Consider the following 56347-nt stretch of genomic DNA (forward strand, 5'->3'; position numbering starts at 1 on the left):
GACCACGACCGGATCGTCGAGCTGGTCCAGCAGACGCTGGGCGACACCGTGCGCCCCGGCGGGGCGCTGGAGCCGCTCCCGGTCCCGACCGGCGCGCTCGCGCGCCGGCGCTTCCTGGCCAAGGAGACCGAGCAGTACCACGTGGCCCTGGGCGCGCCCGGCCTGGCGCGCGACGACGAGCGGCGCTTCGCGCTGCGCGTCCTGGACAACGTGCTCGGCGGGACCTCGTCCTCGCGCCTGTTCCAGGAGGTGCGCGAGCAGCGCGGGCTGGCGTACTCGGTCTACTCGTTCACGGGGTCCTACGCGGGCACCGGTCAGATCGGCCTGTACCTCGGCACGCGTCCCGACAACGTCGGGACGGCCCTGGAGGTCGTCGGGACCGAGTTGGACAAGCTGCTGGCCGACGGCATCACCGCCGAGGAGCTGGACCGCGCGCGCGACCACGTCAAGGGCCGCGTCGTGCTGTCGCTGGAGTCCACGACGTCGCGGATGAACCGCCTCGGCTCGTCGGTGCTGGCCGACATGCCGGTGCTGACCGTCGACGAGGTCGTCGAGCGCATCGACGCGGTGACGCTGGAGGACGTGAGCGCGCTGGCGCGCGAGCTGTACGCGCCGCAACGGCTGAGCGCGGCCGGGATCGGCGGCGATGAGTCCGTCTTCCGCGGCGCGCTGGAGCCGGTGGCCCCGGGCCTGGCGGAGGCGGCATGAGCGCCGCCTCGCCGATCCGCGTCGGCGTCGCCGGCGCGGCGGGCAGGGTCGGCCGCGCGATCTGCGACGGGGTGGAGGCGGCCGACGACCTGGTGCTGGCCGGCCGCGCCGACCCCGCGCTCGACACGCCGTTGTCCTCCATCTTGGATGGCTGCGACGTGGTGGTGGACTTCACGCGGCCGGACGTCGCGCTGGGCAACGCCATCGCCTGCGTCGAGGCGGGCGTGCACGTCGTCGTCGGGACGACGGGCTTCGACGTCGAGCCGCTGCGCGAGCGCCGCGGCCCCGGCAACGCCTTCGTGGCCCCGAACTTCGCGATCGGCGCCGTGTTGATGATGCGCTTCGCGGTCGAGGCCTCCAAGCACATGGCCAAGGCCGAGATCATCGAGCTGCACCACGACGCCAAGCTCGACGCGCCGTCGGGCACCGCCAAGCGCACCGCCGAGCTGATGGAGGGCGACGTGCCCGTCCACAGCGTCCGGCTGCCGGGGCTGGTGGCCCACCATGAGGTCATCCTCGGGGACGTCGGCCAGACGCTGACGATCCGCCACGACTCGACCGATCGCACGTCGTTCGTGCCGGGCGTCCTGCTGGCCTGCCGCCGCGTGGGCGATCAGGGCGCGCCGCTGGTCGTCGGCCTGGAAGCGTTCCTCTTCGGCCCCGAGGCGTGATCCGGCAGGCCACCGACGCCGACGCGCCGGCGCTCGCCGAGCTGGAGGCCCGCGCCTGGCGCTGGGCCTACGTCGACGTCGTCGCCGAGGAGCGCATGATCGGCGTCGAGGAGCGCGTCGCGCGCTGGACCGGTCAGGACGGCGTGTTCGTCGCCGAGGCCGGCGGCCGGGTCGTCGGCGTCGTGCAGGCGTCCGACGGCGAGCTGAAGGGGCTCTACGTCGAGCCCGCCGCCCAGGGCGCGGGCCTGGGAACCACGTTGTATGACTTCGCGTGTGAGCGCCTGCGCGCGGCGGGGTATGCGGAGGCCGTGCTGTGGGTCTTCGAAGGCAATGGCCATGCTCGGGGCTTCTTCGAGCGTCGCGGCTGGGCGCCGGACGGTGAGCGCGGCGAGGCCGCGGGCGCGCCCGAGCTGCGGTATCGGCAGAATCTCGGCGCATGACGATCCGCCCCGTGGCCGCCCGGGACGTCCATGCCATCGCCGAGCTGCAGGTCCGCGCCTGGCGGGCCGAGCACGACGGGTTCGTCGACGAGGAGCACATGCCGACGGTCGCCGACCACATCGTCCTCTGGAACGGGGTGCGGCCGGGGGAGGCGTGGCTGGCCCAGGACGACGACGGCACGATCGTCGGGATCGTCGGCGTCGCCAACGGCGAGGTCGGGGTCCTGCACGTCGAGCCCGCGCTGGCCGACGGCCACGGGATCGGCGACGCCCTGCTCGAGCACGCCGAGCAGGTGCTGCGCGACGCGGGCCACACGACCGCGCTGCTGTGGACGTTCGCCGAGAACCAGCACAACCGCGCGCTGTACGAGCGCCACGGCTGGGAGCGCGACGGGGTGGAGGAGGAGACGCTGCCCGGCGTCACCGAGATCCGCTATCGCCGCGTGTTGTAGCGGTCGGGCCTTGCTGGTCGCGGTCACCGATCACGCCGCCGAGCGCTTCCGCCAGCGCGTCGCGGGGAGCATGGACGCCAAGACCGAGATCGCGTCGCGCGTGGCGCGCGCGGTCGCCGCGGGCCGCCTGAGCGACGAGCCGCCGCCGGGCGCGACCGCCGCCCGCGGGTCGGTGTACGTGAAGGACTTGGTCGATCGCTCGGTCGTCTTCGTCTGCCGCCGCGAGGGCGCCGAGCTGGTCGTCGTGACGCTCTGGGAGCAGGAGGGCGGCGTCGCCCCGCCGCGCGTCCCGAAGCGGTACACGGACGTCCTGAAACGCGACGATGAGCGTCGCGACGACGACCTCTAGGCATCCGGTCAGGGTTTGGGATTGCCGGTTGCGTGAGCGGGGAGTACGTTCGTGAAGGCCCTTCCACTCCCACCCCCAGCACCCGAAGAGGAGCAGTAGATGTATCGCTTGAAGCTCCTCGTCGTGGCCAACCAGACGGTCGACTCCGACGAGCTGTATGAGACCCTCCGCGAGCGGACTGAGGGGGCCCAGCTCGCGGTGACGCTCCTGGTCCCCCAGGACCAGCAGGGCGGGCTCGCGGCCCGCGTCAAGTCGTCCCTGGACCGCCTCCACGCCGCGGGCATCGAGGCCGAGGCCATGCTCGGCGACGTCGATCCCGCCTGTGCCGTCATCGAGGCCTGGGATCCGCGCCGTTGGGACGAGATCCTCGTCTCGACGCTGCCCACCGGCACTTCCCGCTGGCTGCAGATCGACCTTCCGCACCGCATCGCCCGCGCCGTCGACGCGCCGGTGCACCACGTGGAGTCCGCGGACGCCGAGAAGCGCGAGCACGCCCGCGTCGTCGTCTAGACGCCGCGCCCTCAGGGCGTCGGGCGGGCTAGGACACCAACTCGACCAGGCGCGTGTTGCGCCGGGACGCGTCGACGCGGCCCAGCGCCGTCGGCAGCGCCCCGCGCTCGGCGACGACCACGCACACCTGCTGGGAGCGGGTGACCGCGGTGTAGACGAGGTTGCGGGTCAGCATCGGCGCGTGGCCGCGGGCCAGCGCGATGACGATGGCGGGCGCCTGGGAGCCCTGCATCTTGTGGACGCTGCACGCGTAGGCCAGGCGCAGCGTGCCGGCCTCGTTGTTGTCCAACGTGATCCGACGCCCGTCGTCGCCGACGATCGTCAGCGTGCCGCGGCCCGGGTCGTTGGCCGCGATGACGCCGATCTCCCCGTTGTAGAACTGGCGCTCGTGGTTGTTGCGCGTCTGCATGATGCGGTCGCCCAACCGGAACTGCGTGCCCTTGACCGCGCGGCCGGACGGGTTCAGCTCGGCGCGCAGCGTCTCGTTGAACGCGTCGATGCCCGCCGGGCCCTTGTGCATGGGGACCAGCACCTGGAGGTCGCTGACGGGATCGAGGTCGTAGTGCGACGGCAGCCGCTTGATCGCCAAGGACACCACCTCGGCGAAGACGCGCTGAGGATCGTCGCGCTCGATCAGGAAGAAGTCGCGGATGTCGTCCGCGCCGGCCTTCGTCGGCGGCGCCTCGCCGCGGTCGATCGCGTGGGCCGCGCGGATGATCAGCGAGCGCGCGGCCTGCCGGAAGACCTCCACGAGCTTGGTCGACGGGACGATCCCCGAGGCGATCAGGTCCTCCAGCACGCGCCCCGGCCCGACCGGCGCGAGCTGGTCGACGTCGCCGACCAGCAGCACGTGCGTCCGCGGGCCGACGGCCTCCAGCAGCGCGGCGGCCAGCCGCGCGTCCAACATGGAGGCCTCGTCGACGACCAGCAGGTCGACGCCGGTGAGCGGGTCGTCGGCGTCGCGCGCGAAGCCCTCGCCGGGCACGTACTCCAGCAGCCGGTGGATCGTCGTTGCCTCGGCGCCCGTCGCCTCGCTCAGGCGCCGCGCGGCCTTGCCGGTCGGCGCGCACAGCTTCACGGTCCGCCGCGCGGAGACCAGCAGGTCGACCAGCGCGCGCATCGTCGCGGTCTTGCCGGTGCCGGGCAGACCGGTGAGGATCGACAACCGGTGCTCGGCGGCGGCGTGGACCGCGCGCCACTGCGTCGCGGTGGGGGACGCCTCGCCGTCCTGCGGCGGCTCGGCGGGCACGTCCACGTCCAGCGACGGCGGCGAGGACGCCAGCTCGCGGACGCGATCGGCCAGCCGGTGCTCGGTGCGGTCCATCCGCGCGTCCAGCACGCGGTCGCCGTCGAGCACGAGGTCCTCGGCGTCCTCGAGCCGGCGCACGACGACGTCGGACGGCAGCTCCAGCAGCCGCGCGGCGCGCGGCAGCACCTCGGAGCGCGGCAGGAAGCAGTGCCCGTCCTGCTCGGCCGCGCGCAGCACGTGCGTCAGCGCGGCGTCGACGCGCTCGGGCGCGTCGGCGGGCGTGCCGAGCGCCCGGGCGACCGCGTCGGCGGTCGCGAACGCGATCCCGTCGACCTTGGCCAGCGCGTAGGGGTCCTCCTTCAGCAGCGTCAGCGCGCCGCCGCCCAGGGCCTTGTGGACGCGCGCGGCCACCGCGGCGGGCACGTCGTGCTCGGCCAGCAGCATCCGCAGCGCGCGGCCGCCGGCCTGCTGCTGCCAGGACGTGACCGCCGCCTGCAGCTTGGCCTTCCCGATCCCCGGCACCTCGCGCAGCCGCGTGCCCGGGTCGCGGTCGACGATCTCCAGGACCTCCGACCCGTGGCGCTCCAGCAGCCACTCGGCGCCCTTGGGGCCGACGTGCTTGATCGACTCCAGCAGCGTGAGCACCGCGTCGGTGGACGCGGGCGCCCCGACCTTGACCTGCTCGACGCGCAGCTGGCGGCCGAACTTCGGATGCTCCTGCCAGGCGCCGCTGACCTCGACCGTGTCGCCCTCGTGCAGGTGCGCGATCGGACCGGTGAGGACCAGCTCGTCCTCCTCGCCCTCCGGCTGCGCGACGAGCACGGCGAAGCCCCCGTCGTCGGCGCGCCACCGCACCGCGACGATCTCGGCGGCGAGCGGCAGGTCCGGATCCGGCACGCGTCGAGGGTACGCTGTGGACCCGATCGACCGACAGGAGACGCGACGACGATGGGCTTCATGGACAAGGCGAAGAAGTTCGCCGAGCAGGCGCAGAAGGAAGCGAAGGACGGCACGCTGAAGGAGCGCGCCAAGCAGTTCGCCGACCAGGCGCAGGCCAAGCTCGACGAGGTTCAGACCCAGTTCAACGAAGGCCAGAAGCAGGGGACCGAGGCTCCGGCCGACCAGGCCCCGGCCGCCGCGCCCGCGCCCACCGACGCCGCCCCGGCTCCGGCTCCGGCGCCGGCCGCCGCCGCGCCGACGCCCGCGCCCGCCCCCGGCGGCGCGGCCGACGTCGACCGCTCGCACGAGGCGGCGCCCACGCTCACCAGTGGCGACCCGCTCGCCGGCTGATCCTGGGAGAATGTCCGACGTGGCCGGGCTGGGAGCCGTACTCACCGCGATCGTCACGCCGTTCGACGACGATCTCAACGTCGACGAGAGCGCGTTTGTCGACCTTCTTCATCATCTCGTCGCGCACGGCTCGGACGGCATCGTCGTCTGCGGCTCGACCGGCGAGGCCTCGACGCTGACCGACGAGGAGCACCTGCGCGTCGTCGAGCTGGCGGTCCAGAACCGCCCCGAGGGCGTCACGATCATCGCGGGCACGGGCTCCAACGACACCCGCCACGCGGTCCACCTGACCGAGCGCGCGACCGCGCTCGGCGTCGACGCGACCCTGAGCGTCACCCCCTACTACAACAAGCCCAACCGGCGCGGGCTGATCGCGCACTACTCGGAGGTCTCCAAGGCCACCGACAAGCCGATCGTCCTCTACAACATCCCGTCGCGCGTGGTCGTCGACGTGCCCAACGAGCTGCTGGCCGAGCTGGCCCAGCTCGACCACGTCGAGTACGTCAAGCAGGCCAACAACGACAACCTGGCCCTCATCGACGGCCTGGGCGTCTACGCCGGCAACGACGAGGCATTCCTGCGCACGCTCGAGCTGGGCGGCTGCGGCGGCATCCTCGTCGCCAGCCACCTCGTCGGGAACGAGATGCGCCGCATGGTCGACGAGCCCGAGAACCGGGCCGCGATCGACGCGTCGCTGCGCGACCTCTACGCCGTGATGGGCGTCACCACCAACCCGATCCCGGTCAAGGCCGCGCTGGAGCTGGCGGGCCGCCCGGTCGGCGGCCTGCGCCTGCCGCTCGTCGCCGCCGACGAGGACGAACGCGCGCAGATCCGCGCGGTCCTCGAGCGCCACGGGCTGCTCGCCTCCGCCGGGGCTTCGTAAGGAGAACATGGCCAACAGCAAGCTGCGAGTCCTGCCGCTCGGCGGACTCGGCGAGATCGGCAAGAACATGACCGTCGTCGAGTACGACGGCGCGATCGTCATCGTCGACACCGGTCTTCGCTTTCCCACCGCCGAGCAGGTCGGCATCGACCTCGTCCTGCCCGACTTCACGTACCTGCGCGACCGCGCGGACGACATCGAGGGCATCGTCATCACCCACGGCCACGAGGACCACCTCGGCGCGCTGCCGTGGATCCTGCGCGAGCTGGGGACCGACATCCCCGTGTTCGGCGGCCCGTTGACGATGGCGATGGCGCGGTCCAAGCTCGACGAGCACCGGCTCAAGGACACCGACCTCACCGACGTCAAGGCGGGGGAGACGCTGGAGCTGGGTCCGTTCGACATCGAGCTGATCCACCTCACGCACTCGATCCCGGACATGATGGCCGTGGCGATCACCACGGACGTCGGGACGATGCTGATCACCGGCGACTACAAGTTCGACCAGACGCCGGTCGACGGCAAGCCCGCCGACGTCAGCCGCCTCGCCGAGCTGGGCCGCGAGGGCCTGCTGCTCCTGTGCGGCGACTCGACGAACGCCGACCGCCCGGGCTTCTCGCCCAGCGAGTCGATCGCCGGCCCCAACCTGGAGGCGCTGTTCGCGCGCTGCGAGGGGCGGATCATCGTCACCTGCTTCGCGTCGAACATCCACCGCGTCCAGCAGGTCGTCGACGCCGCCGCCACGCACGGCCGCAAGGTCGTCCTCGTCGGCCGGTCGATGCGCAAGAACATCAACATCGGCCGCATGTTGGGGCACATCGACGTGCCCGACGGCATGATCGTCGGCCCGCGCGAGGCGTCGGACTTCCCCGACCACAAGCTCGTGATCGTCTCGACCGGCTCGCAGGGCGAGCCGCTGAGCGCGCTGCGCCGCATGGCGCACCGCGACCATCCGCAGGTCGAGTTGCACCAGGGCGACACGGTGGTCTTCGCCGCGACGCCGATCCCGGGCAACGAGCGCGCGGTCAACGAGACGATCGACCGGCTCTACCACATCGGGTGCGACGTGATCACGGCGCGGGACGCGCCGATCCACGCGTCGGGCCACGGCTACCAGGAAGAGATCAAGTTGATGCTCAACCTGACCAAGCCCAAGTACGTGATGCCGTTCCACGGCGACCACAAGCGCATCCACCTGCACGGCAAGCTGGCCGAGGCGGTCGGCATCCCGGCCGAGAACGTCTTCAAGGGCGAGAACGGCCTGCCGCTGGAGATCGACGGGTCGGGCGCGGCGTTCGGCAGCCGCGAGCGCGCGGGCATGATCTACGTCGACGGCGTCGACATCGGCGATCCGACCGACGTCGCGCTGCGCGACCGCCGCATGCTGAGCGCCGACGGCATCTTCGTCGTCGTCGCGACGATCTCCGAGCAGGACGGCTCGACGGTCGCCGACCCGGAGGTCATCTTCCGCGGCGTGCCGTACTCCGAGGACGCCGAGTCGTTGTTGGGGGACATCCGCGAGACGGTCAACAGCTCGCTGGAGCGCGCCGCCTCGGAGGAGATCCGGGAGATCGACCTGCTGCAGCAGACGCTGCACGACGACCTGGGCAAGTTCGTCTACGACCGCCTGCGGCGGCGCCCGATGGTGCTGCCGGTCGTGGTCGAGGTGTAGGACCTCAGCGCGCGGTCGCCGGCGCGGCCGGGACGACCGCGGACGGGTCCTCGGCCGGCGGTGCCTCATGGGGCGCCGCCGGCAGCGTCACGATGAACCGCGCGCCGCCGTCGGCCGGGGCGTCGAGCACGACGTCGCCGCCGTGGGACCGCGCGACCGCGCGGACGATCGAGAGGCCGAGGCCGACCGAGCCGCCGCGGTCGCCCTCGGCGCGGACGAAGCGGTCGAAGACCTCGTCGTGCAGCTCGTCGGGCACGCCCGGGCCGTCGTCCTCGACGACCAGCCGGACGCGATCGGCGACCTGCTGGACCGACGCGTGCACGTGCGTGCCGTCGGGCGTGTGCTGGAAGGCGTTCTGGATCAGGTTGAGCGCCATCCGGTGCAGCTCGTCGCGCGCGCCGTCGACGATCGCCGGGCGGACGTCCAGCGACAGGTCGTGCCCGCCGGCGACCGGGCCCAGCTCGGAGGCGACGTCGACGAGCACGTGGCCGAGGTCGGTCGGCTCGTGGGGCACCTCGCGCTTGGCGTCGGCGCGGGCCAGCAGCAGCAGGTCGGCGACCAGCCGCCGCATCCGCTGCGTCGAGCGCAGCGCCGCGCGGGCGGCCTCGCCGCGCTCGCCGTCGAGCACGTCGGCCAGCAGCTCCAGGTTGGCCAGGACGGCCGTCAGCGGCGTGCGCAGCTCGTGGCTGGCGTCGGCGACGAACTGCCGCTGGCGCGCGAGCACGGCCTCGCGCTCCTCGCGCGAGGTCTCCAAGGCCTGCAACATCTCGTCGAACGTCCGCGCCAGCTCGGCGACCTCGTCGTCGGTGTCCGGCACCGGCACCGTGCGGTTGGGGTCGCCGGTCCGGGCGATGTCGCGCGCCGTCGCGGTCAGGCGCGTGATCGGCGCCAGCGCCCGCCGGGAGAGCATCAGCGCGGCGCCGAGCGCCAGGCCCGTGCCGAACAGCACGCCGAAGAGCAGGAAGAGCCGGACCTGGTGCACCGACGCCTCGGTCGGCGCGGTCTTGCGCGCGTACTGGACGTAGACCGGCAGGCCGAACGCGCTCGGGTCCGAGCCGTTGATCGACAGCGTCGCCGAGCGCGTCACGACCCGGTAGCCGCCGACCTGGCCGCTCTTGTTCGGCGGCAGGCCGAGCCGCTCGAAGTTCGGCGCGTTGTCGGTCGTGGCCAGCTCGCCGCCGCTCTGCAGGAGCACGCGGATGACCGCCTGGTTGGGCGCCGCGTAGGTGCTGACGATCGACTCCGGGATCGTGGCCTTCCCGTCGCGGACCTCGGTCGGGAGCTGGCGGCGGCTGAGCAGGTTGTCGACCGCCTGGTTCATCTCCTGGCGGAAGTCGCTGCGGATCCGCGACGCCGTCGTCTGGCCGATCACGACCGCGAACGCGCACAGCACCACGAACGTCAGCCCCGCCGACAGCGCGGCCAGTCGCCAGCGCAGCGTCATCGAGCGCATGACGGCCATCATGCGCGCAGCACGTACCCCGCGCCGCGGATCGTGTGTAGCAGCCGCGGCTCGCCGCCGGCCTCCAACTTGCGGCGCAAGTTGGACACGAACACCTCGATCGTGTTGGTCGTCGCGAACGGGTCGTAGCCCCAGACGTCCTCCAGCAGCCGCTGCCGCGGGACGACGATGCGCTCGTTGCGCATCAGGTACTCCAACAGCTCGAACTCGCGCTGGGTCAGCTCGACCGTGCGGTCGGCGCGCTTGACCTCGTGCGTGTCGGGGTTCAGCGACAGGTCGCTGACCACCAGCGACGCGGACCCGCGCGGGGGCCGGCGGCGCAGCAGCGCGCGCAGGCGCGCCAGCAGCTCCTGGCGCTCGAACGGCTTGACGAGGTAGTCGTCGGCGCCGGCGTCGAGGCCCTCGACGCGCGACTCGAGCTCGTCGCGCGCGGTCAGCATCAGGATCGGGACGTCGTCGGCGGAGCGCAGCCGCCGGGCGACCTCCATGCCGTCGAGCTTCGGCAGCCCGAGGTCGAGCACGACGAGGTCGGGCACGAAGTCGTTCGCGGCGCCGAGCGCGGCCTCGCCGTCGGCGGCGATGCGCGTCTCGTAGCCCTCCAGGCGCAAGGAGCGCTGGAGCACCTGCGCGATGTCGTCGTCGTCCTCCACGATGAGGACGCGTGCCTGCCGCTCGTGGCCGTCGATCACACAGAAATGGTAAAGCGAGCGATCAAGGGCAGATCAAGGCGCCCGCGCGCGCACCAGCGCGCGCAAGTTCTCGCGCCGTTGGCCGATCTCCCTGTGCGTGCTGCTGTACCCGGACGGTGATAGGGGCCGAACGCGCCGCTGGCTGCCGTCGGGCGGCACGCTGCCCGCTGCCGCGTTCGAGGCCCGACACCGCACGGTCGTCCTGCTGCTGTGGATGCACGTCGCGCTCCTGCCCGCCTTCGGCGTCTCGCGCGGGTACCCGCTGCCGCACTGCCTGCTGGACACCGCGCCGATCCTGATCTGCGCGCTGGGCGCGTCCTACAAGGCGCTCAAGCCGCGCGCCCGCGCGTCGATCGGCGCGCTGGGCCTCGTCACCTGCTCGGCGATCTTCACGCACCTCTGGGGCGGGGTGACCGAGGCGCACTTCCACTTCTTCGTCGTCGTCGCGCTGCTGTCGCTGTACGAGGACTGGGTGCCGTGGCTGCTGGCGATCGCCTACGTCCTCGTCCACCACGGGCTGATGGGCGCGCTGGACCCGTCGTCGGTCTACGGCACGCACTCGGCCGCGGTCGCGCACCCGTGGCGCTGGGCGGCGATCCACGCGGCCTTCATCGGCGCGCTGGCGGGCGTCAACCTCGTCAGCTGGCGCTCCAACGAGCTCGCGCGCCGCGCCGCGACCGGCGCCCGGGCGGCGCTGGCCCACCGGGCCACGCACGACGCGCTGACCGGGCTGCCGAACCGGCGCGCGTTCGCCGAGCACGTCGAGGAGGCCCTGGCCGACCGCCGCGGCGGCGGCGCGCCGGGCCACGTCGCGGTCCTGTTCGTCGACATCGACGACTTCAAGCTCGTCAACGACTCCCTGGGCCACCGCGCCGGCGACCGGCTGCTGGAGACCGTCGCCGACCGCCTGGCCTCCCAGCTGCGCCCGAGCGACGTCGTCGCGCGCTTCGGCGGCGACGAGTTCGTCGTCCTGGTCGCCGACGTCGAGGACTCCGAGCACGCGCTGCGCGTCGCCGAGCGCCTGGCCGCGACGCTGACCCCGCCGATCGTGCTGGACGGCGAGCCGCGGTTCGTCACCGCCAGCGTCGGCGTGGCCGTCGCCGGGGACGTCCACCTCGACGCCGACCAGCTCCTGCAGGACGCCGACGTCGCGATGTACCGCGCCAAGGAGCGCGGCAAGGCCCGCTGCGAGGCCTTCGACGACTCGCTGCGCGCGGTCGCGATCCGGCGCCTGGCGCTGGAGGGCGGCCTGCGCGAGGCGCTGATCAACGGCGAGCTGTACCTGGAGTACCAGCCGCAGGTCCGGCTGCCCGACGGGCACGTGACCGGCGCCGAGGCGCTGATCCGCTGGCGCCACCCGCAGCTCGGGACCGTCTCGCCCGGCGAGTTCGTGCCGATGGCCGAGCGGCTCGGGCTGGTCGACCAGATCGGCGCGTGGGTCGTCCGCCAGGCGTGCGCCGAGGCGATGCGCTGGCCGCGCGACGACGTCGAGGTGTCGGTCAACGTCTCGCCGCGCCAGCTGGTCTCCGACGGCTTCGCCGAGGTGGTCCGCGAGGCCCTGGCCGACAGCGGCCTGGCGCCGAGCCGGCTGTGCCTGGAGATCACCGAGACCGCGCTGCTGGCCGACGTCGCGGGCACGCGCGCGATGCTCGCCCGCCTGCGCGCGCTCGGCGTGATGCTCGCCGTCGACGACTTCGGCGTCGGCCACGCGTCGCTGCGCCACCTGCGCCAGCTGCTGCCGGTCGACATCCTCAAGATCGACAAGTCGTTCGTCGACGGCGTGGTCTCCGACAGCGAGGACACCGCGATCGTCAGCGCCGTCGTCCGCCTGGCCGACGGCCTCGGGCTGGAGTGCGTGGCCGAGGGCGTCGAGGACGCCGCGCAGGCCGAGGCGCTCACCGGCCTGGGCTGCGGCACCGCCCAGGGCTACCACTTCGCGCGGCCGATGGCCGCCGAGGCGCTGCGCGACCTGCTGCGCCCGTCCGTGGCGGTCTAGGGTCCCGCCGACCCCGGTCCCGCCCACCCAGGAGGGACGCGGCCCACCGCGTCGAAGGTGAGGGTCCGAGTTATGGCCACCACCCGCACGTCCGCACCGCGCAAGCGCAAGCCCGCGCCGAAGTCCAAGACCTCCACCGGCGCCGCCAAGCGCAAGCCGCCGGCCAAGCGCGGCGCGTCCTCGCGCACGCGCGCCCGGCGCTCGTCGGCGACGTGGGCGCCGCGGGTCCCCGTCATCGAGCAGCGCCACCTCGACCTCTTCGGCCTGGCGCTCGTCGCCTGCGGCGTCTTCCTCGCGTTCCCGCTGTACGCGGGCTGGGACGGCGGCCGCGCGGGCGACGGCGTCGTCGACGGGCTGGCGCTGCTGATCGGGCAGCTGCGCTACGTGGCGCCGATCGGCGTGATCGCGGCGGGCACGGTGATCGTCCTGCGGCCGGTGCTGCCGTCGGTGCGGCCGTTCAAGTCCGGCGGGATCTGCTTCACGCTCGCGCTGGCGCTGATGTTCTCGGCCGGGACGCTCGGCCTGGGCCCGGGCACGATCCGCCACGGCTACTGGGACCACGACTTCATCCGCGAGCGCGGCGGCTACCTCGGCGAGTCGCTGTTCTACGTCAGCCACACGCTGATCGGCTCGATCGGCACCCACATCTTCGCGCTGTTCCTGATGCTCGCCGGCGTCCTGCTGCTGACCGGCGCCTCGCTGGCCGGGATCCTGAAGGCCACGGGCGGGACCGTCGCCGAGTCCACGCGCGCGATCCGCGCCGCGCGGCCGGAGCCCGCCGCCGACCCGGAGCCGATCAAGGCCACGCGCACGCGCAAGCCGCGCGTGAAGGTCCCGGAGGGCGAGGACGACCTCGTCGTCAAGGCCACGCACGTCGAGGCGCCGTCGCTGGACGGCTCCGAGCGCTATCCGGACCTGTTCGGCGACGACCCCCAGCCCGACGACGTGCCGAAGGCCACCAAGGGCCGTAGGAAGAAGGACGCGCCGCCGCCCGAGGACGCCGAGTCGGGCGCCGACGCCGCGTCCGCGCCCGAGGTCGACGCGTTCGTCCCCGAGCCGGATCCGGAGCCCACGCCCGAGGAGGCCGCCAAGGACGCCGAGGTCGACGCCGCGGTCATGGCGACCGACGACCTGCCCGACATCGAGCAGCCGCTGGACGACGCCGAGCCCTACGAGCCCGGCCAGCTCGAGCTGCCCGGCACCCGTGGGGAGGGCGGCGAGGACGACGAGATCGAGTACGTCGTCCCGGACCCGCGCGTGCTGACGCGATCCTCCGCCGACCAGGTCCGCCCCGACACCTCGCAGAACGAGAAGACCGCCGCGTCGCTGGTCGAGGCGCTGTCGCACTTCAAGATCGACGCCCGCGTCGTCGGCACGGTCTCCGGCCCGCACATCACGCGCTACGAGCTGCGGCTGGCGCCGGGCGTGAAGATGTCGCGCGTCGCCCAGCTCAAGGACGACCTGGCCTACGCGTTGGCCGCCACCGAGATCCGCATCCTCGCGCCGATCCCGGGCAAGCAGGCCGTCGGCATCGAGGTCCCCAACCGCGACCGCCGCACGGTCCACCTCGGCGACGTCTTCCGCGCGCGCCCCGAGGGCTACTCGCCGCTGACCGTCTGGCTGGGCAAGGACGTCTCGGGCAAGGCGATCGGCGCCGACCTGGCCAAGATGCCGCACATCCTCGTGGCCGGCACGACGGGCGCGGGCAAGTCGGCCTGCATCAACGGCATGTTGTCGTCGATCCTGCTCAACGCCACGCCCGACGAGGCGCGGCTGGTCCTGGTCGACCCCAAGCAGGTCGAGCTGAACCACTACGAGGACGTCCCGCACCTGCTGACGCCGGTGATCACCTCTCCGCGTCAGGCCGCCAACGCGCTCCAGAACCTGGTGCGCGAGATGGAGTGGCGCTACGGGATCATGGCGATGAAGCGCACGCGCTCGCTCAACGAGCTGAACCGCGTGCGCGAGGAGGAGGGCGAGAAGCGCCTTCCCTACATCCTGTGCATCATCGACGAGCTGGCCGACCTGATGATGGTCGCGCCGGGCGACGTCGAGGACTCGATCATCCGGATCGCGCAGAAGGCCCGCGCGGTCGGCATCCACCTCGTGCTCGCGACGCAGTCGCCGCGCGTGGACGTCATCACCGGCATGATCAAGGCCAACGTCCCGTCGCGGATCGCGTTCGCGGTCTCGTCGCAGACCGACTCGCGCGTCATCCTCGACCAGAACGGCGCCGAGTCGCTGCTCGGCATGGGCGACATGCTGTTCTCGCCGGTCGGCTCCTCCAAGCTGCAGCGCATCCAGGGCGCGTTCATCGACGAGGGCCAGATCGCGCAGATCACCGAGTTCTGGGCGCGCCAGGGCGAGCCCGAGCTGCGCGCCGACCTCCTGGAGGAGGTCGAGGCCGAGGGCGCGGCCGACGAGGGCAAGGGCGATCGCGACGGGGAGGACCCCGACGAGGATCCGCTGCTGGCCGAGGCGATCGAGCTGGTGGTCGAGATGGGCACCGCGTCGACCTCGATGCTCCAGCGGCGCATGCGCCTCGGCTATACACGAGCCGGCCGAATGATGGACATGCTCGAGCGCCGCGGGGTCATCTCCGGCTACGAGGGGTCCAAGCCGCGCCAGGTCCTCATCACCGCCTCCGACCTTCCCCGGATGCTCGCGGCGCTCACCGAGCGCGGCGACATCCCGGCGGCCGCGGGGCCGTCGCCGGAGCCCGACGAGCCCTCGGCCGCGGCCTCGCCCGTGCCCGACGAGGAGCCCGGCGAGCAGGCTCCATAGACTGCGCCCCGAACGCATGCCGGAGATCGGGGCCACACTTCGCGAGGCGCGGATGCGCGCGCGCATCGACATCTCGGAGATCGAGGCCGAGACGAAGATCCGCGCCAAGTACCTGCGCGCGCTGGAGAACGAGGAATGGGGGCTGCTGCCCGGCCCCGCCTACGTGCGGTCGTTCCTGCGCACCTACGCCGAGGCGCTGGGGCTGGACGCCAAGCTGCTGCTGGAGGAGTACAAGCTCCGCCACGAGCGCCCGTCCGACCACGACCTGATGCCGATCGGGACGTCGCGACGGCGCGGACGGGGCGGAGGCGGGCCGATGCGCCCGCCGCGCGAGCCGCGCCGGATCCCGCCGGGGGCGCTGATCGCCGTCATCATCGTGCTGCTGCTGGCCGCGCTGGCCGCGCTCGGCCACTGGACCAACAACGGCGACGACAGCGGCGACGGCGGGAGCGCGGCGACGACCGCGACCGACCGCACGACCACGACGCGGGTGCCCGCGTCCTCGCGGACGACGACCACGAAGTCCTCCTCGTCCAAGAAGAAGTCGACCGCGTCCTCGTCGAAGATCGTGCGGGTGCAGCTGGTCGCGACCGGCACCGTGTTCGCCTGCCTGGTCGACTCCGAGGGCACCCAGCGGATCAAGGGCGTGACGCTCAACAACGGGCAGACCGCCGGGCCGTTCCGCTCGCGGTCGTTCCGGCTGCTGCTGGGCAACGGCAACGCGACGGTGCGCGTGGACGGCAAGGTCCGCAGCGTGCCGCGGAAGAGCCCGGTGGCGTTCCGCGTCGCCAAGGGCAAGTTCACGCAGGTCAACCCGGACTCCGTCCCCGACTGCGGATGAGGTGCCGATGAGCGCGCGCGCCGGGATCGTCGTCACGGGCACCGAGGTGCTCACCGGCCGCGTGACGGACCGCAACGGCCCGTGGCTGGCCGAGCGGCTGCGCGAGCTGGGCGTGGACGTCGCGCACAACGTGATCGTGGGCGACCGCGTCGACGACGTCCGCGACGCGCTGGGCTGGCTGGCGGGCGCCGGGATGGACCTCATCATCACCTCGGGCGGGCTCGGGCCGACCGAGGACGACCTGACCGCGCAGGTCGTCGCGGACTTCCAGGGTCGGCCGCTCGCGCTCGACGAGGCGCTCGAAGGCCGCATCTGGGCGATCCTCGAAGGGCTGATGGCGCGCTTCCCGGACCTCGACCAGGAGGCGATCCGGCGCTCGAACCGCAAGCAGGCGCTGGTGCCGGACGGCGCGACGGTGCTGGAGCCGGTCGGGACGGCGCCGGGGCTCGTGGTGCCGCCGTCGTCGGGATCCGGCGCCGGGCCGACGGTCGTCGTGCTGCCCGGGCCGCCGCGCGAGCTGCAGCCGATGTGGGGTTCCGCCGTGGAGACCGAGGCGTTCCGCGCCGCGGTGGGCGGCGCGACCATCTACCGCCAGCACATGATGCGGCTGTTCGGGATCCCGGAGTCGGAGATCGCCAACACGATGGTGCGGGCGCGCGAGGCCGGGATCGACCTGGACGCGCTGGAGATCACGACCTGCCTGCGGCGCGGCGAGGTCGAGGTCGTGACGCGCTACGAGCCGCCGCAGCAGGACGTCTACGACGCGTTCGCGGCGCTGGTCGCCGAGCGCCACCCGCGGGACCTGTTCTCCACGGACGGGACGTCGGTCGACCAGCAGGTCGCGGCGCTGCTGGCGGAGTCCGGCCGGACGGTGGCGACCGCCGAGTCGTGCACGGGCGGGCTCGTCGCGGGCCGGCTGACCGACCTGGCCGGGTCGTCGGCGTACGTCCTGGGCGGCGTGGTCGTCTACTCCAACGAGGCGAAGGCCCGGCTGGCGGGCGTCGACCCGGACGTCATCGAGCGCGTCGGCGCGGTGTCGGTGGAGGTCGCCGAGGCGCTGGCCGACGGCGCGCGGGCGGCCCTGGGCGCGGACGTGGGCGTCGGGATCACCGGCATCGCCGGCCCGGACGGCGGGTCCGACGAGAAGCCCGTCGGCACGGTGTGCTTCTCGGTGTCGACCGGCGACGGCGCGCGGATCACGCGCCGCCTGCGGCTGCCCGGCGGGCGGTTCGACGTCCGGGACCGCTCGACGACCGTGGCGCTGCACCTGATCCGCCGCGTCCTGCTCGGCCAGACGGACTAGCAACTAGCCTGGGGGCGGCATGTCCGCCCGTCTGTTCATCGCCGTCGCGTTGGGCGACGAGGATCGCCGGACGCTGATCGCCTGGGCCCGCGAGGCCGTCGGCGGCGATCGCGGGATGCGCGTGGTGGACGCCGAGCAGGTCCACCTGACGCTCGCGTTCCTCGGACACCGCCCGCTCGACGAGGTCGGGCCGCTGAGCGAGCTGGTGGAGTCCTTCGGCGGCCGGCCGATCCCGCCGCTGTCGACCGGCGCGGCGCTGTGGCTGTCGCCGCGCAAGCCGCACGTGCTGACGGTCGCGGTCCACGACGAGACGGGCGCGCTCGGGGCGCTGCACACGGCGGTCTGGGACGGGCTGGAGGAGCTGGGCTACGAGCGCGAGGAGCGGCGCTACCGTCCGCACCTGACGGTCGCGCGCGTGCGGCACGGCTGGAGCGCGCCGACGTCGATCGCGCTGCCGCCGACGCCGCGGCTGGACCTCGACGTGCGCGGCGTGACGCTGATGCGCTCGTTCCTCGGAGGTGGCCCGGCGCGCTACGAGGAGCTGGCCCACGGCACGCTGGGCGGCTGACTCGGGGCGCTGTTCCGGCGCTGCTCGCGCACGTTCCGGCACACGAACAGACGTACGGTTCGGTTCCGTCCGACCCACCCCGCACACTGCACTTCAGCTACTGCTTCGAGAGAGGTCTCTTACCGCCATGCCCGCTGCTACCCCCGACGAGAAGGCCCAGAAGGCGCGCGACACCGCGCTTGCCGGCGCGCTCACCCAGATCGAGCGCCAGTTCGGCAAGGGCACGATCATGCGCATGGGCGACGAAGGCGCCCAGGTGAAGGTCAACGCGATCCCCACGGGCGCGCTGTCGCTCGACCTCGCGCTCGGCATCGGCGGCATGCCGCGCGGCCGCATCGTCGAGGTGTTCGGCCCGGAGTCCTCCGGCAAGACGACGCTCGTCTACCACGTCATCGCCGAGGCCCAGCGCCTGGGCGGCGTGTGCGCGTTCATCGACGCCGAGCACGCGATGGACCCGCTGTACGCCCAGAGGATCGGCGTCGACATCGACGCGCTGCTGGTCTCGCAGCCCGACTACGGCGAGCAGGCGCTGGAGATCGCGGACATGCTCGTCCGCTCCGGCGCCGTCGACCTGGTCGCGGTCGACTCCGTCGCGGCGCTGACGCCGCGCGCCGAGCTGGAGGGCCAGATGGGCGACACGACGGTCGGCCTCCAGGCCCGCATGATGTCCCAGGCGATGCGCAAGCTCGCGGGCAACCTGAACCGCACGCAGACCATGTGCCTGTTCACGAACCAGATCCGCGAGAAGGTCGGCGTCATGTTCGGCTCGCCGGAGACGCAGCCGGGCGGTCGCGCGCTGAAGTTCTACAGCTCGCAGCGCCTCGACATCCGCCGGATCGAGACGCTGAAGGACGGCACCGAGGCCGTCGGCAACCGCGTCCGCGTCAAGGTCGTCAAGAACAAGGTCGCGGCGCCGTTCCGCCAGGCCGAGTTCGACATCGAGTTCGGCACCGGCATCTCGACGTCGGGCTGCATCCTGGACCTCGGGATCGAGCACAACATCGTGTCGAAGTCCGGGTCGTTCTTCTCCTACGGGGACGACCGCCTCGGTCAGGGCCGCAACAACGTCAAGAAGTTCCTCGACGAGCACGTCGAGATCCGCTCGGAGATCGAGGACAAGATCTACGCGGCGCTCGGCTTCAACCGCGATCTCGTCGCCGAGATCGACCGCGACGAGGTGCCCGAGGGCGTCGACCCGGCCACGGGCGAGATCAAGGCCGAGCGGGCGGCGGCGGCCACGGCCTGACGGGCCTCGCCGTGACGACCGCGGAACGGGCTCTCGACCCCGAAGCGCGTCTCCAGCACGCGCTGGATCTCAGCTACCGCTACCTCGGGTACCGCGACCGCACGGTGCTCGAGGTGCGGCGGCACCTGGAGTCCAAGCGCGTCGAGCCCGACACGATCGAGCAGACCGTCCAGGAGCTGCTCGACCAGGGCTACCTCGACGACGCGCGCTTCGCCCAGCGCTTCGTCGAGGACCGGCGCACGCTGGACCACTGGGGCAATGAGCGCATCGAGCGCAAGCTGATCGCCGCTGGCGTCGACGGCCCCACGATCGCCGCCGCGCTCCACACGCCGGACGCGATGACCGGCGAGTCGCACTCCGAGTTCGACACCGCGCTCGCCACGCTCTCGCGCCGCTTCCGCGTCCCGCCGGAGACCGACCGCGACCGCGACCGCGCGCTCGGCTTCCTGGTCCGCAAGGGCTACGAGCTGGAGCTGGCCTACGACGTGATCCGCGCCTACGGGCGCGGCTGAGAAGCGGGCCTCACCGCTGACGGCCGGACCGGCGAGCCGGTCGTCTCGGCCGCCTGACGCGGCGCTCCGCGCGGCGTCATCATCCGCGCCCATGAGCGCCGCCGTCGCGGACATCGTCGTGGTCGGGTCGGCGAACGTCGACCTCGTGATCGCGCTCTCGCGGCTGCCCGCGCCGGGGGAGACCGTGACTGGCGGGCGCCTGGCGCGCGAGATGGGCGGCAAGGGCGCCAACGCGGCGGTCGCCGCGGCGCGGCTGGGCGCGCGCGTCGCGCTGGTGGCCGCGGTCGGCGACGACGCCGACGGCGCGGCCGTCCGCGAGGACCTCGCCGCCCACGGCGTCGGGACGGCCGGCGTCGTGACGATCCCCGACGCCGCGACCGGCCTCGCCGCCGTGCTGGTCGACGACGCGGGGGAGAACGCGATCGCGGTCGCCTCGGGCGCGAACCTCGCGCTCGACGCGGCGGCCGTCCACGCGGGCCTGCGGGCCGCGACCGGCCCGGAGGCCGTCGTCGTGACCAACCTCGAGATCCCCGACGCCGCCGTCGCGGCCGTCGCCGAGCACTGCCGCGCCCACGACCTGCGCCTCGTGCTCGACCCGGGGCCGGCGCGGGCGCTGCCCGTCGCGGTCCTCTCGGCGGCCACGGTCGTCACGCCCAACCGCGGGGAGCTGGCGACGCTGCTCGGCGCCGACGGCACGCCTCGGGACCTGCTCGACGCCGGCGCGACCGCCGTCGCCGTCACGCTCGGCGCCGACGGCGTGGAGCTGCACGCCGCCGATCCGGCCGCGGGGTCGCCGGCCCGGATCCCGTCGTTCGCGGTCGACGCCGTCGACACGACCGGCGCCGGCGACGCCTTCGCGGCCGCGCTGGCGCTCGCGCTCCACGACGGCCTCGCGCTGCCGGACGCCGTCCGCTTCGCCGCCGCCACCGGCGCGCTGGCCACCCGCGCGCCCGGAGCCCGCGCCGCGCTGCCCGACCGCTCCACGGTCGCGGCGCTGCTGGCTGGCGGCGCCTGACGGCGGCGCGCGGCCGCGGCCCGCGCGCGCCCGCCCGGGCCGCGGCGCTAGCGTCTGCCCCGACCGTGCCCATCGACTTCGGCATCGACCGCATCGCCACCGCGCGCCTCGTCGGCCGCCGGCCCGAGCCCGGCGACCTCGCCGCCTACCAGCGGATCTGGACCGACCCGCGCGTCGACGAGGCGGCCTGGCCCGAGCACCTGCGGACCGCCGACCGCGCCGAGGCGATGCTCGACGACCAGCTCGCGCACTGGGAGCGGTGGGGCTTCGGGCCGTGGACGATGCTCCTCGACGGCGAGCCGATCGGCTACGCGGGCGTGCGCTACGACGAGGTCGCGGGGCGGCCCGAGGTCGAGGTGATGTGGTTCGTCGACGCCGACCACTGGGGCCAGGGATACGCCACCGAGCTGGCGCGCGAGGCGGTCCGCGTCGCCTTCGAGGTCCTCGAGCTGGACTCGGTGGTGGCCCAGACCACGCACGCCAACGCGGCCTCGCGCGCGGTGATGGAGAAGCTCGGGATGGCCTACGAGCGCGACGCGACGCACGCGGGCCTTCCGCACGCGATCTACCGTCTCAATCGCCCGGTGTCATAACGCGGACCGCAACTTGCAGCGTCGCCGCGAGTTCTGATCGCCGACATACCTGCACGCACAGGCCGAGTCCCGTCGTCTCAGCGACGGCGGGAGCGGGGGACCCAACCGGGCCGGCACGACCGCCGGCCCATGGGGCGAATCGCCGCCTTCCATCGCGGCGTAGCGCACACGCGCGAGCCCGTCAGCTCACCTCGTAGGCCGCCACCACCAGGAGCCAACGATGGACGCCGCCGACGCCCGGATCATCACGGACGACCGATTCGCGATCTTCGCCGACCCGCCCGGGGTCCGCGACCTCGCGCTTCCCGACTTGTGGGAGCGCTCCCTGAGCCGCTCGCGCCGCCGCCGCGAGGCCGCGGCCGCCAAGATCATCGCCCTGCCCAAGACCGCGACCGCCCGGATCTCCGCGGCGCTCATCGCGGCGGGCGTCGTGGGCCAGACCGGCCCGCTGCTGGGCGCCGCCCAGGCCGCGACGCCGACCACCACGACGTCGCACCTCTCGATCCGCGCGATCCAGCAGGCGCTCGGCCTCACCGCCGACGGCGTCATGGGCCCGCGGACGCTCAAGGCGATCAAGCGCTTCCAGCGCGCGCACGGGCTCGTCACCGACGGCATCGTCGGCCCGCTCACGCGGGCGGCGATGGCGGGCGGCGCGGGCTCCGCGTCGACCGCGTCGATCGGCGGGGCGTCGGGGATCGACCGGTCGGTGCCCGCGGGGACCGCGCGGGCGGTGCAGGAGAAGCTCGGCCTCGTCGCCGACGGCGTCTTCGGCCCGCAGACGCGCAACGCCGTCCGCGCCTTCCAGGCCGCCCACGGCCTCGAGGTCGACGGCGTGGTCGGCCCGGCGACGCTCGCCGCCCTCGGCGTGAGCGGGGAGGCCGCCACGACGCGGACCGTCAACGCCACCGACGCCGCGGAGACGACGACGTCGACGCCGGCGCCGGCGGGCTCCGGCGTCCAGGCCGCGGTCGCCGCCGCGATGTCGAAGGTCGGCTCGCCGTACTCCTACGGGTCGACCGGCCCGTCGTCGTTCGACTGCTCCGGGCTGACCTCGTGGGCCATGCGCCAGGCGGGCATCTCGATCCCGCGCACGAGCTTCGCCCAGTACGGGACCGGCACCGCGGTGTCGCGCTCCAACATCCAGGCGGGCGACCTGGTGTTCTTCAACACCGCCGGTCCGGGGGCCAGCGACGTCGGCCTCGCCACGGGCCCGACGACCGTCGTCTCGGCCACCACCCACGGGGTCATGAACCACGCGATCTTCGACTCCTACTGGGGCTCGCATTTCGTGGGCGCCAAGCGGGTCGCCTGATCGCGCGATCAGGCTGAGTGCAGGCGCGACGGCCCCGGTAATACGATCCGCGGCGAGCGCACGTCACACCGCAGGGTGCCCGAACCCCGTCCATAGAGCAGCGAACCCCGCCGCGCCGCGCCACCGCAGGACCCGAAGACCGGCGCGCCGCGGCACCGTAGGACCCGATCCCCAGCGCCCAACCGCGCCCGGCGGCCGCGACCACGCTTCCCGAACTCGCAGCATCGGAGACCAGCGTCCGCCTCCATCGGGCGCTGGGGAGAGGACACCCCACATGGAAACCCTGATCGGCGCGGCGCTCATCGGAGTCGCCATCGTGGTCGCGGCGCTCGTCTACGGACGGCAGAAGCCCGCCACGGTCACCGCCCTCACCGCGTCTCCCGGCCGCGGCGGGAGCACCGAGCCCGCGGCCGCCCCCGCGACCACGGCCGCGGCCGTCGTCGTGCCCGCCGGCCCGTCGCCCGAGGAGGCCGAGCTGACCCGTCGTGCCGCCGAGCTGGAGCGCACGGCCGCGCGAACACAGGCCTTCGAGGCCGCGCTGGACCGCCGCAGCGCCGACCTCGACCGCCGCGAGGCCGAGCTGGAGCGTCGCGACCAGCACCTCCGCGCCGAGGCCGCGTCGCTGGAGCGCCTGCGCGCCGAGCGCGAGACCGCGCTGGAGCGCGTCGCCGGGCTGAGCGCCGGCCAGGCCAAGCAGGCGCTGCTGAAGGACGTCGAGGACGACGCGCGCCACGACGCCGCGCGCGTCCTGCGGACCGTGGAAGAGGAGACCAAGCGCGACGCCGAGCGGCGCGTGCGGTCGATCCTGAGCGTCGCGATGCAGCGCCTGGCGGCGTCGCACGCGGCCGAGACGACCGTGAGCGTCGTCCAGCTGCCGTCCGACGACATGAAGGGCCGGATCATCGGCCGCGAGGGCCGCAACATCCGCGCGCTGGAGAACCTGACCGGCGTCGACTTCATCATCGACGACACGCCCAACGCGGTCGTGCTGAGCGCCTTCGACGGCGTCCGCCGCGAGGTCGCGCGCATGACGCTGGAGAAGCTGCTGCAGGACGGGCGCATCCACCCGGCGCGGATCGAGGAGACCTACTACCAGGCCAAGTCCGAGCTGGAGTCGCACATGGCCGCGGCGGGCGAGGAGGCGGTCTTCGAGGCCGGCGTCCAGGGCCTGGATCCCGAGCTGGTGAAGGTCCTCGGCCGCCTGAAGTTCCGCACGTCCTACGGCCAGAACGTCCTGGCGCACTCGGTCGAGTGCGCGCAGCTGGCCGCGCTGATGGCCGCCGAGCTGGGCGCGTCGGAGAAGACCGCGCGCCGCGCGGCGCTGCTGCACGACATCGGCAAGGCGGTCTCGCACGAGGTCGAGGGCCCGCACGCGATGGTCGGCGGCGACCTGGCCCGGCGCCACGGCGAGGCCGAGGCCGTCGCCCACGCGATGGAGGCCCATCACAACGAGGTCGAGCCGCAGACGGTCGAGGCCGTGATCGTGCAGGCGGCGGACGCGCTGTCCGGCGCGCGCCCGGGCGCGCGCGGCGAGTCGCTGGAGCAGTACGTCAAGCGGCTGCGCGACCTGGAGAAGCTCGCCACCCGCCACGACGGCGTCGACAAGGTGTACGCCATGCAGGCCGGGCGCGAGATCCGCGTGATCGTCGAGCCGGGCGTGATCAGCGACGACGGCGCGGGAGCGCTGGCGCGCAGGATCGCGCGGGAGATCGAGCAGGAGCTGGAGTACCCGGGGCAGATCAAGGTCACGGTGATCCGCGAGTCGCGGGCCGTGGACTACGCGAAGTAGGTCGGTACCCTCAGGCCCGCCGTGAGCAGCAAGACCTTCCACGTCACCACCTTCGGGTGCCAGATGAACGAGCACGACTCCGAGCGCATGAAGGGCATGCTCGGGTCGCTGGGGTACGCGGAGGCGTCCGATCAGGCCGACGCCGACCTCATCCTCTTCAACACGTGCTCGATCCGCGAGAAGGCCGACTCGCGCTTCATCGCCTACCTGCACCAGGCGGCGGCGCTGAAGCGGGCGCGCCGCGGCGAGGTCGTGATCGGCGTCGGCGGCTGCTGGGCGCAGTCGGTCAAGGACGAGGTCTTCCGGCAGTTCCCGTTCGTCGACGTGGCGTTCGGCCCGGGGCAGGTCCACAAGCTCGCGGAGTTCTTGACGTCAGACTCCTTGACCGCTCAGGGATTCTTCGAGTTCGAGGGCTTCACCGGTCACCTGCCCGCCGCGCGCGAGCGCGACTTCCAGGGCTGGGTGCAGATCTCGGCCGGGTGCAACATGAAGTGCTCGTACTGCATCGTGCCGTCGACGCGCGGCCGCCAGGTCGACCGCCCGCTGGACGAGCTGGTCGACGAGGTCCGCGAGATGGTCGCCGGCGGCGTGGTCGAGGTCACGCTGCTGGGGCAGAACGTCAACGCGTGGGGGCGGGCGATCCAGCCCACGTCGGCGCGCTCGTCGTTCGCCGAGCTGCTGCACGCGCTGGACGAGATCGAGGGCCTGAAGCGCATCCGCTACACGTCGCCGCACCCGCAGGACATGAAGGAGGACGTGGTGCTCGCGCACGCGACGCTGCCGTCCGTCATGCCGCACATGCACCTGCCGCTGCAGAGCGGGTCGTCGCGCGTGCTGAAGGCGATGCGCCGGACCTACTCGCGCGAGCGCTTCCTGGACCGCGTCGCGCTCATCCGCGAGCACAACCCCGACATCGCGCTGACGACCGACATCATCGTCGGGTTCCCGGGGGAGGCCGAGGCGGACTTCGAGGAGACCCTGGAGGTCTGCGAGGAGGTCGGCTTCGACGGCGCGTTCACCTTCATCTACTCGCCGCGGCGCGACACCGAGGCGGCGGAGCTCGTCGACGAGTTCGTGTCGCACGAGGTCGCGGTCGCCCGCATGGACCGCCTGGTCGAGGTCGTCCAGCGCCGGGCCAACGAGCGCGCCCAGCGCTTCGTCGGCCGCTCGATCGAGGTGCTGGTGGAGGGCCCGTCGCGCACGGACCCCTCCAAGCTCCGCGGCCGCTCCGCGCACGGCAAGACCGTGAACTTCACCGGCCTGGCGTCGCCCGGCGAGATCGTCCCGGTGGAGATCGTCGGCGCGACGTCGCAGACGCTGGCGGGCGAGATGTCGCTGCTGGCGCGCGCGTTGGCGTAACGCGCTTGGCGTTCCGCCTCCCCGCATGCGAACATGTGTTCGCATGCGCTGGGACAACCTGAAGATCGAAGCCGCGGAGGGCGCCCGACTGCCCGGCTACCGCGATCCGGCGACGGTTCGCACCTTCGACGCGCCCGAGGCCCTCCAGACCCGCTTCTACGAGATCCACGCCAAGTCGGCGCTCAACCGCGTCCCGGAGTCGTCGCGGATGCCGTTCCGCTGGACGATCAACCCGTACCGCGGATGCAGCCACGCGTGCGTGTACTGCTTCGCCCGCCCGACCCACAAGTACCTCGACTTCGACGCCGGGCGCGACTTCGAGCGCGAGATCGTCGTGAAGGTCAACGTGCCCGAGGTGCTGCGGGCCGAGCTGAAGCGCCCGTCGTGGAAGGGCGAGCACATCGCGATGGGCACGAACACCGACCCGTATCAGTGGGTCGAGGGGCGCTACCGGCTCATGCCCGGGATCTGGGAGGCGCTGCGCGACTTCCGCAACCCGTGCTCGGTGCTGACGAAGTCGCCGCTGCTGCTGCGCGACCTGCCGTTGTTGAAGGAGATCGCGGCGGTCACGGACATCGGCGCGAGCCTGAGCATCCCGATGATCGACGAGCGGGCGTGGCGGGCGTCGGAGCCGCACACGCCGAACCCGCGCGCGCGGCTGGAGGCGGTGGCGGAGCTCAACCGCAACGGGATCCCGACGGGCATCCTGGTCGCGCCGCTCATGCCGGGGATCAACGACGATCCCGAGCAGGTCGAGGAGATCGTCCAGGCGGCGATCGACGCGGGCGCCACGAGCATCGGCGGCATCGGCCTGCACCTGCGCGGCGAGGTGCGCGGCGTGTTCGTGGAGTGGCTGCGCTCCTACCGGCCGGACCTCGTCGACCGCTACGAGGAGCTGTACGCGCGCGGCGCGTACCTGCCGACGCCCGAGCGCGACCGGATCGCGCGGCTGCTGGTCGACGCCGGCGCGCCGGCGGCACGCCCGTTCCGGCGCGATCCCGCCGACGAGCGCCCGTTCGACCGGGCGTTCCGGCGGCAGATGGGGCCGCGGGCGCGGTCCGCGCCGGCCGCGCGGCACCGGCCCGATCCACCGTCGGCGATCCAGGAGGCCCTGTTCTGAAGATCGGCGCGGGAGGGCTGGTCAACAGCGCGGCGGGTCTGGTAGAAAGACACCGCTGTGTATGCGCTAGTGCTCAAAGATTATGACAGATCAGACATGGCGCGATTGACCGTTTCCTACAGCATTGCCTTCATCCCCGGGCTCCCGCGTCCGCTGGACCTGTCCGAGGTGATCGACGACGTCCTCGGCCTGTCGTCGCTCTCGTCCCAGCACACCGTCCACAAGCGGCCGGGCGAGCCGGACCGCCTCGACATCACCATGCCGGTCGAGGATCTTCCCACAGCCCTGGACGCCGCCGCAAAGGCCGCGGACGAGCTGACGCGGATCGGCGAGTCGCTGCTCGGGCTCGGCTTCGTCGTCGAGGAGCGCGCGATCCACATCGACGGGCTCCCGGACAACTGGGTGCCCGACACCTTCGACGGCGCCGGGACCCGCCATCACGCGCCGACCGCGCTGGACGCAGCCGCGCCGCTGCCCGACGAGCTGAACGACCCGCTCGGCGAGCTGTCGGACGAGGACCTGCGGCTCGACAACCTCCACACCTTCCCGGCCGCCGACGTCGAGCTGCCGCGGGACCTGCTCGCCGCCACCGAGCCGTTCGCCGCCGAGGGGGACGCGGCGCCGCCCGGCCGGGTCGAGACCCACGACCTGCTCGCGACCGCGCGCGCCCATCGCGAGGGCCACGATCCGGTGGGGCGGTCCCTGCGCGACCACCGCCACACGGTCGCGCGTCCGCCCGAGCCCGGGACGGCGCTCCGGCGTCGGGACCTGGCGCGGCAGGCCGTGGCGCCACCGCCGGCGGCGGGCGACGGTGGCGCGCGCGTCGGCGTCCACGAGCTGCGCGCCTACGCGCTGTTCGCCGTCGGCCTGGTCGCGGTCGTCGCGCCCTGGAGGCTCTCGGTGTCGACGGCGTCGATCGTCGCCCTGGCCGTCGGCGCCGCCGCGCTGGCCGCGGGCAGCGCGATCGTCTGGCCCGACGCGCGCTCGTTCACCGGCCGCATCGCGCTGACCGGGACCGTGACGCTCGCGTTCGTCCTCGCGTTCGCCTCCGCCTACGCGATCTGCGCCGACGAGGGCGACCTGCGCGGCACGGGGAACGGCGCCGCGACCGTCGGCCAATCCCTCTCGGGGGCGGTCAGCCTCGGCGCCTCGTCCGGCCTCAGCCTCGGGCCCGGCGCGCACGCGGTCGCCTACGCCGAGCGGCTCCTCGTGCTGCTGGCGCTCGTCGGCGCCGGGGCGCACGTCGTCCGGACCGCGCCGGCGCGCTCGGCCCGCCGCGACACGCGGTAGCGCCCGCGCCGGCGCCCGCCCGACCGCTCGGCCACGAACCGAGTTGTCCGCATGCCGCCGTTTTCCGGACCGTGTGAGGGGCATCACACAGACGAGCAGGATCGTCCCGACCGTGGAAGGACCGCTCGTATTCCCCGTCCCGAAGTCCCTCGCAAGGAGCCCATGAAGCGCCTGTTGGAGACCCGCAGCCACTCTTGGAGAGAGGCAGGACTGGCCCGGCAACTGAGCTCCCGCGCGGTCAAGCGCGCGCGGATCCAGACGCTGATCCTGCTGCCGATGATCGCCGGCGTCCTGGTGGTGTACTCCTATCGCCGGCAGATCTTCGGCATCGACGAGCCGGTCCGGGTCGCCACCGTGATCGCGCTCGTCGCGCTCGGCTGGCAGTTCGCGCGCGACCTCGGCCGCGCCGCCGGCCCGACGCTCTTTCGCCGGCTCGATCCCGGCACCGCGGGCACCGTCGGCTTCCTGGTGCGGTTCTTCACGATCGTCCTCGCGGTGCTCGTCGCGCTGCGGGTCGCGGGGCTGAACCCGCAGACGCTCGCCGTCGGCGGCGCGTTCACCGCGGTCATCCTCGGCCTCGCCGCCCAGCAGACGTTCGGGAACCTCTTCGCGGGCCTCGTGCTGCTGAGCGCGCGGCCGTTCCGCGTCGGCGATCGCGTCCAGCTCCAGGGCGGCGGGCTGGCGGGCCACATCGTCGGCGTCGTCTCGTCGCTCGGCCTGTTGTACACCACCTTCTCTGACGGCGAGAACCAGATCATGGTCCCCAACAACGTCGTGCTCGCGGTCGCCGTCATCCCGCTGCACGAGCCGGCCGGCATCGACCTCCGCGCGCGCCTGCGGCCGGGCGTCACGCCGGTGGACATCGAGACGCTCCTGCGCGAGACGATCGAGACCCCGATGCGCGACAAGCCCCGCGTCGCGCTGGAGGAGATCGACGGCGACGAGACCGTCGTGCGCATCGGCGTCTCGCCGCTGGACCCCACCGAGGGCGCGCGGCTGTCGTCGGAGGTCCTGCACGCCCTGGCCGCCGAGACGCGCCGGGCGGAAGCGGCCTGAGCGTTGGGGGCGCCGCGCTCGCGCCACGCGCCGTGCCCCGATCGCGCCGCGCCCAGCGTGGCGCGCGCCGCGCGCCAACGCCTACCGCTTCGACGCCTGCCCGTTCACGAGCTGCTCGGCGACCTTGTCGCCCCCGAGCCGCTTGGCGACCTTCGCCGACAGCTCGGGCGCGAGCTGGGCGAAGGCGGTGCCCGCGCGCATGCCGACGGGCGCGACGTCGATCTCGCCGCGGTCGTTCTTGATGGCCTTGAGGACGGCGGCGGCGACCTGCTCGGGCGTCGAGGTGCCGACGCCCTTGGGCAGCTTCGCGCCCGACTCGTGGAACATGCCCGCGTCGCGGATGAAGCCGGGGAAGACGACGCTCACGCCGACGCCGCGCGGGGCCAGGTCGCCGCGCAGGCCCTGGCCGAAGCCGCGCAGGCCGAACTTCGTCGCGCTGTAGATCGACGACGCGGCCTGGCCGGACTTCCCGCTCAGCGACGAGATCAGCACGATGTGGCCGCGGCCGCGCGCCGCCATCCGCTCGCCGAGCACGCGCGACAGGACGATCGGCGCGCGCAGGTTGACCTCCAGCGCCCGGTCGATCTGGTCGACGCGGAAGTCCAGCGCGTCGCCCGACGCCGGCAGCGCCGCGTTGGCGATCAGGACGTCCACGTCGCCGGCCTCGTCCAGCAGCCGATCGACCGCGGCGCGATCCGACAGGTCGACCGCCGTCGCCCGCCCGCCGACCTCGGCGGCCAGCGGCTCGAGCACGTCGGTCCGCCGTCCGGTCAGCAGCAGCGACGCGCCCTCCGCGCGCACCGCTCGCGCGATCGCGTGGCCGATGCCGCCCGTGGCACCGGTGAGCAGGACTGACGTTCCGTTGAGCTCCATGCGCGGCACTCTCGCACACGCGGCGCCGAAGGATGGAAGGGCGGAAGGGCGGGACGGCGGAAGGACGGAAGGCGGGACCGCGGGGCGGCGGGACGCCAGGACAGCCCGCGGGTCCGCGACACTGTCCGCTCGATGCCCGAGATCCTCGCCCTCTTCGGCCCGACCGGGGTCGGGAAGACCGCGGTCGCCCTGGCCGTCGCCGACCGCCTGCGCGCCCGGGGCGAGCGGCCGGTCGCCGTCTCCGCCGACGCGCTGCAGGTCTACCGCGGCCTGGAGGTCCTCACCGGCGCGGCCGACGTGGCCGAGCAGGCGCGGCTCGAGCACCGCATGATCTCGATCCTGCCGGTCACCGCGCGCTTCAGCGTCGCCGAGTACGCGGAGCGCGCCCACCGCGAGATCGACGCGATCCTGCACGACGGCGGCACGCCGATCGTCGTCGGCGGCACCGGCCTCTACCTGCGCGCCGCGCTGGCCGACCTCGACCTCAAGCCCCCGCCCGCGCCCGGCGTGCGCGAGCGGTTGATGGAGGAGTTGGAGATGCAGGGCGCCGCGGTGATGCACGCGCGCCTGGCCGACCGCGCGCCCGAGATCGCGAAGGCGATCGACCCCGGCGACCGCCACCGCATCGTCCGCGCGCTGGAGCTCGACGCCCAGGGCGCGCTCGACGAGGCCCCGCCGCGCGCCAGCCGGCTGTGGACGTCCGACACGCGCCACCCGACGCGCCTGCTCGCGCTCACGCTCGATCGCGAGCGGCTCAAGCGCCAGATCGACGCGCGCGTCGACGCGATGGTCGCCGCCGGGGCGCGCGAGGAGGTCCTGGCCGCGCGGGCCGCGGGCGCGAGCGAGACCGCCCGCAAGGCCCTGGGCTTCGCCGAGCTGCTCCAGGGCGACGTGGAGGCCATGAAGACCCGCACCCGCCAGTACGCGCGCCGTCAGCTCACGTGGCTGCGCAAGCTCCCGTCGCCGCCCGTGGAGCCGATCGACGCCACCGGGCGCGAGCCCGACGAGATCGCGGCCGCGATCCTCGGCGGATAGCGTCCCACCACGATGCGCTTCCAGAAGTGGCAGGCCCTCGGCAACGACTACATCATCATCGAGCGCGACGCGCTGCCGTTCGCGCTGACGCCGCCGCGCATCCAGCGCATCTGCGACTACCACCTCGGCATCGGCGGCGACGGGATCCTGCACCTGGAGCCCGCCGACGAGCCCGGCTTCGTCGCGCGCCTGCGGATCTTCAACCCCGACGGCTCCGAGGCCGAGCTGTCGGGCAACGGCGCGCGCGAGGCGGTCATGTACCTGCACGCCGCCGGCTGGACCGACCAGCGCCAGTTCTCGATCCAGACCGCCGCCGGCGAGATCCGCCCGACGATCCACGACGACCGCACCTGCACGCTGGACATGGGCCGCGCGCGCCTGACCAGCGGCGACTACCCGGGCGGCGCCGACGACGGCCTCGGCGAGCTGACCACCGAGGACGGGACGACGTGGCGCTTCCAGCACGTCCAGGTCGGCAACCCGCAGTGCGCGATCCACGTGCCGGACGCCGACGCGCTCGAAGCCCTACAACTCGACCGGGTCGGCCCCGGCATCGAGCACCACGCCGCGTTCCCCAACCGCACCAACGTGTCGTTCTTCCGCGCGCTGGCGCCCGACCGCGTCCGCGCGCGGATCTTCGAGCGCGGCGTGGGGGAGACGAGCGCGTCGGGCACCGGCGCGTCCGGCGCCGCGATCGCCCACGTGCTGCGCGGCGGCGACACGCCGGTCACCGTCGTCCTCGACGGCGGCGAGCTGCGGGTCGACGTCGACGAGTCCCTGCTGTTCACGCTCACCGGCTGGGCGGTCCCGGTCTACGCCGGCGAGGCCAGCGCGGCGCTGCTGGCCGACCTCGAAGCGCTCGCGTGACCTATCGTCCAGCCCGATGACGACGACGCAGCCCCTCTCCGGCCCGGCCTGGGCCGTCGGCCTGGCCACGACGACCGTCCCCGGCGGCAAGGTGCTCGACACCTTCTACCTGGAGCCGCACCTCGGCCTCGACGGCGCGCCGGCCAACGCGCCCGAGAGCGGCACCCGCCTGCTGAAGGGCCCGGCGGAGGCGACCGACCTCGGCGGCGGCGCGTTCACCGGCTCGGTCGGCGCCGACGACCTGCGCGGCGTCACCGTCACGCCCGTCCTGACCGTCATCGCCGACCTCGCCGCGCCGCCGCGGGACACGCACGACGCCTACCTGCGCCTGCACCTGCTCAGCCACCGCCTCGCCGCCCCCAACTCCATCAACCTGGACGGGATCTTCGGCGTGCTGCCGAACGTCGCGTGGACCAACCGCGGCCCGGTCGACCCCGCCGACCTGCCCGCCGTCCGCCTGCGCGCCCGCGCGCTGGACCGCCCGCTGCACGTCACGTCGGTGGACAAGTTCCCGCAGATGACCGACTACGTCGCGCCCGCCGGCGTCCGGATCGCCGACGCGCGCCGCGTCCGCCTCGGCGCGCACCTGGCCGACGGCACGACGGTCATGCACGAGGGCTTCGTGAACTTCAACGCGGGCACGCTCGGCCACTCGATGGTCGAGGGCCGCATCAGCCAGGGCGTCGTCGTCGGCGACGGCAGCGACGTCGGCGGCGGCGCCTCGATCATGGGCACGCTCAGCGGCGGCGGCAAGGACATCATCTCGATCGGGACCGGCTGCCTGCTGGGCGCCAACGCCGGGCTCGGCATCTCGCTGGGCGACGGCTGCGTCGTCGAAGCCGGCCTCTACGTCACCGGCGGCACGGTCGTCACCACGCCCGAGGGCGAGACCGTCAAGGCGCGCGAGCTGAGCGGCAGCGACAACCTGCTGTTCCGGCGCAACTCGGTCTCCGGCGCGGTCGAGGTCCTGCCGCGCACCGGGACGTGGGGCGGCCTGAACGCCGCGCTGCACAGCAACGCCTAGTGTCACGACACCAGTCGTCGCGCTCCGAAAGCGACCCCTAGCGGATCGTCACCGGGACGCCCGCCTGCAGGTGGCGGGCCATCCACCGGATCAGCGCGTTCGTCACGCGCACGCACCCGTGCGAGCGCGCGGTCCCGAGCGGGTCGCTCAGCGACGCGCCGCCGCGGCCGTGGATCGCCACCCGGCCGGGGCCGCCGTCGAACTGCTGGTAAGTGCCGGAGAACGCGGTGATCGCCAGCACCCACGGCCCGACGAACTCGTCGGCCGACCGCTGGGCGACGCGCTCGGAGATCGCGAACTCGCCCGCGGGCGTCGGGCTGCGCGGCGCGCCGACCACGACCCGCGCCGACCGCACGGGGCGGCCGCCGCGGGTGATCGTCAGCCGGCGCGCGCGGCGGTCCACGTAGACGTGCCAGCGCGTGCGCAGCAGCACGACGCGATCGGCGGCGACCCACACGGCCGCGCCGTTGGGACGCTCGGGCAGCAGCACGCGCACGAACCAGCGCCCGTCCAGCTCGCGGCGATCGACGACCCGCAGCTGCGTCTGGCCGTGGGCCAGCGGCGCGACCGCGGCGATCGTCCGCGTCGCCGGGCCGTCCAGCCGCGGCCGCGCCGGGGTCGGGGCGACGACGCGGGCGATGTTGGCCTCCGCGAGGGCGGGCGGCGGGGCGTCGGCCGGCGCCGGCGTGGCTGACCCCGCCGCGCCCGCCGCAACAGGAACGGCGAGCGCGACGAGGAGGGGTCCGAGGGCGAGGGACCGCACCGGCGTTCCTCAGCCGGTCATGCCGGAACGGTGGTCCGCCGTCGACGTGGCCCGGCGCACCGCCACCTTCGGCTCGCCCTCGGCGGGCGGAGCGAAGGGGACCGCGTGGCGCGATCGGCGCGGCGCGGCAGGAAGAGGCAGGACCATCACGCTGGAAATCGGTACGGAAAGATACGGCTTCCAGGCGACTGGACGCTCGTACGAGCGCCCTCGCGGTCCGGCGTCCTACGGCTTGAGGCGGCGCGCCGCCTCGGCGCAGGCCTCGGGCGTGGGGACGAGCGCGAAGCGCACGTGCCCGGCGCCGCCCGGGCCGAAGAACGAGCCGGGCGCGCAGACGACGCCGTGCTCGAGCAGGCGCACGGCGCACGCCTCCTCGTCCTCGCCGTCAGGGGTCCGCAACCACAGGAAGAACGTGCCGTCGCCGCCGGCGTCGGCGAAGCCCGCGTCCTGCAGCGCCGGCCACAGGAGGTCGCGCTTCTCGCGGTAGCGGGCGCGGACCGCCTCGACGTGGGGCTCGTCGTCCCAGGCGGCGACCGACGCGAGCTGGACGAACTCCTGCGGCGCGACGCCGACGTTGGGGCGGTACCTCTTGAGCGCGGCGATCAGCGTCGGGTCGCCCGCGACGAAGCCGCTGCGATAGCCCGGCATCGACGAGCGCTTGGACAAGGTGTTGACGGCGACGACGTTGGTGAGGTCCTCGAGCTGGAGCGCGCTCACGGGCGCGTCGCCGGCCAGCCAGATCTCGCTGTAGGCCTCGTCGCAGGCCAGGACGAAGTCGTGCTCGCGGGCCAGCGCCGCGGCGCGCTCCAACAGCTCCGGTGGCGCCACGGCGCCGGTCGGGTTGTTGGGGAAGTTGAGCCACAGCAGCCCGAGGCGGCGCAGCGTCGCGGGATCGAGCGCGTCGAGGTCCGGCAGCCAGCCGCTCGCCGGGTCCAGCGGCAGCTCGACGACCTCGCGGCCGGCGAACAGCGCGCCGCGCGCGCCGACCGGGTAGCCGGGCGTGGTCACCGCGACCGCCTCGCCGCCGAGGACCTCGGCGAGGTGGAACACGACCTCCTTGGACCCCAGCGTGGGGACGACCTGCGTGGAGGGATCGACCGCGACGCCGAAGCGGCGGGCGATCCAGCGCGCGACGGCCTCGCGCAGCGCGGGCAGCCCGTCGGCCTTCGGGTAGGTCGACACCGGCGCCAGCGACGCGGCCAAGGCCTCGCGGATGAACGCCGGCGTCTCCTCGCGCGGCTCGCCGATCCCGAAGTCGATCAGCTCGATCCCGCGCGCGACCGCCGCGGCCTTGGCCTCGTCCAGGCGGACGAAGGGGTAGGTGCCGAGCGCGTCGAGGACCGGGTTCAGCCGCACAGGAAGCGCTCCAGGATCGTGTAGGACTCGACCAGCGCCGCGACCTCGACCTGCTCGTCGCGGCGGTGCGCGAAGCGCGGCGCGCCCGGACCGAAGTTGATGGCGTCGACGCCGACCGCGGCCAGCTCGGCCACCGGCGTCCAGGCCTGCTTGGGCGCGACGGTCAGCCCGTCGCCCGCCGCCACGAGCTTCGACACAAGGGCATGGCCAACGTCCGGCACCGCGCCCGACGGCGCGTTGCCGTCGACGCGCAGCTCGCCGTGGGGCTCGCACAGCGCGCGCAGCTTGGCCTCGGCCTCCGCGGCGCTCGTGCCGGGCGCGTAGCGCATGTTGACCTCCACGACGCACGCGTCGGGCACGACGTTGCGCGCGACGCCGCCGTGGACGGTGACCGCGCTGACGACCTCGCGGAAGACGAGCCCCGCGAACTCGTGGTCGACCGGCTCCAGCTCGGCCAGCGCGGCGATCCCGCGCCCGGCCCGGTGGATCGCGTTGTCGGCCAGCCACGGGCGCGCGCTGTGGCCCGCGACGCCGCGGAACGTCCACGTCGCGTTGATGTTCCCGACGCAGCCGGCGTGGATCTCGTTGGACGTCGGCTCCATCACGATCGCCAGGTCGGCGGTCGCCAGGCCGGGCTCGCGCGCCAGCAGCGGCGTCAGCGCGCTGTCGCCGAAGGGCAGCTCCTCGCGGCCGAAGAAGACGAAGCCGACGTCGACGCTCGCGTCCAGCTCCGCGCGCGCCAGCTCGACCATGACGCCGACGCCGGCCTTCATGTCGGCGCTGCCCAGGCCGTGGACGACCGCGCCGTCCTCGGAGCGGTGGCCGGGGAAGTTGCCCTGCGCGGGGACGGTGTCGAGGTGGCCGGCGAAGAGGACGAGCGGACGCTCGCGCCTCTCGGTGACGCCGGCCAGCACGCAGGTGTCGCCCGCGTCGCGCGCGCCCGGCACCCGGTCGAGCACGTAGGCCACCGCCTCGGCCTCCGAGTGGGACTCGGACGGGACGTCGACCAGCTCCAGGACGCGATCGGCGAGGCGGTCGGCGAGATCGGGCATCGAGGCCGCCACGCTATCGATCCGGACGCCCGCTAGGTTGGCGGCACGGTGCGGTACCGCGGCTGCTATTGCGGCCCGCTCTAGCGCCCACACACGACCGAGGACACTCCAGCGCCCCATGCGCTACTGCGGCATTGACATCAGCGCCAAGCCGGCCGCGCAGCAGCTCGTCACGCTGCACGAGCGGCGCGGGCCGGACGGGACCGAGCTGGTCGCGACGTTCTACGCGCCGGGCACGGTCGCCGACGTCGCGCGGACCGTGCTGTCCTTCGGCGGCGAGGCGGTCGTCGCGATCGACGCGCCGTCGGGCCCGCGGCTGGACCTGCTGACGGCGGGCGCGCCGCTGCGCGCGCGGCTCGGCCTGCCCGACGGGCGCTACGAGTCGATGCGGGTCTGCGACGCGATCCTCTATCGCAGGCGGCTGCCGCTCTACCCGGTCCCGGCCGCCGACCAGGCGCTGACGCGCTGGCAGGGCTGGATGCGGCACGGCTTCGACCTGTTCGCCGAGCTGGGCCAGCTGGAGCTGTTCCGGCCCGACGCGACGATGGGCGACGTCTACGAGGGCCCGGTCGGCGACGGCGCGCTGCGGCTCGGCCGCGTCGCCGAGACCTACCCCGACGCGGTGTTCTGCGCGCTGCTCGGCCACCGGCCGCCCGCCAAGCGCACGCCGCACGGCCTGCAGCAGCGGATCGCGGCGCTGCGGCTGAAGGGCGTGACCGACGACGACGGCGGGCTCTGGCAGCGGACGCTCGACGAGCTGGACGCGACCGCCGCGGCCTACGCCGCCTACACGCTGGCGACCGGCGTCGGCGGCTGGGTGGGGGACCCGCGCGAGGGCGTGATCGTCCTGCCCGTGGCGCGGCTGGCCGACCGCTACGACAAGCTGCCGGTGCCGCGCCGCGCAGCGCTGCTCAGCGCTTCTCCACCACGACCGTCGTCGACTTGATCAGCGCGACGGCCTGGTCGCCCGGCTTGATGCCGAGGTCGTCGGCCGCCTCGCGCGACATCAGCGACACGATCCGGTACGGCCCGCAGGCCATGTCGATCTGCGCCATGACGCCGTCGCGGCGCACGCCGAGGACGATGCCCGAGAGGCGGTTGCGTGCGCTGGAGCGCCCCTCGCGCGCCCGCTCGCGCAGCAGCGACGCGAGCGCGTCGGCGCGTAGGTAGCGCTGCTGGCCGCGGCGCTCGAACGCGATGCGCCCGTCGCGCTCCCAACGCCGCAGCGTGTCGACGCTCACGCCCAGGGCCGCGGCAGCGGCTCCGATGCGGATCCAGTCCTCTGGTCGTCCGGTCACTTCCGACACCGTCATCGGCGCCCACCTCCTGGGGTCGTCTCGACGGTACTCCCGGGGTGCCCAGGCAGCCTCCCTCATCCGTCCAGGTCCTGACCCAGTTCTGACTAGCTGCTACGCCGTTAGGTGAGGCGCCATTCCGGTGCATCGTCGAGAAGAGGAACAAGCTCGCTCCGCATCCCGCAGCACCTAGACTCAGGTGACACATGGAACGCAGTCGCAACGGACGCACGGCGCCGACGCGGGGCAACGGATCGTCGCCGAACGGCACGACCGGGCGCGCCAAGCAGCGCGCCTATCTCATCGCCGCGCTCGAGGACGGGGACGACCTCGCCGAGCTGCGCGAGCTGCTGCGCACGGCGGGCGTCGCCGTCGTCGGGCAGGCCGTCCAGCACCGCGACAAGCCGCACCCCAACACCTACCTCGGCCCGGGCAAGCTGGAGGAGGTCAAAGTCGCCGCCAAGGCCGCCGACGCCAACGTCGTCGTCTGCGACGACGAGCTGAGCCCGCGCCAGGAGCGCAACCTGGAGAAGGAGCTGGGGCTGAGCGTGGTCGACCGGACCGCGACGATCCTCGACATCTTCGCCTCGCACGCCAACACCGCCGAGGGCAAGCTCCAGGTCGAGCTGGCGCAGTTGGAGTACAACCTGGCCCGCATGCGCGGCCTGTGGACGCACCTGGAGCGTCTCGGCGGCGTGTCGTCGGGCGGCTTCGCGACGCGTGGCCCGGGCGAGTCGCAGATCGAGACCGACCGCCGCCTGGCGCGCGACCGGATCGCCGCGCTGCGCCGCCGGCTGGAGCACGTGAAGTCCACGCGCGCGGTCCAGCGCGCCGAGCGCGAGCGCGCGCACCTGCCGCAGATCGCGCTCGCCGGCTACACCAACGCCGGCAAGTCCACGTTGTTGAACGCCATGACCGGCGCCGAGGTCGGCGTCCGCAACCGGTTGTTCCACACCTTGGACCCGACGACGCGCCAGCTGCAGATCGACGGCCGCCCGTACCTGCTGACCGACACCGTCGGGTTCATCCGCAAGCTGCCCCACCAGCTCGTCGACGCGTTCGGCGCGACGCTGGAGGAGACGACGCGCGCCGACCTCGTCCTGCACGTGGTGGACTCCAGCGCCGAGGAGGAGGACCGCCTCGGCATGATGCGCGCGGTCGAGGACACGCTGGAGGAGATCGGCGCCGGCGAGCGCCCGCGCCTGCTGGTCCTCAACAAGATCGACCAGCTCGACCCCGAGCAGCGCCGCGAGCTGCGCCACCGCCACCCCGACGCGATCATGGTCTCGGCGATGACGCAGGAGGGCTTCGACGACCTCCGCGACGCCATCGAGCAGGCCTTCGCCCGCACGCTGAAGTCCGTCGAGCTGATGCTGCCCTACTCCGAGGGCGGTCGCCTGGCCGAGCTGCACGACGTCGCCGGCGACCTGCACCGCGAGGACACCGCCGAGGGCGTCCACGTGGTCGCGCGGCTGCCCGCCGCGGTGGCCGAGCGGTACTCGCGGTTCAGCGTCTGAGTACGCTGCGCCGCGTGGCGGACCTGACGTTCGACGCGCTCCACCACGCCGACCGCCTGCGCCTCGTCAACCCACGCGGCGACGTCGGCGTGATCACGCTGTGGTCGCCGTGGGAGGCCGCGCGGCGCAAGCTGGAGGAGGTCGACCCGGCGATCCTGGATCCGACGGCCAGCCGCGTCGCCGCGATCGGCAACCTGTACGGCGACGGCATGTACGCCCTGCTGTGCAACCTGTTGCACAACCCGCAGGTGCGCCACCTGATCGCGTTGGGCACGCAGGCCGGGCCGTCGACCACCGACGACCTCGAGGTCTTCTTCGCCGACGGCCTGGAGGACGACGCGATCCTCGGCCGGCCGGTGCGCCGGATCCCCGGGACGGGCCGCGTCTTCCCGGCCGACGCGGCGTTCGACGACCGACGGCTGCGCGAGCACCTGAGCTTCCACCACCTCGGGCGCCTGAGCGCGCCCGGGCTGCCGGACGCGCTGCGGGCGCTGCTGCGCGATCTCCCGCGCGCCGATCCCGCGACGCTGCCGCCGCGCGTGCGGATCGAGCTGGACGCCGACGCCGGCGACCGCCGCCGGCAGCCCTCCGACGTGCTCGCCCATCAGGTCGTCCGGCGGCGCCCGCTCGACGTCTGGGAGGAGCTGGTCGTCCGCACGCTGCGCTTCGGGAGCGAGGTCGGCGTCGGCGACGGCACGCGGCTGGAGCTGCTCAACGTCAAGGCCGTGGTGGCCGAGCCGGCCGACGACGCGCCCGCGGCGCTGGAGCACTTCGGCCTTCGTGCCGAGGACCTGCGCGCCTACCAGCGGCGCATCCTCGACCCCTCGCCGCCCGACGGCGTGGCCTACACCTATGGCCATCGCCTGCGCGGGCACACGATCGACACGCTGGCCGAGGCGACCGCGCTGCTCGCGCGCGAGCCGACGTCGCGCAGGGCCTACATCTCGCTCTGGGACGACGCGATCGACCTCCACGCCGGCCCGGGCGCGGCCACGCCGTGCCTGACCACGATCTGGCTGCGGATCGCGGAGGACGGCCGGCTCACGCTGACCGCGACCTACCGCGCCCACAACCTGCTGACCGCGTGGGTGCAGAACGTGTACGGGTTGATGGCCGTGCAGTGCCACGTCGGCGACGCGCTCGGCCTGGCGCCCGGCCCGATCACGGTCGTCAGCCACGCGCTGGGGATCAACCCCGCCGACAGCCGCTTCGCGCTGGCGCGCGACCTCGAATCCCGGTGGTTGCGGGATGACGACCGCGACCGCGCCGCGGGCAAGTCCTCGATGCGCGAGGATCCGCACGGCTACTTCGTGGTGTCGATCGACGACGCCGCCGGCGAGCTGGTCGCCGAGCACCGCTACGAGGGCCTCCTGGTGAAGACCTACCGCGCGCGACGGGCAGAGACGATCATGCACGAGGTCGCGGCCGACATGGCCGTGAGCCTGGTGTCGCACGCGCTCTGGCTGGGCGGCGAGCTGCGCCGCCACGAGGCGCGGCTGTGAACGTCGGGTCGGTCGAGCGCTTCGGCGCCGACGAGCTGCTGGCCGGCCTCCGGGACGTGCGCCTGCGCGGCTTCCCGGACGTCGCGCCCTACGCGGAGGCGGAGCTGTCGATCGAGTCCGTCGACCCCGAGACGCTCGCGCCGCCGCAGCGCTACGTCCTGCGCGACGGCGTCCGGACGATGCACGACCTCCGCGCCGCGCTGGCGCCGCACGGCCTCGACCCGCTCGCGCTGAGCGGCGGCGGCGCCTACGTCACGATCGACGGCGACCGCATCCCGGTGATCCCGCCGATCGTCGAGGAGTCCCACGAGCCCGACGGCCGCACCGTCGACGTCGTCGCCGACGGCCTGCACCGCGTCTACGCCGCCCGCGCCCTCGGGCTGCCGATCACGGTGATCGTCGCCCGCGGCCTGCCGCGCGAGCACCCCTACTACGCGCTGGCGCTGCCCGACGGCTGGGCCGGCGTCGCCGAGCTGGACGAGCTGCCCGACGGCTTCCAGAAGAAGACCTACCGGAACCCCGACAACTACAAGTCGCTGTTCCGCCAGTACAACGCGGTCTTCCCGGGCGTCCAGCAGCAGCGCAAGCGGTCCAACCCGGACCACCTCAAGGCCTGACGGCGCCGCGCCCGGACCGCGAACGGCCCGGGCGCGTGACGCGTCGCCGATCCGACGCCGCCTACGGCGCCAGCACCAGCGGCTTGCCGTGGTCGGTCGTGATCCGCGGGCGGCCGTCCAGCGTCGGCACGGCCGGGCTCTGGGCCTTCAGCGGCGAGGCGAGGGCCTGCGCCGTCGCCTGCTGCGGCTGGACGAACGGGACGTCCTGGTCGCAGGCGGTCCCGTCGGCCGGCAGCGTGCCGGACAGCAGGTAGGCGTCGACCGCGCCGTCGATGCAGTCCGAGTTGCCGCCGTAGGCGGTGTGCCCGTCGCCGCGCATCGTCAGCAGCCGCGCGTTGCCGAGGTCCTTGACCAGCGCCTTGGCGCCGCGGTACGGCGTCGCCGGGTCGTAGGTCGTGGCGACCACGAGCGGCGTCGACGCGTTGTTGGGGATCTTGAACGGCCCGGCGAAGCGGCCGTTGGGGGCGATGCCCCACTGGTTGTAGATCCCGTAGTTCAGCTCGACGTAGCCCTGGTTGAACCAGAAGTGGTCGAACGTGTCGTAGGAGGCCTTCCCCAACCGGAGGTAGTGATCCAGGTTGGTGTTGTACTTCTGCTCCGCGGCGCCGATCAGGAAGTACCGGTCGTTGCCGGGGTCGAACGTGCCGTCGAAGTTGTTGCCGAACGCGCCGTCGCTGTCCAGGCGGACCAGCGAGCCGTCGCCGGCGGCCGCCTCGGCCAGGTCCTGCGCGATGTACGGCCAGTACTGCTTGGCGTACAGGTTGTAGATCGTGGCGTTGAGGATGTCGTCGCCGGTCACCGGCCGCGGGTCGGGCGTGAAGCGCGGCGCCGGGATCGGATGGGCGTTGGCCTGCGCGACGAGGTCGTCGAAGGCCTGGTGCGGGTCGCCGCCGCCGAAGCCCAGGCAGTCGGCTTGATCGGCCGCGCACGCCTGGAAGAACCGCTCCAGCTCACGCTCGAAGGCGCCGTTCTGCGCCTGGAGGTCCTTGCTGGGGTGGTTGATGTAGGTGTCGGCATCGACCGGGCCGTCGAGCACGACGCGGCCGAGCTTGCCCGGGAACAGCGACGCGTAGGTCGCCCCGAGGAACGTGCCGTAGGAGAAGCCCAGGTAGTTGAGCTTCTGGTCGCCGACGGCCTGGCGCAGCAGGTCGAGGTCGCGGGCGACGTTGCCGGTCGTCACGTAGGGCAGGATCGCGTGGTTCTTGTTGACGCACCTCCGGACGTACTTGTTGTCCTTGGACCGGAGGACGTTGGGATCGGTGTCCGGCGTCGCGAAGGGGATCGAGTAGATGCCGTCGGTCTCCTGGTTGACCTGGCAGTCGATCGCGGCCTGGCTGGCGCCGGTGCCGCGCGGGTCGAACCCCACGATGTCGTACTGCGCGTTGAGCGTCGCGTAGAGCGAGTCCGCCGTTCCGCGGACGAAGTCGACCCCGGACGCGCCGGGACCGCCCGGGTTGGTGAACAGCGACCCGAGCCGCGTGCCGGGCCCGGTGGCCGGCTTCTTGATCAGCGCGACCTGGTAGGTGCCCTTGTTGGGCTTGGTGTAGTCCAGCGGGACCGTCGCGGTCGCGCACTGGAAGCCGTCGTCGCAGTCCGTCCACTTCAGCTGCGGGACGCCGGGTGCCTGCTGCTGCGGCGCGGCCTGGGCCGCGGCGGGCGCGAGCACCGCGACGGTCGCCAGCGTGGCGCCGAGCGCCGATCGCCGGCAGAGAGCGTGGAACCTCACTTGGAAACTCCCCGTGGTGCGGCGACCGGCCGTACGTCGGTCGCCTGGAGACGCTTACCTACCCCGATTCGTGATGTTCGGGGAAAGCGCGTGTCTTACTGGCACGAATTGGGCGCATTTCCAGCGCATCCCCAAACCGGGGGAACCCTGCAGTGGGGATGCGAGAAGGGGTGGTGGCCGTACCACGAATGCTGTTCGTCCGCTCTAGCGTTGCGCCCGTGTCGACCGTGAGGCTCGTCATCCTGGCCGCGCTGGGCCTGCTCGTGCTGAGCGGGGCCGCGTTCGGCATCTCGGAGGCGCTTCACCGGACCGACCAGGCGCGCGCGACCATCACCAACCCGGTGCGCAAGATCGTGATCGACGCCGACATCGGCGACGTCGCGGTCCGGGCCGGCCTGACCGGCGACGTCATCGTCCAGCGCCGGGAGGCGTGGACGCTCAACCGGCCGTCGACCAGCGAGCGCTACGCCAACGGCGTGCTGACGATCAAGACCAAGTGCGGCGGGCTGACCGCGGTCCTGCGCTGCCGCAGCGACCTGACGCTCGACGCGCCGCCCGAGGTGGACGTCACGATCTCCGCCCATCAGGGCAACATCGACCTGCGCGGGCTCAGCGGCCGCACCGAGGTCAGCACCGACCGCGGCGACATCCGCACCCATCGCCTGGAGCCGGTCGTGGTCCGGGCCACGAGCCAGGGCGGCAACGTCTCGCTCGACCTGTTCGGCGAGCCGGCGCGCACCGAGGCCGAGAGCGACGGCGGCGACGTCCGCGTCACCGTGCCGTACGGGCCCTACCGCGTGGACGCGACCACCGAGTCGGGCAAGGTCAAGGTCGAGGGCGTGATCCGCGACGACCTCGCGCCGCAGCGGATCGCCGCCCTGACCAAGATGGGCAACATCACGGTCCGGGCCCGCTAGGGCACCGGACCGCGACGCACGCCGCGCGAGGCGGCGGGGCTACTGGAGGTAGCCCGCCTCCTTCAGGTACTCCGACGCCACCTGCTTGGGCGTCTCCTTGTCGAGGTCGACGCGGGAGTTCAGCTCCTGCATGACCGGCAGCGTCAGGCCCGCCGTGACCGTGTTGATGGTCTTGGCGAAGTCCGGCCCGGAGGCGTCGGCGACCTTGGTCTCGGCCAGCAGCGACGCGTTGTAGGGCGGGAACAGCTGCTGGTCGTCCTGCAGCAGGACCAGGTTGTCGGCCTTGATCTGGCCGTCGGTCGTGAAGACCTCGCCGACGTCGGTCTGGCCGTCCTTGATGACCTCGTGGCGCTTGGCGATGTCGATCGACACGAACTTCTTGAACTTCAGCCCGTAGGTCTGCTCGAGGCCCAGGAGGCAGTCGGTGCGCTGCTGGCACTCCGGCGGGCCGGAGACGCGCAGGTCCTGCGCCTTGCCCTTCAGCTCGCTCAGCTTCGTGATGCCGCCGAGCTTCTTGGCCGTCGCCTGCGTGACCGCGAACCCGTTGGAGTCCGTGAACGGCGTCGGGTCGTAGGCCGTGATGCCCTTCTTCTCCATGCACGCCTTGGACTGCTCGTAGGCCTGCTTGGGGTCGTGCGAGACGTCCTTGTCCTTCACCTTGCAGAAGCTGGTGAGGATCGTGCCCGTGTACTCGGGGTAGGCGTCGACGCGACCGGAGCTCAGGGCCTTCAGCGCGACCTGCTCGGAGCCGAGGTTGAGCTGCTTCTTGACCTTGTAGCCGGCGGCCTGGAGGGCCTGCGCGTAGATCTCGCCGAGGATGAACTCCTCGGTGAAGTTCTTCGAGCCGATCGTGATCGTCGGCTTGCTCGCGTTGTCGGCGTTCTTGGTGATGACCTTCGAGTCGGCGGCCGGGGTGCTCGTGGTGGAGGCCGCGGCACCGGCGCTCTTGGAGCTGCCGGAGTCGCTGCTGCTGTCGTCGCTGCCGCACGCGGCCAACCCGAGGGTCAGCGCGAGGGCGAGCAGGGCGAGAACGCTGCGGGGTCGCATGCGTCGGTTCCTCCTACTGGGGGTGGTGGGATCGTGGGAGAGCTTGAGCCCGCGGGGCGTGACGGCGCGCTGCAGCGCGGCGAACGTCACCTCCGCGGCGATGGCCAGCAGCGCGATCAGCATCGCGGTGCCGAGGCGGCCGGCGTCACCGTGGACGTTGGCGTTGATGATCGGCACGCCGAGCGTGTCGACGCCGACGTAGGGGCCGAGCGTGGCGGTCGCCAGGACGTTGACGACCGACGTGCGGATGCCGCCGAAGATCAGCGGCAGCGCCAACGGCAGCTCGACCTTGAGCGCGAGCTGGCGCTCGGCGAGGCCCATGCCGCGGGCGGCGTCGACGACGTCGCGGTCGACCTGGCGGACGCCGACGTAGGTGTTGGTGAAGATCGGCGGGATCGCCAGCAGCACCATGGCGAACACCAGGTTGGTGGTGTTGAGGCCGATGTAGGCGCTGGCGAAGACCAGCACGGCGAAGGACGGCACGGCGCGCCCGACGTTGGCGACCGTCGACGCGGCGAGCTGGCCGCGGCCCTTGTGGCCGAGCCACAGCGCGAGCGGCAGCGTCAGCAGGCAGGCGACGAGGATCGCCTCGAACGTCACCTTCAGGTGCGTCCAGAGCAGCGGCCACAGGTGGCTGCCGCCGACCTTCAGGCCACCGCCCAGCGACTCGCGCGAGTGCAGCAGGTAGTCGATCGCGTCCTTCACGTCGCCACCTTCACGCGCTGCCAGGGCAGCAGCAGGCGCTGCGCGAGCAGCAGCGCCAGGTCGAGGACGAAGGCCAGGGCCACGCAGAACAGGCCGGCGACCAGGATGTTGGACTTGAACGCGATGTCGGACAGGATCGACTGGCCGAGGCCGCCCGCGCCCGCGTAGAAGGCCAGCGCGGCGAGGCCGACGGTCGTGGTCGTCGCGATCCGCAGCCCGGCGAAGATCTCCGGCAGCGCCAGCGGCAGCTCGACGTGCCACAGCAGCTGCCTCTCGGTGAAGCCCATGCCCAGCGCGGCGTCCTTGGCCTCGGCGGGCACGTTGTCCAGGCCCGCCATGATGTTGCGGAACAGGATCAGCAGGGTGTAGGCGGTGAGCGGCAGCAGCGCGGTGACGAACCCGAAGCCGAGCAGCGGGATCAGGATCGCGAAGGCCGCCAGCGACGGGATCGTGTACAGGATGCCCGCGATCCCGACGATCGGGCCGTTCAGCCAGCGACGGCGGTGGGCGACGAGCGCGAGCGCGAAGGCGATCGCGAAGCCCAGCGCGACCGAGGCCAGCGTCAGCTCGATGTGGCGCCACAGCGGCGAGAGGTAGTCGTCGAGGTGGGAGGCGATCCACGACGGGCAGATGCCGTTGCGCTGCACGCAGGACAGGTGGCCGCTGTCGCGCTCGTGGATCTGGACCTGGGCGACGATGCCGACCGCCGCGGCGAGGCTCATGCCATGCGCCCCCGGACCTCGGTCAGCCACTCCAGGCGGGCGATCATGCGGTCGGCGCCGACGAACTCCTCGACGAACTCGTCGGCGGGCGAGCGCACGAGCTCCTCGGCCGTCGCGTACTGGGCGAGCACGCCGCCGGGCTTGAGCACCGCGATCTGGTCACCGAGCTTGAGCGCTTCGTCGATGTCGTGCGTGACGAAGATCACGGTCTTGCCGAGGTCCGTCTGCAGACGGCGGAACTCCTCCTGCAGGCGGCCGCGGGTGATCGGGTCGATCGCGCCGAACGGCTCATCCATCAGCAGCAGCGGCGGGTCGGCGGCCAGGGCGCGGGCCACGCCGACGCGCTGGCGCTGGCCGCCCGAGAGCTGCGCGGGGTAGCGCTTGGCCATCGACGCCTCCAGGCCGACGAGCTCCAGCAGCTCGGCGACGCGCCGCTTGACGCGCGCGTCGTCCCAGCCGATCAGCTTGGGGACCGTGGCGACGTTCTCGGCGACGGTCTGGTGCGGGAACAGGCCGATCTGCTGGATCGCGTAGCCGATGCCGCGGCGCAGCTCGGCGGGGGAGCGGTCGCGGACCGAGACGCCGTCCACGCGCACGTCGCCGCCGGACAGGTCGATCATGCGGTTGACCAGCCGCATCGCGGTGGTCTTGCCCGAGCCCGAGGGCCCGATGAAGATCGTGAGCTTGCCCGCGGGGACCTCCAGGCTGAGGTCCTGGATCGCGTACTCGGCGGTGCCCGGGTACTGCTTGGCGGCGTGGTCGAACTCGACCGTGGCGGCGGTGGAAGCGGACATCAGTTCTCCACCACTCTAGTGGGAAATCGCTGATGGTAGGGGCACGGCCCCTCGCGTTGGGCAGTGTTTGGGGAAGTCATGGGGAGGGAGTCCGCGGCCGAGCGGAACGTCTGATCCTAGCCAGGTGGCCGGCGGACCCGCCGCAGTCCGGCATCGGCCCGCTCGATCGGGTGGGGTGGGATGCTTGCCCACATGTCCGCTCTCCCCATCACCGGCGGCTGTCTCTGTGGAACCGTCCGGTACGAGATCTCCGAGCCGCTCGTGTCGGCCGGCTACTGCCACTGCACCCGCTGCCGGCGCCGCACCGGCACCGCCGCCGCGGCCTCCGCCCGCGTCGCGCCCGGGGCCTTCAGGCTCGTCTCCGGCGGCCGCTCCGTCCGCGACTACGACCCCGGCGACGGCGGCTTCATGAAGTCCTTCTGCAGCGACTGCGGCGGCGCGCTGTGGTCCTGGCATCCCGACTATCCGGACTGGTTCTCGGTGCGCATGGGCACGATCGACGGCGATCCCGGGATCCGGCCGCAGTACCACCAGCGGGTGGAGACGGCGGCGGTGTGGGAGAAGCTGCCCGACGACGGCCTGCCGCGCTACGAGGGGCCGGCGCCGGAGCACCGGCGGTAGGGGCCTAGACGCCGGCGGCGCGGCGCGCCGAGGCGTGCGCGGCGTCCTCGAGCGTGTCGTCGAGGGGCGGCAGCGACGCCGGGTCGATGCCCAGCGCCGTGGCGAGGAGGTAGTCGGCGAACCAGGCGTTCTTGGGCAGCAGCGGGCCGTGGAGGTAGGTGCCGATGACGTTGTCCCGGCGGACGCCCTCGAAGCCGGAGCGGCCGTCGTTGCCGTGGCCCTTCAGGACGCGGCCCAGGGGCCGCTCGGCGGCGCCGAGGTGGGTGCGGCCGCCGTGGTTCTCGAAGCCGGCCAGGACGCGGGGGCCGTCGAGGCCGGGCAACTCGACCTCGATCGCGACGTTGCCGATCAGGCGGGAGCCGTCGATGGCGCGCCGGGTGACGAGGTCGACGAGGCCGATGCCGGGCACGCGCTCGGTGCCCAGCTCGTAGTGGTCGCCGAGCAGCTGGATGCCGCCGCAGATGCCCAGGACCACGGCGCCGCGGGCCGCCGCGGCGTGCAGCGGCGCGCGCTTGACCTCGTAGAGGTCCTCAGCGCACAGCTGCTGGTCGCGGTCCTGGCCGCCGCCGAGGTAGAACAGGTCGTGGGCGTCGGGGTCGACCTCGTCGCCGATCGACGCCGCGGTCAGCGCGAAGCCGATCCCGCGCCACTGGCAGCGCCGCTCCAACAGCAACATGTTGCCGCGGTCGGCGTAGATGTTCATCAGGTCGGGGTAGAGCGCGCAGACGCGCAGCGTCCTCTGGTCACCTGGCACGCAGGATCACCACCGTGGAGCCGACGTAGACGTCGGTCTGCGGGATGCGGCGGGCGGTCTCGGCGACCAACCCGTAGGCCTCGGCCTCCTCGGCCACCTCGGCGGGGGCGACGCGCGAGAGGCGGATGACGTCGTGGCTCTCGGAGCCCGCGGAGGTCTGGCGCAGGCGATGGATCGCGGCGTGCTCGCCCTCGTCGACGACGGCCAGCGGCAGCGAGGTGTAGGTGATCCCGTCGACCGTGGCCGTGTCCGGCTCGGGCAGGCCGTCGACCTCGCCCTCGTAGCTGTCCAGCGCGTCGGCCAGCGCGATCGCCACCCGGCCGCCGTCGGCCAGGCTCGCGCGGGCGGCGCGGAAGAACGCGCCGCGGCCGTCGGCGTCGGGCAGCAGCTGCAGCGTCTGCATCGGCACCATGATCAGCGCGAAGCGGCGGTCGCCGATCGCGAAGTCGCGCGCGTCGGCGACGATCGTGGGCACGTCCAGCGACGCGGCCGTCGCGCGCTCGGCCAGGGCGTCGAGCAGCGCGGCCTCGCTGTCCAGCGCGGTCACGTCGATCCCGTGCGAGGCGAGGTCGAGCGCGACGCGCCCCGTGCCGGCGCCGACGTCGAGCACCGGGCCGCCGGCCTCGGCCGCCAGCTCGCGCCACAGCGCCAGGTCCTCGGTGTAGGACCCGCACTCGACGTCGTGCCACACCACCGCCGCGGCGACGCTCATCCGAACGAGCTTCCCGCGATGCCGCGCGAGACCAGCTCGCGGCGCAGCTCCAGCATCGCCGTGTAGGTCGGGATCGCGACCAGGCGCCCGCTGCCGTCGGCGACCGCGGAGTCCAGCGCCGCGGGCAGCGACGGCTCGACGACCAGCCGCGTCTCGTCCACGCCCGCGTACTTCAGCCGCACCGCCATCTCGGCCGCGCGCGTGCCGGAGCACACGACGCGCCGCAGGCGCCCGGCCAGCACCTCGAAGTCCGCGTCCCAGACCCACGAGACGTCGCGGCCGTCGGCGATCTGGTCGTTGAGCACCGCCAGCAGGTCGTGCTCGCCGTCCTCCAACGCCAGCGTGCGCAGCACCTCGTTGGCGCCCGCCGGGTTCTTGACCAACAACAGCAGCAGGTCGCGCCCGCCGATCCGGACGGTCTCCGCGCGGCCGAAGGCGGGGGAGACCGCGGCCAGCCCGGCGACGATGTCCTCGGGCGAGGCGCCGAGCGCGGTCGTCAGCGCCGCGGCGCCGAGCGCGTTGTACACGTTGTAGAGGCCGGGCAGCGGCACCGACGCCTCGACGGTCCCGGACGGCAGCCGCAGCGTGACCCGCGCGCCGCGCAGTCCGTCGAGCACCACGCGCTCGGCCGCCACCGCCGGCGCCGGACGCGTCGCGTCGCAGCGCTCGCAGTGGTAGTGGCCCAGGTGCCCCAGGAAGATCACGTCGTAGCGGTATGGCGCGCCGCAGCGGCGGCAGTGCTTGGAGTCCGCCGCGTGCGCCATGCCCTCCAGCGCGACCGAGGGGTCCTCGACGCCGAAGTAGAGGACGTCGTCCGGCCCGCGCTCGCGCCCGAGGTCGGCCACCAGCGGATCGTCGGCGTTCAACACCAACGTGGTCGACGACGCCTCCGCCACCACGCCCGCCCAGCGGTCGGCGATGATGTCCAGCTCGCCGTAGCGGTCCAGCTGGTCGCGGAACAGGTTCCCCAACAACAACGCGCGCGGCCGGATCTGCGGCACGAGCCGGTCGAGCCAGAACTCGTCGATCTCGAAGAGCCCCATGTCGCCCGCGATCGCGTTGCGCGGGCCCGCGGCCTCCAGCAGCGTCCCGGCGATCCCGCCCGCCATGTTGGCGCCCGCGCGGTTGTGCACCAGCGTGTGGCCGCCGCGCTCCAGGATCGACGCGACCATCGCGGCGGTCGTCGTCTTGCCGTTGGTCGCGGAGATGACCGCGCTGCCGCGCTTCAGCCGCCGCGCCAGCGACGCGACCGCGTCGGGCTCCAGCCGCAGCAGCAGCTTGCCGGGCAGCGACGTGCCGCCCCGTCCGGCGCGGCGGGACAGCGCGCCCGCGGCGCGCGCGGCGGCGACCTTGGCGCCCAGCAGGCTCATGCGGGGAGCAGGACCCGGATCGCTCCGGGGACGGCGCGGACCGTCACCGGCAGCTCGCCGATCGGGTCGCCGTCCGCGTACACCGTGAACGGCCGGTCGGCGGCGATCCGCACCTCGGGACCCCGCAGCATCGCGATCGCCTCGCGCCGCAGATGCGTGCCCTTGAAGACGTCGCGCAGGCAGGAGACGAAGTCCAGGCGCGAGCGCGGCGAGAACATGATGGCGTCGATCTCGCCGTCGTCCAGGCGCGCTTCGGGGGCCGCGTACATGCCTCCACCGTAGGCCTTCCCGTTCGCCGCCGCGACCGACCAGCCCTGGAACGTGCGGCGCTCCCGGCCGACGGTGACGTCGAAGGTCACGGGCCGGAACGTGCCCATCGCCCGCAGCGCCGCGTAGGCGTACACCATCGGCCCCAGCGCGCTCGGCGCCTCGTTGGCGATCTTGTTGGCCACCGAGTCGAAGCCGACCGACGCGATCCCCACGAACGTGCGCGCCGGCTGGTTGGTGCCCTCGCTGACGACCTCGCCGACGTCGATCGGCGTCGGCACGCCGGCGGCCAGCAGCGCGCAGGCCTCGATCGGGTCGGTCCCGATCCCCATCGCGCGCGCGAAGTCGTTGCCGCGCCCGCCGGGCAGGATCCCCATGACGGCGTCCTCGCGGCCCCGCAGCGCGGTGGCCACCGCGCCGACCAGGCCGTCGCCCGACAGCGGCGTCGCGACCTCGCCCGCATCGGCGGCGCCGGAGGCCAGCTCGATCGCGTGGCGGATCGACTCGGTGCGGGCGACGCGGAACGGCACGCCCAGCCGGGCCAGCTCGGCCTCGACGGACGGGAGGGCCTTCAGCGCGCGGCCTCCGCCGGCCGAGGGGTTGACGAGCAGGGCGACGGGGCGGGGCGTCATGCAGCGTGCATCCTGCCAAGCACCAGCTCGGCGAGCGTCGCGGCCACCGCGACCGGCGTCGGGTCGGACGCCGCGTGGGCCTCCTCGGCGCCGGTGGCGCCCGACAGCACGATCGCGCCGTCCAGGCCCGCGGCGGCCGCGCCGGCGAGGTCGCTGTCCAGGCGATCGCCGACGACCAGCGCGCGGCCGGGACCGAGGCGGTCCAGCGCGGTCAGGAACGGCTGGGCGGCGGGCTTGCCGACGTTCTCGGCGCGCACGCCGGTCGCGGCCTCGACCGCGGCGACGACCGCGCCCGTCCCCGGCCACAGGCCGGTGGCGGTGGGGAAGACCGGGTCGGCGCCCGCGCAGATCAGCGCCGCGCCGCCGAGGACGGCCTGCGTCGCGTCGCGCAGCTCGTCGTAGTCGAACCGGTCGTGCGCGGCGACCACGACGACGTCCGGCACCGCGGGCACGTCGCGCCCGTTGGCGATCTTGCACCCGGCGTCGAGCACGTGCTGGTGCATGACCGGCGCGCCGATCACGTAGGCCGTCCGCCAGCGCTCGCGGCGCTCGGCCAGCACGTGCTGGACCGCGCCGCCGACCGTGACGACCTCCTCCAGAGACGCGCGGAAGCCCAAGGACCACAGCTTGCGCACGAACTCCTCGCCGGAGCGGCGGCCCTCGTTGGTCACGAAGGCGATGCCCTTGCCCGCGGCGCGCAGGGCGGCGAGCGCCTGGACCGCGCCGGGCGTGGCCTCGTCGCCGACGTAGACGCAGCCGTCGAGGTCCAGCAGCACGTGGTCGTAGGCGGCGACCAGCGGCGTGAGGGAGGGGACGGCGCTCACGCGGCGTCGCGGTGGATCTCGTACACCTTGCGATCGCCCTCGTCGGCGGCCAGCCGCATCCCGGCCGCGGCGAGCACGCGCTGCGAGGCCAGGTTCACCAGGTCGGTGTCGGCGTGCACGACCCGCACCTCCGGCCGGCGCAGCGCCCACTCCAGCACGCCGCGCAGCGCCTCGACCGCGAAGCCGCGCCCGCGTGCCGCGGGCACGATCCCGAAGCCGACGCTGACCTCGCCCAGCTCGTCGGGCGGCGCGTGGAAGCCGACGTCGCCGATGACGAGGTCGTGCTCGGCCAGCACCACCTGGTAGTGGCAGAAGCCGCCGCGGTCGACGCCGCGGCGGATGAGGTCCTCCTGCATCGCGACGACGACGAGCGTCCCGTCCAGCGGGTAGCCCTCCGCCCAGCGCAGGCCTCCGGCCGGGACGCCCTCCAGAAGGGCCTGCATCTCGGCCGGGGCGAGCGGGCGCAGGTGCAGTCGGGGCGTCGTGAGGATCACGTGCGAACGACCCTACCGCGCCGTGTCGGAGCGGTTCAGAACAGCGTCGGCGCCGCGTCGGCGCCGTCCTGTGGCGGCTCGGGCGGCGCGTCGTCCAGGCAGTCGGGCGCGTCGTGGCGCGCGTCGCCGACCGCGTAGCCGACGGCGCGGCGGGCGGTGAGGTCGTCGGGCAGCGGGACCAGCAGCTCCCGCAGCAGGCCGCTCGGCGTGGCGGGGTCCAGCCACGCCTCCTCGGCGGCCGCGTCGGGCAGCATCACCGGCATCCGGTCGTGGATGTCGGCGAGCTTGTGGTTGGCGTCGGTCGTGATGATCGAGCAGGAGCGGATCGCCTGGTCGCCCTCGCCGTGCCAGGACGCCCACAGGCCCGCGAAGGCGAACGGGGCGCCGTCGGCGCGGGTGATGTGGAACGGCCGCTTGCGGGCGCCGTTCGGCCGCGGCTGCCACTCGTAGAAGCCGTCGGCGACGATCAGGCAGCGGCGCGACGTGAAGGCGTCGCGGTAGGCGGGCTTCTCGGCGACGGTCTCGGCCCGCGCGTTGATCATCTTGTAGCCGACCTTGGGGTCCTTGGCCCAGAACGGGACCAGGCCCCAGCGCAGCAGCTCGCCGCGCGGCTCGCCCTCCTTGGAGGTCGTGACCGTGACGACGTCGTCGCCCGGGGCGACGTTGAAGCGCTGCCGGATCTCCAGCGACTCGCCCAGCGCGAAGCGCGACCGGAGGTCGTCGTGGCCCGGCGTCGCCAGCGAGTAGCGGCCGCACATGGCGCGCTACGTGCCGCGCGCCGCCTGGGCGCGCGCCTGGCGGCGGCGTCCGAGCAGCGCCAGGACGACGAGCGCGACGATGACGATCAGGATCCCGAGCCAGACCGCGACCAGCCACGAGACGCCGCCGAAGGGCAACGCGATGACCTTGCCGATCAGCATGCCGACGACGATCAGCGCGACGATCAGCCCGACGATGATCGCGATGCCGCGCACGCGCGCCAGGACGCCCGCGGAGGACGGCGGCGCGACCAGGCCCATGAACCGCAGCAGCAGCAGCTGGCGGTTGGACGGGGCCTCCTGGCCGAGGCGCTCGACCGCGGCCTTGAGGTCGTCGGGGCGGCGCTCGGCGAGCGCCAGCGAGGCGTCGGCCATGCGGCGCAGCGCCATGCGCTCCTGCGGCCGGGCGGCGGCCAGCGCCTTGCGGAAGTGCTCGCGGGAGGCCTTGGCGTCGTAGCGCTCGGCCGCGCGGGCGCCCAGGATCGCCTGCGCGGCGGCCTTGAACTTCTGCTCGCGCTCGAGCTCTTCGTCGCTGCGGGACTCCAGCTGCTGCATCGCTTGGAGCCCGCCGGTCTGCTGCATCCGGATCTGGCGCTGCTTGGGCGGCATGTCCTACGCAGCCTATCGGCAGCGCGCGTGTCCCACCGGCGTCGTCCGGACGTGGCAGGATGCGCGCGATGCTTCGCCGGTTCACCCTTCTCATCTGCCTGGTCGCCTGCGTCGCCCCGGTCGCCGCGCACGGGCAGTCCTCGCCGTTCGCGCCGCTGCCGCAGGCCGCTCCGCAGCAGGCGACGCCGACCGTCACGGCGACGACCTCGTCGTCGGACGCCGGCGGCGGCCTGGCCTCCTGGCAGCAGGTGCTGATCTTCGCGGGCGGCGGGATCCTGCTGATCGGGATCGCCTGGGCGATCGTCTCCGACGCGCGCAGCCACGCCCCGGTCGAGGAGCTGACCGACACGCAGGAGGCCGCGCGGACGCGGCGCGAGGAGGACATCAAGCGCCGCAAGGCCAAGAACCGCGCGGCGGCCAAGCGGTCGCGCGCGGCGCGCAAGCGCAACCGCTAGCGCGGGCGCTCAGCCGGCGCCGTCGGAGGTCTCGCCGAGCTCGCCGTCCTGGGCGACGTAGCCGCTGCCGAGCGCCTGCCCGGTGGCGGCCAGGCAGCGGCGGTCGAGCCGGACGAAGACCAGGGCCTTGCCCGCCTCGCCCTGGGCGGGCGTGTTGCGGCACCACGTGTAGGTGTAGGTCTTGAAGTTCAGCGCGGCGACGAACGCGTAGCCCAGCTCGGCGACCTTCGTGTCGTCCGCGTTGACGATGTGGCGCTTGATCGCCACGCAGTCGTAGCGGCCGATCGGCTTGGACAGCACGCGGTCGTCGGGGATCGCCTGCTTGGACTTCAGGATCGGGCCGCAGAACGTGTCGTTGATCGGCCCGTCGAGCTCGCCGGTCCTCACGCGCGCCCGCGCGTCGGCGGTGATGCGCCGCTCGACGGCGACGACGAGCGCGCGCCGGGCCTTCAGCCGCTCGGCGTCGGTGGCGTCTTCGACGGGTTCGAGCCGCGTCGCGCGACCGAAGCGGGGAGCCTGCTCGCGGGTGATCCGCGCGCGGAGCTGGGCGACGACGCGCGCCTGGTCGGCCCGGTCGCGGGCCTCCCGGTCGTCGCGGCTGTTGATGGCCAAGGCGCCGCCGACGCCGCCCAGCAGGAGGAGGGAGAGGAGGGTCGCCCCGGCGATCAGCCAACGCCGCCGCAGCTGCGCGCGGCTGAGCGTGAAGTAGGAGCGCTGGCAGTGGGGACAGCGCTCGTACCGCGTGCGGCCCTCGCGCCCGCAGTGGGGGCAGACGCGCGACGGGGGCTCTGGCGTGCCAGACAAGGCGTAACCAGCGTAAACTGGTTGGGTGGTTGCGAGCAAGGTCCACCGCTTCGATCCCGGGCCCCAGCCGTCCGGCCGGACCCCGGCGCCGGGACGGCTCGGGCTCGTGCAGGCGTTCGCCAACGCGTTCTGGGACCTGGAGCGCGGGGGCGTCGACGAGTGGGGCGACGCGGGGGAGTACGCGCGCTGGCTGGCGGCGCGCGGGTTCGCGGGCGCCGCCGCGGGCGTCGGCGAGGCGGATCGCGCGCGGGCGATCGAGCTGCGCGAGACGCTGCGGGCGCTGGCCTACCGCCACCACGACGATCCGTCCGACGTCCCGGCCGACGCGCCCGCGCTGGCGGTGCTCGACGCGGCGGCGGGCCGCGCGCCGCTGCGGGTGTCGTTCGCGGACGGCGCGCCGGTGCACGTCGCGGTCGGCGACGGGCCCGACGACGCGCTGGCGCTGGTGGCCGGCGTGGTGGCCGAGGCGATGGCCGACGGGACGTGGAGCCGGATGAAGGCGTGTCCGGGCCCGCACTGCGGCTGGGTGTTCTACGACGGCTCGCGGAACCGGTCGCGGCAGTGGTGCTCGATGCAACTCTGCGGCAACCGGGTCAAGGGCCGCGAGTTCCGGGCACGGCGGCGCACGGCGCGGCGTGCGGGCTGAGCGCGGTCTGCCGCCGACGGGCGGCGTACCGTTTCGCAGGTCACGGGTTATGTCCGTCGAACGCCGCTTCACCACCCGTTCACCGCATCTCGGACCCCACGACCGACCCTGTGACCGCGCCCATGGCCGCCCTGTCCCGCCTCACGCCGCTGCGCGCGCCCCAGCCGCTGCCGCGCCGTCTCCGGCGCGAGCGCCTGCGGCTGTCCGACGGCGCGCGCACGACGCTGTACGTCGCGCGCTACGACCTGCGCCGCTTCGAGCTGCGCGTCGTGCGCCTGCGGCGGCCGATGCCGCTGGAGGCGTTCTGCCGCGAGAACGGCTTCGACGAGGCGCTCGTCGGCGGCTTCTACGAGCGCCCGGACCTGATCCCGCTCGGCGAGCTGCGCACCGGCGGGGTGGAGCGCCGCCACGTCCCGTTCCTCGCGCCGTT

The 56347-nt window shown here is 73.5% G+C and carries 56 protein-coding genes, 1 pseudogene and 1 riboswitch (1 of these 58 cut by a window edge); of the genes and pseudogenes, 36 read left to right on the plus strand and 21 right to left on the minus strand.

The window, feature by feature from the left end:
• The 6 genes from VFG42_RS20780 to VFG42_RS20805 form a co-directional block, all read left to right on the plus strand.
• On the plus strand, positions 1-708 hold a 708-nt coding region (locus VFG42_RS20780), incomplete at its 5' end, for a pitrilysin family protein (protein WP_324910717.1).
• The gene (locus tag VFG42_RS20785) at positions 705-1379 is read left to right on the plus strand and encodes a 4-hydroxy-tetrahydrodipicolinate reductase (RefSeq protein WP_324910718.1); all 675 of its coding nucleotides are present in this window, start codon (positions 705-707) and stop codon (positions 1377-1379) included. The genes VFG42_RS20780 and VFG42_RS20785, both read left to right, overlap by 4 nt.
• Positions 1376-1819, plus strand: a complete 444-nt coding sequence (locus VFG42_RS20790; RefSeq protein WP_324910719.1) for a GNAT family N-acetyltransferase — start codon at positions 1376-1378, stop codon at positions 1817-1819. The genes VFG42_RS20785 and VFG42_RS20790 overlap by 4 nt, the downstream gene beginning before the upstream one ends.
• Positions 1816-2271, plus strand: coding sequence for a GNAT family N-acetyltransferase (locus tag VFG42_RS20795; RefSeq protein WP_324910720.1), 456 nt, complete (start codon positions 1816-1818; stop codon positions 2269-2271). Before VFG42_RS20790 ends, VFG42_RS20795 begins: the two co-directional genes overlap by 4 nt.
• Positions 2272-2281: 10 nt before the next feature.
• Positions 2282-2620: a hypothetical protein gene (locus tag VFG42_RS20800; protein WP_324910721.1), complete on the plus strand. Its 339-nt coding sequence runs from the start codon at positions 2282-2284 to the stop codon at positions 2618-2620.
• Between the two features lie 99 nt (positions 2621-2719).
• Positions 2720-3130: a hypothetical protein gene (locus tag VFG42_RS20805; RefSeq protein WP_324910722.1), complete on the plus strand. Its 411-nt coding sequence runs from the start codon at positions 2720-2722 to the stop codon at positions 3128-3130.
• A gap of 28 nt (positions 3131-3158) precedes the next feature.
• On the opposite strand, the gene VFG42_RS20810 is transcribed toward VFG42_RS20805, so the two are convergent.
• Positions 3159-5276 carry an ATP-dependent RecD-like DNA helicase gene (locus tag VFG42_RS20810; RefSeq protein WP_324910723.1) on the minus strand — a complete coding sequence of 706 codons (2118 nt, stop codon included), beginning with the start codon at positions 5274-5276 and terminating at the stop codon, positions 3159-3161.
• Positions 5277-5336: 60 nt separating this feature from the next.
• On the opposite strand from VFG42_RS20810, the gene VFG42_RS20815 reads away from it, so the two are divergent.
• Genes VFG42_RS20815 through VFG42_RS20825 form a run of 3 tightly spaced genes read left to right on the plus strand, consistent with a single transcriptional unit; the run spans position 5337 to position 8224 of the window.
• A complete protein-coding gene (locus VFG42_RS20815) occupies positions 5337-5669 on the plus strand; it encodes a hypothetical protein (protein ID WP_324910724.1) in 333 nt (110 codons plus the stop codon).
• Between the two features lie 10 nt (positions 5670-5679).
• Positions 5680-6552, plus strand: a complete 873-nt coding sequence (dapA, locus tag VFG42_RS20820) for a 4-hydroxy-tetrahydrodipicolinate synthase (protein ID WP_349260444.1) — start codon at positions 5680-5682, stop codon at positions 6550-6552.
• A 7-nt stretch (positions 6553-6559) separates the two neighbouring features.
• Positions 6560-8224 carry a ribonuclease J gene (locus VFG42_RS20825; protein WP_324910726.1) on the plus strand — a complete coding sequence of 555 codons (1665 nt, stop codon included), beginning with the start codon at positions 6560-6562 and terminating at the stop codon, positions 8222-8224.
• A 4-nt stretch (positions 8225-8228) separates the two neighbouring features.
• Here VFG42_RS20825 and VFG42_RS20830 read toward each other — a convergent pair whose 3' ends face one another.
• Positions 8229-9689, minus strand: a complete 1461-nt coding sequence (locus VFG42_RS20830; protein WP_324910727.1) for a HAMP domain-containing sensor histidine kinase — start codon at positions 9687-9689, stop codon at positions 8229-8231.
• A complete protein-coding gene (locus tag VFG42_RS20835; RefSeq protein WP_324910728.1) occupies positions 9686-10375 on the minus strand; it encodes a response regulator transcription factor in 690 nt (229 codons plus the stop codon). The genes VFG42_RS20830 and VFG42_RS20835 overlap by 4 nt, the downstream gene beginning before the upstream one ends.
• Before the next feature lie 97 nt (positions 10376-10472).
• Here VFG42_RS20835 and VFG42_RS20840 point away from each other — a divergent pair, with 97 nt between their 5' ends.
• The 15 genes from VFG42_RS20840 to VFG42_RS20910 all read left to right on the plus strand — a co-directional run bounded on the left by VFG42_RS20840 (position 10473) and on the right by VFG42_RS20910 (position 29159).
• A complete protein-coding gene (locus VFG42_RS20840; protein ID WP_324910729.1) occupies positions 10473-12371 on the plus strand; it encodes a putative bifunctional diguanylate cyclase/phosphodiesterase in 1899 nt (632 codons plus the stop codon).
• A gap of 72 nt (positions 12372-12443) precedes the next feature.
• A complete protein-coding gene (locus VFG42_RS20845; RefSeq protein ID WP_324910730.1) occupies positions 12444-15155 on the plus strand; it encodes a DNA translocase FtsK in 2712 nt (903 codons plus the stop codon).
• A gap of 16 nt (positions 15156-15171) precedes the next feature.
• Positions 15172-15996, plus strand: a complete 825-nt coding sequence (locus VFG42_RS20850; RefSeq protein WP_324910731.1) for a helix-turn-helix domain-containing protein — start codon at positions 15172-15174, stop codon at positions 15994-15996.
• Between the two features lie 7 nt (positions 15997-16003).
• Entirely contained in the window at positions 16004-17299 is a 1296-nt protein-coding gene (locus VFG42_RS20855) for a competence/damage-inducible protein A (RefSeq protein WP_324910732.1), read from the plus strand.
• Between the two features lie 19 nt (positions 17300-17318).
• The gene (gene thpR, locus VFG42_RS20860; RefSeq protein WP_324910733.1) at positions 17319-17867 is read left to right on the plus strand and encodes an RNA 2',3'-cyclic phosphodiesterase; all 549 of its coding nucleotides are present in this window, start codon (positions 17319-17321) and stop codon (positions 17865-17867) included.
• A gap of 127 nt (positions 17868-17994) precedes the next feature.
• The gene (gene recA / locus VFG42_RS20865; protein WP_324910734.1) at positions 17995-19113 is read left to right on the plus strand and encodes a recombinase RecA; all 1119 of its coding nucleotides are present in this window, start codon (positions 17995-17997) and stop codon (positions 19111-19113) included.
• 11 nt (positions 19114-19124) lie between these two features.
• The gene (locus VFG42_RS20870; RefSeq protein WP_324910735.1) at positions 19125-19625 is read left to right on the plus strand and encodes a regulatory protein RecX; all 501 of its coding nucleotides are present in this window, start codon (positions 19125-19127) and stop codon (positions 19623-19625) included.
• A gap of 91 nt (positions 19626-19716) precedes the next feature.
• Entirely contained in the window at positions 19717-20640 is a 924-nt protein-coding gene (locus tag VFG42_RS20875) for a PfkB family carbohydrate kinase (RefSeq protein WP_324910736.1), read from the plus strand.
• Positions 20641-20705: 65 nt separating this feature from the next.
• Complete coding sequence (locus VFG42_RS20880; protein WP_324910737.1) at positions 20706-21233, plus strand: GNAT family N-acetyltransferase; 528 nt, start codon at positions 20706-20708, stop codon at positions 21231-21233.
• A 61-nt stretch (positions 21234-21294) separates the two neighbouring features.
• Positions 21295-21432: riboswitch (cyclic di-AMP (ydaO/yuaA leader) on the plus strand.
• A 21-nt stretch (positions 21433-21453) separates the two neighbouring features.
• Positions 21454-22545 carry a peptidoglycan-binding protein gene (locus tag VFG42_RS20885; protein WP_324910738.1) on the plus strand — a complete coding sequence of 364 codons (1092 nt, stop codon included), beginning with the start codon at positions 21454-21456 and terminating at the stop codon, positions 22543-22545.
• A gap of 274 nt (positions 22546-22819) precedes the next feature.
• A complete protein-coding gene (gene rny / locus VFG42_RS20890; protein WP_324910739.1) occupies positions 22820-24334 on the plus strand; it encodes a ribonuclease Y in 1515 nt (504 codons plus the stop codon).
• A gap of 21 nt (positions 24335-24355) precedes the next feature.
• On the plus strand, positions 24356-25693 hold the full coding sequence (miaB, locus tag VFG42_RS20895; protein ID WP_324910740.1) for a tRNA (N6-isopentenyl adenosine(37)-C2)-methylthiotransferase MiaB: 1338 nt from the start codon (positions 24356-24358) through the stop codon (positions 25691-25693).
• Between the two features lie 43 nt (positions 25694-25736).
• Positions 25737-26813, plus strand: a complete 1077-nt coding sequence (locus VFG42_RS20900) for a radical SAM protein (RefSeq protein WP_324910741.1) — start codon at positions 25737-25739, stop codon at positions 26811-26813.
• A gap of 96 nt (positions 26814-26909) precedes the next feature.
• Complete coding sequence (locus tag VFG42_RS20905) at positions 26910-28103, plus strand: hypothetical protein (protein WP_324910742.1); 1194 nt, start codon at positions 26910-26912, stop codon at positions 28101-28103.
• A 162-nt stretch (positions 28104-28265) separates the two neighbouring features.
• Positions 28266-29159, plus strand: coding sequence for a mechanosensitive ion channel family protein (locus tag VFG42_RS20910; RefSeq protein WP_324910743.1), 894 nt, complete (start codon positions 28266-28268; stop codon positions 29157-29159).
• An 81-nt stretch (positions 29160-29240) separates the two neighbouring features.
• Here VFG42_RS20910 and VFG42_RS20915 read toward each other — a convergent pair whose 3' ends face one another.
• On the minus strand, positions 29241-30032 hold the full coding sequence (locus tag VFG42_RS20915; RefSeq protein ID WP_324910744.1) for an SDR family NAD(P)-dependent oxidoreductase: 792 nt from the start codon (positions 30030-30032) through the stop codon (positions 29241-29243).
• Positions 30033-30164: 132 nt separating this feature from the next.
• Between VFG42_RS20915 and miaA the strand changes: the two genes are divergently transcribed.
• From miaA to dapD, 3 genes are read left to right on the plus strand one after another with little or no spacing between them, the layout of a single operon-like run.
• Positions 30165-31067 carry a tRNA (adenosine(37)-N6)-dimethylallyltransferase MiaA gene (gene miaA / locus VFG42_RS20920; protein ID WP_324910745.1) on the plus strand — a complete coding sequence of 301 codons (903 nt, stop codon included), beginning with the start codon at positions 30165-30167 and terminating at the stop codon, positions 31065-31067.
• Positions 31068-31079: 12 nt separating this feature from the next.
• On the plus strand, positions 31080-31934 hold the full coding sequence (dapF, locus tag VFG42_RS20925; protein ID WP_324910746.1) for a diaminopimelate epimerase: 855 nt from the start codon (positions 31080-31082) through the stop codon (positions 31932-31934).
• A 16-nt stretch (positions 31935-31950) separates the two neighbouring features.
• The gene (gene dapD / locus VFG42_RS20930) at positions 31951-32958 is read left to right on the plus strand and encodes a 2,3,4,5-tetrahydropyridine-2,6-dicarboxylate N-succinyltransferase (protein WP_324910747.1); all 1008 of its coding nucleotides are present in this window, start codon (positions 31951-31953) and stop codon (positions 32956-32958) included.
• A 37-nt stretch (positions 32959-32995) separates the two neighbouring features.
• Here the strand turns inward: dapD and VFG42_RS27560 are convergent, their stop codons facing one another.
• From VFG42_RS27560 to dapE, 3 genes are all read right to left on the minus strand, one after another.
• Complete coding sequence (locus tag VFG42_RS27560; protein WP_324910748.1) at positions 32996-33721, minus strand: L,D-transpeptidase; 726 nt, start codon at positions 33719-33721, stop codon at positions 32996-32998.
• Between the two features lie 225 nt (positions 33722-33946).
• Positions 33947-35077: a pyridoxal phosphate-dependent aminotransferase gene (locus tag VFG42_RS20940; RefSeq protein ID WP_324910749.1), complete on the minus strand. Its 1131-nt coding sequence runs from the start codon at positions 35075-35077 to the stop codon at positions 33947-33949.
• The gene (gene dapE, locus VFG42_RS20945) at positions 35068-36129 is read right to left on the minus strand and encodes a succinyl-diaminopimelate desuccinylase (RefSeq protein ID WP_324910750.1); all 1062 of its coding nucleotides are present in this window, start codon (positions 36127-36129) and stop codon (positions 35068-35070) included. The genes VFG42_RS20940 and dapE overlap by 10 nt, the downstream gene beginning before the upstream one ends.
• Before the next feature lie 118 nt (positions 36130-36247).
• On the opposite strand from dapE, the gene VFG42_RS20950 reads away from it, so the two are divergent.
• Positions 36248-37075 carry a DUF429 domain-containing protein gene (locus tag VFG42_RS20950; protein ID WP_324910751.1) on the plus strand — a complete coding sequence of 276 codons (828 nt, stop codon included), beginning with the start codon at positions 36248-36250 and terminating at the stop codon, positions 37073-37075.
• Here VFG42_RS20950 and VFG42_RS20955 read toward each other — a convergent pair.
• The gene (locus VFG42_RS20955; RefSeq protein ID WP_324910752.1) at positions 37041-37427 is read right to left on the minus strand and encodes a TOBE domain-containing protein; all 387 of its coding nucleotides are present in this window, start codon (positions 37425-37427) and stop codon (positions 37041-37043) included. The two genes, VFG42_RS20950 and VFG42_RS20955, sit on opposite strands and share 35 nt — an antisense overlap.
• A gap of 203 nt (positions 37428-37630) precedes the next feature.
• Here VFG42_RS20955 and hflX point away from each other — a divergent pair, with 203 nt between their 5' ends.
• Genes hflX through VFG42_RS20970 form a run of 3 tightly spaced genes read left to right on the plus strand, consistent with a single transcriptional unit; the run spans position 37631 to position 41060 of the window.
• On the plus strand, positions 37631-38941 hold the full coding sequence (hflX, locus tag VFG42_RS20960; RefSeq protein WP_324910753.1) for a GTPase HflX: 1311 nt from the start codon (positions 37631-37633) through the stop codon (positions 38939-38941).
• A 14-nt stretch (positions 38942-38955) separates the two neighbouring features.
• A complete protein-coding gene (locus VFG42_RS20965; RefSeq protein WP_324910754.1) occupies positions 38956-40443 on the plus strand; it encodes a thymidylate synthase in 1488 nt (495 codons plus the stop codon).
• A complete protein-coding gene (locus VFG42_RS20970) occupies positions 40440-41060 on the plus strand; it encodes a hypothetical protein (protein ID WP_324910755.1) in 621 nt (206 codons plus the stop codon). Before VFG42_RS20965 ends, VFG42_RS20970 begins: the two co-directional genes overlap by 4 nt.
• Positions 41061-41121: 61 nt before the next feature.
• On the opposite strand, the gene VFG42_RS20975 is transcribed toward VFG42_RS20970, so the two are convergent.
• Entirely contained in the window at positions 41122-42786 is a 1665-nt protein-coding gene (locus VFG42_RS20975) for an alpha/beta hydrolase (RefSeq protein WP_324910756.1), read from the minus strand.
• A gap of 218 nt (positions 42787-43004) precedes the next feature.
• Here VFG42_RS20975 and VFG42_RS20980 point away from each other — a divergent pair, with 218 nt between their 5' ends.
• Positions 43005-43703 carry a hypothetical protein gene (locus VFG42_RS20980; protein ID WP_324910757.1) on the plus strand — a complete coding sequence of 233 codons (699 nt, stop codon included), beginning with the start codon at positions 43005-43007 and terminating at the stop codon, positions 43701-43703.
• A gap of 39 nt (positions 43704-43742) precedes the next feature.
• Here the strand turns inward: VFG42_RS20980 and VFG42_RS20985 are convergent, their stop codons facing one another.
• From VFG42_RS20985 to VFG42_RS20995, 3 genes and pseudogenes are all read right to left on the minus strand, one after another.
• Entirely contained in the window at positions 43743-45455 is a 1713-nt protein-coding gene (locus VFG42_RS20985; protein ID WP_324910758.1) for a glycine betaine ABC transporter substrate-binding protein, read from the minus strand.
• Positions 45452-46177: an ABC transporter permease gene (locus tag VFG42_RS20990; RefSeq protein ID WP_324910759.1), complete on the minus strand. Its 726-nt coding sequence runs from the start codon at positions 46175-46177 to the stop codon at positions 45452-45454. Before VFG42_RS20990 ends, VFG42_RS20985 begins: the two co-directional genes overlap by 4 nt.
• Positions 46178-46203: 26 nt before the next feature.
• Positions 46204-46971, minus strand: a pseudogene (locus tag VFG42_RS20995) (ABC transporter ATP-binding protein); the annotation flags it as partial.
• Positions 46972-47163: 192 nt separating this feature from the next.
• On the opposite strand from VFG42_RS20995, the gene VFG42_RS21000 reads away from it, so the two are divergent.
• Positions 47164-47592 carry a GFA family protein gene (locus VFG42_RS21000; protein WP_324910761.1) on the plus strand — a complete coding sequence of 143 codons (429 nt, stop codon included), beginning with the start codon at positions 47164-47166 and terminating at the stop codon, positions 47590-47592.
• 4 nt (positions 47593-47596) lie between these two features.
• Here VFG42_RS21000 and VFG42_RS21005 read toward each other — a convergent pair whose 3' ends face one another.
• From VFG42_RS21005 to VFG42_RS21040, 8 genes are read right to left on the minus strand one after another with little or no spacing between them, the layout of a single operon-like run.
• Positions 47597-48346 carry a glutamine amidotransferase gene (locus tag VFG42_RS21005; RefSeq protein WP_324910762.1) on the minus strand — a complete coding sequence of 250 codons (750 nt, stop codon included), beginning with the start codon at positions 48344-48346 and terminating at the stop codon, positions 47597-47599.
• Entirely contained in the window at positions 48336-49058 is a 723-nt protein-coding gene (locus VFG42_RS21010; protein WP_324910763.1) for a class I SAM-dependent methyltransferase, read from the minus strand. The genes VFG42_RS21005 and VFG42_RS21010 overlap by 11 nt, the downstream gene beginning before the upstream one ends.
• Positions 49055-50428 (minus strand): Mur ligase family protein, encoded by a 1374-nt coding sequence (locus tag VFG42_RS21015; RefSeq protein ID WP_324910764.1) that lies wholly within the window; start codon positions 50426-50428, stop codon positions 49055-49057. The genes VFG42_RS21010 and VFG42_RS21015 overlap by 4 nt, the downstream gene beginning before the upstream one ends.
• Complete coding sequence (locus tag VFG42_RS21020; RefSeq protein WP_324910765.1) at positions 50425-51327, minus strand: diacylglycerol kinase family protein; 903 nt, start codon at positions 51325-51327, stop codon at positions 50425-50427. The genes VFG42_RS21015 and VFG42_RS21020 overlap by 4 nt, the downstream gene beginning before the upstream one ends.
• Complete coding sequence (locus tag VFG42_RS21025; RefSeq protein ID WP_324910766.1) at positions 51324-52151, minus strand: HAD-IIA family hydrolase; 828 nt, start codon at positions 52149-52151, stop codon at positions 51324-51326. Before VFG42_RS21025 ends, VFG42_RS21020 begins: the two co-directional genes overlap by 4 nt.
• Entirely contained in the window at positions 52148-52645 is a 498-nt protein-coding gene (locus tag VFG42_RS21030) for a GNAT family N-acetyltransferase (protein ID WP_324910767.1), read from the minus strand. Before VFG42_RS21030 ends, VFG42_RS21025 begins: the two co-directional genes overlap by 4 nt.
• A gap of 35 nt (positions 52646-52680) precedes the next feature.
• Positions 52681-53403, minus strand: coding sequence for an SOS response-associated peptidase (locus VFG42_RS21035; RefSeq protein ID WP_324910768.1), 723 nt, complete (start codon positions 53401-53403; stop codon positions 52681-52683).
• 6 nt (positions 53404-53409) lie between these two features.
• Positions 53410-54012, minus strand: coding sequence for a hypothetical protein (locus tag VFG42_RS21040; protein ID WP_324910769.1), 603 nt, complete (start codon positions 54010-54012; stop codon positions 53410-53412).
• Positions 54013-54080: 68 nt separating this feature from the next.
• Here VFG42_RS21040 and VFG42_RS21045 point away from each other — a divergent pair, with 68 nt between their 5' ends.
• Positions 54081-54467, plus strand: coding sequence for a hypothetical protein (locus tag VFG42_RS21045; RefSeq protein ID WP_324910770.1), 387 nt, complete (start codon positions 54081-54083; stop codon positions 54465-54467).
• A 9-nt stretch (positions 54468-54476) separates the two neighbouring features.
• On the opposite strand, the gene VFG42_RS21050 is transcribed toward VFG42_RS21045, so the two are convergent.
• Positions 54477-55271, minus strand: a complete 795-nt coding sequence (locus tag VFG42_RS21050) for a hypothetical protein (RefSeq protein ID WP_324910771.1) — start codon at positions 55269-55271, stop codon at positions 54477-54479.
• 25 nt (positions 55272-55296) lie between these two features.
• On the opposite strand from VFG42_RS21050, the gene VFG42_RS21055 reads away from it, so the two are divergent.
• Both VFG42_RS21055 and VFG42_RS21060 read left to right on the plus strand, forming a co-directional pair.
• Complete coding sequence (locus VFG42_RS21055; RefSeq protein ID WP_324910772.1) at positions 55297-55917, plus strand: CGNR zinc finger domain-containing protein; 621 nt, start codon at positions 55297-55299, stop codon at positions 55915-55917.
• A gap of 122 nt (positions 55918-56039) precedes the next feature.
• On the plus strand, positions 56040-56347 hold the 5' portion of the coding sequence (locus tag VFG42_RS21060) for a phosphodiester glycosidase family protein (RefSeq protein ID WP_324910773.1). The gene runs 472 nt beyond the window's last position; the window shows 308 of its 780 coding nt (coding positions 1-308); its start codon is at positions 56040-56042; its stop codon lies off the right edge, out of view.

Origin of the sequence: Baekduia sp., assembly GCF_035685985.1 — a bacterium.
Lineage (GTDB): Bacteria > Actinomycetota > Thermoleophilia > Solirubrobacterales > Solirubrobacteraceae > Baekduia.

Coding starts and splice junctions, on each gene's coding strand:
- VFG42_RS20785 (WP_324910718.1), top strand. CDS start 705: ATGAGCGCCGCCTCGCCGATCCGCGTCGGCGTCGCCGGCGCGGCGGGC.
- VFG42_RS20795 (WP_324910720.1), top strand. CDS start 1,816: ATGACGATCCGCCCCGTGGCCGCCCGGGACGTCCATGCCATCGCCGAG.
- VFG42_RS20805 (WP_324910722.1), top strand. CDS start 2,720: ATGTATCGCTTGAAGCTCCTCGTCGTGGCCAACCAGACGGTCGACTCC.
- VFG42_RS20815 (WP_324910724.1), top strand. CDS start 5,337: ATGGACAAGGCGAAGAAGTTCGCCGAGCAGGCGCAGAAGGAAGCGAAG.
- dapA (WP_349260444.1), top strand. CDS start 5,680: ATGTCCGACGTGGCCGGGCTGGGAGCCGTACTCACCGCGATCGTCACG.
- VFG42_RS20825 (WP_324910726.1), top strand. CDS start 6,560: ATGGCCAACAGCAAGCTGCGAGTCCTGCCGCTCGGCGGACTCGGCGAG.
- VFG42_RS20830 (WP_324910727.1), bottom strand. CDS start 9,689: ATGATGGCCGTCATGCGCTCGATGACGCTGCGCTGGCGACTGGCCGCG.
- VFG42_RS20845 (WP_324910730.1), top strand. CDS start 12,444: ATGGCCACCACCCGCACGTCCGCACCGCGCAAGCGCAAGCCCGCGCCG.
- VFG42_RS20850 (WP_324910731.1), top strand. CDS start 15,172: ATGCCGGAGATCGGGGCCACACTTCGCGAGGCGCGGATGCGCGCGCGC.
- VFG42_RS20855 (WP_324910732.1), top strand. CDS start 16,004: ATGAGCGCGCGCGCCGGGATCGTCGTCACGGGCACCGAGGTGCTCACC.
- thpR (WP_324910733.1), top strand. CDS start 17,319: ATGTCCGCCCGTCTGTTCATCGCCGTCGCGTTGGGCGACGAGGATCGC.
- recA (WP_324910734.1), top strand. CDS start 17,995: ATGCCCGCTGCTACCCCCGACGAGAAGGCCCAGAAGGCGCGCGACACC.
- VFG42_RS20875 (WP_324910736.1), top strand. CDS start 19,717: ATGAGCGCCGCCGTCGCGGACATCGTCGTGGTCGGGTCGGCGAACGTC.
- VFG42_RS20885 (WP_324910738.1), top strand. CDS start 21,454: ATGGACGCCGCCGACGCCCGGATCATCACGGACGACCGATTCGCGATC.
- rny (WP_324910739.1), top strand. CDS start 22,820: ATGGAAACCCTGATCGGCGCGGCGCTCATCGGAGTCGCCATCGTGGTC.
- VFG42_RS20900 (WP_324910741.1), top strand. CDS start 25,737: ATGCGCTGGGACAACCTGAAGATCGAAGCCGCGGAGGGCGCCCGACTG.
- VFG42_RS20905 (WP_324910742.1), top strand. CDS start 26,910: ATGGCGCGATTGACCGTTTCCTACAGCATTGCCTTCATCCCCGGGCTC.
- VFG42_RS20910 (WP_324910743.1), top strand. CDS start 28,266: ATGAAGCGCCTGTTGGAGACCCGCAGCCACTCTTGGAGAGAGGCAGGA.
- VFG42_RS20915 (WP_324910744.1), bottom strand. CDS start 30,032: ATGGAGCTCAACGGAACGTCAGTCCTGCTCACCGGTGCCACGGGCGGC.
- miaA (WP_324910745.1), top strand. CDS start 30,165: ATGCCCGAGATCCTCGCCCTCTTCGGCCCGACCGGGGTCGGGAAGACC.
- dapF (WP_324910746.1), top strand. CDS start 31,080: ATGCGCTTCCAGAAGTGGCAGGCCCTCGGCAACGACTACATCATCATC.
- dapD (WP_324910747.1), top strand. CDS start 31,951: ATGACGACGACGCAGCCCCTCTCCGGCCCGGCCTGGGCCGTCGGCCTG.
- dapE (WP_324910750.1), bottom strand. CDS start 36,129: ATGCCCGATCTCGCCGACCGCCTCGCCGATCGCGTCCTGGAGCTGGTC.
- VFG42_RS20950 (WP_324910751.1), top strand. CDS start 36,248: ATGCGCTACTGCGGCATTGACATCAGCGCCAAGCCGGCCGCGCAGCAG.
- hflX (WP_324910753.1), top strand. CDS start 37,631: ATGGAACGCAGTCGCAACGGACGCACGGCGCCGACGCGGGGCAACGGA.
- VFG42_RS20990 (WP_324910759.1), bottom strand. CDS start 46,177: ATGAGCCTCGCCGCGGCGGTCGGCATCGTCGCCCAGGTCCAGATCCAC.
- VFG42_RS21000 (WP_324910761.1), top strand. CDS start 47,164: ATGTCCGCTCTCCCCATCACCGGCGGCTGTCTCTGTGGAACCGTCCGG.
- VFG42_RS21010 (WP_324910763.1), bottom strand. CDS start 49,058: ATGAGCGTCGCCGCGGCGGTGGTGTGGCACGACGTCGAGTGCGGGTCC.
- VFG42_RS21015 (WP_324910764.1), bottom strand. CDS start 50,428: ATGAGCCTGCTGGGCGCCAAGGTCGCCGCCGCGCGCGCCGCGGGCGCG.
- VFG42_RS21020 (WP_324910765.1), bottom strand. CDS start 51,327: ATGACGCCCCGCCCCGTCGCCCTGCTCGTCAACCCCTCGGCCGGCGGA.
- VFG42_RS21035 (WP_324910768.1), bottom strand. CDS start 53,403: ATGTGCGGCCGCTACTCGCTGGCGACGCCGGGCCACGACGACCTCCGG.
- VFG42_RS21040 (WP_324910769.1), bottom strand. CDS start 54,012: ATGCCGCCCAAGCAGCGCCAGATCCGGATGCAGCAGACCGGCGGGCTC.
- VFG42_RS21045 (WP_324910770.1), top strand. CDS start 54,081: ATGCTTCGCCGGTTCACCCTTCTCATCTGCCTGGTCGCCTGCGTCGCC.